40 protein-coding genes, 1 tRNA gene and 3 pseudogenes (1 of these 44 running past the window's edge) are annotated in these 57,671 nt (G+C 69.7%); 25 read left to right on the top strand and 19 right to left on the bottom strand.

Annotated elements, in window-relative coordinates:
• The first annotated feature begins 56 nt into the window (after positions 1-56).
• A complete protein-coding gene (locus ACFYP5_RS12800) occupies positions 57-911 on the top strand; it encodes a LysR family transcriptional regulator (RefSeq protein WP_389034248.1) in 855 nt (284 codons plus the stop codon).
• A gap of 354 nt (positions 912-1,265) precedes the next feature.
• Here the strand turns inward: ACFYP5_RS12800 and ACFYP5_RS12795 are convergent, their stop codons facing one another.
• Positions 1,266-1,604, bottom strand: coding sequence for a YciI family protein (locus ACFYP5_RS12795; RefSeq protein WP_389034245.1), 339 nt, complete (start codon positions 1,602-1,604; stop codon positions 1,266-1,268).
• A 277-nt stretch (positions 1,605-1,881) separates the two neighbouring features.
• Positions 1,882-2,472, bottom strand: a complete 591-nt coding sequence (locus tag ACFYP5_RS12790; protein ID WP_389034243.1) for a TetR/AcrR family transcriptional regulator — start codon at positions 2,470-2,472, stop codon at positions 1,882-1,884.
• A 78-nt stretch (positions 2,473-2,550) separates the two neighbouring features.
• Here ACFYP5_RS12790 and ACFYP5_RS12785 point away from each other — a divergent pair, with 78 nt between their 5' ends.
• The 3 genes from ACFYP5_RS12785 to ACFYP5_RS12775 all read left to right on the top strand — a co-directional run bounded on the left by ACFYP5_RS12785 (position 2,551) and on the right by ACFYP5_RS12775 (position 6,424).
• Positions 2,551-4,080, top strand: a complete 1,530-nt coding sequence (locus tag ACFYP5_RS12785; RefSeq protein WP_389034241.1) for an AMP-binding protein — start codon at positions 2,551-2,553, stop codon at positions 4,078-4,080.
• Positions 4,077-4,859 carry a crotonase/enoyl-CoA hydratase family protein gene (locus tag ACFYP5_RS12780; RefSeq protein ID WP_389034238.1) on the top strand — a complete coding sequence of 261 codons (783 nt, stop codon included), beginning with the start codon at positions 4,077-4,079 and terminating at the stop codon, positions 4,857-4,859. The genes ACFYP5_RS12785 and ACFYP5_RS12780 overlap by 4 nt, the downstream gene beginning before the upstream one ends.
• Before the next feature lie 944 nt (positions 4,860-5,803).
• Positions 5,804-6,424, top strand: coding sequence for a tetratricopeptide repeat protein (locus tag ACFYP5_RS12775; protein ID WP_389034235.1), 621 nt, complete (start codon positions 5,804-5,806; stop codon positions 6,422-6,424).
• 3,152 nt (positions 6,425-9,576) lie between these two features.
• Here the strand turns inward: ACFYP5_RS12775 and ACFYP5_RS12770 are convergent.
• Positions 9,577-9,795, bottom strand: a pseudogene (locus tag ACFYP5_RS12770) (dTDP-4-dehydrorhamnose 3,5-epimerase family protein); the annotation flags it as partial.
• Complete coding sequence (locus ACFYP5_RS12765; protein WP_389034233.1) at positions 9,716-10,252, bottom strand: sugar phosphate nucleotidyltransferase; 537 nt, start codon at positions 10,250-10,252, stop codon at positions 9,716-9,718. The gene ACFYP5_RS12765 and the pseudogene ACFYP5_RS12770, both read right to left, overlap by 80 nt.
• Before the next feature lie 319 nt (positions 10,253-10,571).
• On the opposite strand from ACFYP5_RS12765, the gene ACFYP5_RS12760 reads away from it, so the two are divergent.
• The 9 genes and pseudogenes from ACFYP5_RS12760 to ACFYP5_RS12720 all read left to right on the top strand — a co-directional run bounded on the left by ACFYP5_RS12760 (position 10,572) and on the right by ACFYP5_RS12720 (position 18,426).
• Positions 10,572-11,660: a glycosyltransferase gene (locus tag ACFYP5_RS12760; RefSeq protein WP_389034230.1), complete on the top strand. Its 1,089-nt coding sequence runs from the start codon at positions 10,572-10,574 to the stop codon at positions 11,658-11,660.
• Between the two features lie 60 nt (positions 11,661-11,720).
• Positions 11,721-12,097, top strand: a pseudogene (locus tag ACFYP5_RS12755) (Tn3 family transposase); the annotation flags it as partial.
• A gap of 48 nt (positions 12,098-12,145) precedes the next feature.
• A pseudogene (locus tag ACFYP5_RS12750) lies at positions 12,146-12,508 on the top strand (transposase family protein); the annotation flags it as partial.
• Positions 12,509-12,585: 77 nt separating this feature from the next.
• Positions 12,586-12,891, top strand: a complete 306-nt coding sequence (locus ACFYP5_RS12745; RefSeq protein WP_389034228.1) for a hypothetical protein — start codon at positions 12,586-12,588, stop codon at positions 12,889-12,891.
• A 149-nt stretch (positions 12,892-13,040) separates the two neighbouring features.
• Positions 13,041-13,715 carry a class I SAM-dependent methyltransferase gene (locus tag ACFYP5_RS12740; RefSeq protein ID WP_389034225.1) on the top strand — a complete coding sequence of 225 codons (675 nt, stop codon included), beginning with the start codon at positions 13,041-13,043 and terminating at the stop codon, positions 13,713-13,715.
• A gap of 920 nt (positions 13,716-14,635) precedes the next feature.
• A complete protein-coding gene (locus ACFYP5_RS12735; RefSeq protein WP_389034222.1) occupies positions 14,636-15,361 on the top strand; it encodes a FadR/GntR family transcriptional regulator in 726 nt (241 codons plus the stop codon).
• Positions 15,362-15,497: 136 nt separating this feature from the next.
• A complete protein-coding gene (locus ACFYP5_RS12730) occupies positions 15,498-16,265 on the top strand; it encodes a (Fe-S)-binding protein (protein WP_389034220.1) in 768 nt (255 codons plus the stop codon).
• Positions 16,262-17,797 (top strand): LutB/LldF family L-lactate oxidation iron-sulfur protein, encoded by a 1,536-nt coding sequence (locus tag ACFYP5_RS12725; protein ID WP_389034218.1) that lies wholly within the window; start codon positions 16,262-16,264, stop codon positions 17,795-17,797. The genes ACFYP5_RS12730 and ACFYP5_RS12725 overlap by 4 nt, the downstream gene beginning before the upstream one ends.
• Complete coding sequence (locus ACFYP5_RS12720) at positions 17,794-18,426, top strand: lactate utilization protein C (protein ID WP_389034215.1); 633 nt, start codon at positions 17,794-17,796, stop codon at positions 18,424-18,426. Before ACFYP5_RS12725 ends, ACFYP5_RS12720 begins: the two co-directional genes overlap by 4 nt.
• A 49-nt stretch (positions 18,427-18,475) precedes the next feature.
• Here the strand turns inward: ACFYP5_RS12720 and ACFYP5_RS12715 are convergent, their stop codons facing one another.
• The 7 genes from ACFYP5_RS12715 to ACFYP5_RS12685 all read right to left on the bottom strand — a co-directional run bounded on the left by ACFYP5_RS12715 (position 18,476) and on the right by ACFYP5_RS12685 (position 29,231).
• Positions 18,476-20,362 (bottom strand): DUF2264 domain-containing protein, encoded by a 1,887-nt coding sequence (locus ACFYP5_RS12715; protein WP_389034212.1) that lies wholly within the window; start codon positions 20,360-20,362, stop codon positions 18,476-18,478.
• The gene (locus tag ACFYP5_RS12710; RefSeq protein WP_389034210.1) at positions 20,359-21,390 is read right to left on the bottom strand and encodes a hydroxyacid dehydrogenase; all 1,032 of its coding nucleotides are present in this window, start codon (positions 21,388-21,390) and stop codon (positions 20,359-20,361) included. Before ACFYP5_RS12710 ends, ACFYP5_RS12715 begins: the two co-directional genes overlap by 4 nt.
• Before the next feature lie 36 nt (positions 21,391-21,426).
• Entirely contained in the window at positions 21,427-22,302 is an 876-nt protein-coding gene (locus ACFYP5_RS12705) for a carbohydrate ABC transporter permease (protein WP_389034208.1), read from the bottom strand.
• Positions 22,299-23,291 (bottom strand): carbohydrate ABC transporter permease, encoded by a 993-nt coding sequence (locus ACFYP5_RS12700; protein ID WP_389034205.1) that lies wholly within the window; start codon positions 23,289-23,291, stop codon positions 22,299-22,301. The genes ACFYP5_RS12705 and ACFYP5_RS12700 overlap by 4 nt, the downstream gene beginning before the upstream one ends.
• Positions 23,292-23,343: 52 nt before the next feature.
• Positions 23,344-24,711, bottom strand: a complete 1,368-nt coding sequence (locus ACFYP5_RS12695) for an ABC transporter substrate-binding protein (protein ID WP_389034202.1) — start codon at positions 24,709-24,711, stop codon at positions 23,344-23,346.
• Between the two features lie 101 nt (positions 24,712-24,812).
• Entirely contained in the window at positions 24,813-25,982 is a 1,170-nt protein-coding gene (locus tag ACFYP5_RS12690) for a substrate-binding domain-containing protein (RefSeq protein WP_389034200.1), read from the bottom strand.
• Positions 25,983-26,252: 270 nt separating this feature from the next.
• Positions 26,253-29,231: an alpha-L-fucosidase gene (locus tag ACFYP5_RS12685; protein ID WP_389034482.1), complete on the bottom strand. Its 2,979-nt coding sequence runs from the start codon at positions 29,229-29,231 to the stop codon at positions 26,253-26,255.
• A gap of 252 nt (positions 29,232-29,483) precedes the next feature.
• Here ACFYP5_RS12685 and ACFYP5_RS12680 point away from each other — a divergent pair, with 252 nt between their 5' ends.
• Complete coding sequence (locus ACFYP5_RS12680; RefSeq protein ID WP_389034197.1) at positions 29,484-30,251, top strand: sulfite exporter TauE/SafE family protein; 768 nt, start codon at positions 29,484-29,486, stop codon at positions 30,249-30,251.
• Positions 30,252-30,339: 88 nt separating this feature from the next.
• Here ACFYP5_RS12680 and ACFYP5_RS12675 read toward each other — a convergent pair whose 3' ends face one another.
• On the bottom strand, positions 30,340-31,869 hold the full coding sequence (locus ACFYP5_RS12675) for an amino acid permease (protein ID WP_389034195.1): 1,530 nt from the start codon (positions 31,867-31,869) through the stop codon (positions 30,340-30,342).
• Between the two features lie 65 nt (positions 31,870-31,934).
• Positions 31,935-32,942: a hypothetical protein gene (locus ACFYP5_RS12670; protein ID WP_389034192.1), complete on the bottom strand. Its 1,008-nt coding sequence runs from the start codon at positions 32,940-32,942 to the stop codon at positions 31,935-31,937.
• A gap of 438 nt (positions 32,943-33,380) precedes the next feature.
• Between ACFYP5_RS12670 and ACFYP5_RS12665 the strand changes: the two genes are divergently transcribed.
• Genes ACFYP5_RS12665 through ACFYP5_RS12655 form a run of 3 tightly spaced genes read left to right on the top strand, consistent with a single transcriptional unit; the run spans position 33,381 to position 37,511 of the window.
• Positions 33,381-34,814, top strand: coding sequence for an FGGY family carbohydrate kinase (locus ACFYP5_RS12665; protein WP_389034189.1), 1,434 nt, complete (start codon positions 33,381-33,383; stop codon positions 34,812-34,814).
• Positions 34,815-34,851: 37 nt separating this feature from the next.
• A complete protein-coding gene (locus ACFYP5_RS12660) occupies positions 34,852-36,285 on the top strand; it encodes an FAD-dependent oxidoreductase (protein ID WP_389034187.1) in 1,434 nt (477 codons plus the stop codon).
• Positions 36,282-37,511, top strand: a complete 1,230-nt coding sequence (locus tag ACFYP5_RS12655; RefSeq protein WP_389034184.1) for an FAD-dependent oxidoreductase — start codon at positions 36,282-36,284, stop codon at positions 37,509-37,511. Before ACFYP5_RS12660 ends, ACFYP5_RS12655 begins: the two co-directional genes overlap by 4 nt.
• Before the next feature lie 15 nt (positions 37,512-37,526).
• Here ACFYP5_RS12655 and ACFYP5_RS12650 read toward each other — a convergent pair whose 3' ends face one another.
• Together ACFYP5_RS12650 and ACFYP5_RS12645 are read right to left on the bottom strand one after the other, a co-directional pair.
• A complete protein-coding gene (locus ACFYP5_RS12650; protein ID WP_389034181.1) occupies positions 37,527-37,913 on the bottom strand; it encodes a hypothetical protein in 387 nt (128 codons plus the stop codon).
• Between the two features lie 90 nt (positions 37,914-38,003).
• Positions 38,004-38,549, bottom strand: a complete 546-nt coding sequence (locus tag ACFYP5_RS12645; protein WP_389034178.1) for a DUF309 domain-containing protein — start codon at positions 38,547-38,549, stop codon at positions 38,004-38,006.
• A gap of 108 nt (positions 38,550-38,657) precedes the next feature.
• On the opposite strand from ACFYP5_RS12645, the gene ACFYP5_RS12640 reads away from it, so the two are divergent.
• Both ACFYP5_RS12640 and ACFYP5_RS12635 read left to right on the top strand, forming a co-directional pair.
• On the top strand, positions 38,658-41,291 hold the full coding sequence (locus tag ACFYP5_RS12640; RefSeq protein ID WP_389034175.1) for an ATP-binding protein: 2,634 nt from the start codon (positions 38,658-38,660) through the stop codon (positions 41,289-41,291).
• Positions 41,292-41,341: 50 nt separating this feature from the next.
• Positions 41,342-41,415, top strand: a tRNA-Pro gene (locus ACFYP5_RS12635).
• 144 nt (positions 41,416-41,559) lie between these two features.
• Here the strand turns inward: ACFYP5_RS12635 and ACFYP5_RS12630 are convergent.
• Positions 41,560-42,969 (bottom strand): alpha/beta hydrolase family protein, encoded by a 1,410-nt coding sequence (locus tag ACFYP5_RS12630; RefSeq protein WP_389034172.1) that lies wholly within the window; start codon positions 42,967-42,969, stop codon positions 41,560-41,562.
• Positions 42,970-43,419: 450 nt separating this feature from the next.
• Here ACFYP5_RS12630 and ACFYP5_RS12625 point away from each other — a divergent pair, with 450 nt between their 5' ends.
• The 6 genes from ACFYP5_RS12625 to ACFYP5_RS12600 all read left to right on the top strand — a co-directional run bounded on the left by ACFYP5_RS12625 (position 43,420) and on the right by ACFYP5_RS12600 (position 54,448).
• Positions 43,420-44,190, top strand: coding sequence for an SDR family oxidoreductase (locus ACFYP5_RS12625; RefSeq protein WP_389034169.1), 771 nt, complete (start codon positions 43,420-43,422; stop codon positions 44,188-44,190).
• Between the two features lie 62 nt (positions 44,191-44,252).
• Positions 44,253-46,049, top strand: a complete 1,797-nt coding sequence (locus ACFYP5_RS12620) for an acyl-CoA dehydrogenase (RefSeq protein ID WP_389034479.1) — start codon at positions 44,253-44,255, stop codon at positions 46,047-46,049.
• 357 nt (positions 46,050-46,406) lie between these two features.
• Positions 46,407-48,221, top strand: a complete 1,815-nt coding sequence (locus ACFYP5_RS12615) for an ABC transporter ATP-binding protein (protein ID WP_389034167.1) — start codon at positions 46,407-46,409, stop codon at positions 48,219-48,221.
• 343 nt (positions 48,222-48,564) lie between these two features.
• Positions 48,565-51,039 (top strand): polysaccharide lyase 8 family protein, encoded by a 2,475-nt coding sequence (locus ACFYP5_RS12610; protein ID WP_389034164.1) that lies wholly within the window; start codon positions 48,565-48,567, stop codon positions 51,037-51,039.
• Between the two features lie 103 nt (positions 51,040-51,142).
• A complete protein-coding gene (locus ACFYP5_RS12605; RefSeq protein WP_389034161.1) occupies positions 51,143-51,871 on the top strand; it encodes a hypothetical protein in 729 nt (242 codons plus the stop codon).
• Between the two features lie 117 nt (positions 51,872-51,988).
• Positions 51,989-54,448 carry a polysaccharide lyase 8 family protein gene (locus ACFYP5_RS12600; RefSeq protein WP_389034159.1) on the top strand — a complete coding sequence of 820 codons (2,460 nt, stop codon included), beginning with the start codon at positions 51,989-51,991 and terminating at the stop codon, positions 54,446-54,448.
• Between the two features lie 356 nt (positions 54,449-54,804).
• Here ACFYP5_RS12600 and ACFYP5_RS12595 read toward each other — a convergent pair whose 3' ends face one another.
• The 3 genes from ACFYP5_RS12595 to ACFYP5_RS12585 all read right to left on the bottom strand — a co-directional run.
• The gene (locus ACFYP5_RS12595; protein WP_389034156.1) at positions 54,805-56,301 is read right to left on the bottom strand and encodes an HAD-IA family hydrolase; all 1,497 of its coding nucleotides are present in this window, start codon (positions 56,299-56,301) and stop codon (positions 54,805-54,807) included.
• Positions 56,302-56,465: 164 nt separating this feature from the next.
• A complete protein-coding gene (locus ACFYP5_RS12590) occupies positions 56,466-57,521 on the bottom strand; it encodes a hydroxyacid dehydrogenase (protein WP_389034153.1) in 1,056 nt (351 codons plus the stop codon).
• A gap of 2 nt (positions 57,522-57,523) precedes the next feature.
• Positions 57,524-57,671, bottom strand: partial view of a carbohydrate ABC transporter permease gene (locus tag ACFYP5_RS12585; protein ID WP_389034151.1) — the end only. Its footprint extends 788 nt past the window's final position; the window shows 148 of its 936 coding nt (coding positions 789-936); the start codon falls outside the window, past its right edge; it ends in the stop codon at positions 57,524-57,526.

Raw genomic sequence — 57,671 nt, 5'->3', positions numbered from 1 at the left:
CGACCACACATCTCTTGCGCAAAATGCATGGGCCGATCCATCTATACGCTTGAGTCATGGATGTGGAGCTGCGGCAGTTGCGCTGTCTCGTCGCGATCGTCGACGAGGGCAGTTTCACCGATGCCGCCCTCGCGCTCGGTGTCTCCCAGGCGGCCGTGTCCCGCACGCTGGCCTCGCTCGAACGCGCTCTTGGGGTGCGGCTGTTGCGGCGTACCTCCCGTGAGGTGACTCCGACCGCGACCGGACTGCGCGTGCTGGCGCAGGCCCGACGCGTGCTCGGCGAGGTGGCGGACCTCGTCATGGAGGCAACGTCGGGCCACACCCGGGTGCGGATCGGATACGCCTGGTCTGCCCTTGGCCGCCACACGCTCGCCTTCCAGAGAGGCTGGAGCGGCGCGCACCCCGAGACCGACCTGCAGCTCGTCCGCGTCAACTCCGGTACCGCCGGGCTGGCGGAGGGCGCCTGCGACCTCGCCGTGGTGCGCAGGGCGCTGGACGACCGCCGCTTCGACTCCGCCATCGTGGGGCTGGAACGGCGTCTGTGCGCCATGGCCGCCGACGATCCTCTGGCCCGGCGCCGCTCTGTCAGGCTCTCCGACATCAGCGGGCGCACGCTGCTCATCGACCGGCGGACCGGCACCACCACCACGGAGCTGTGGCCGCCGGACTCCCGCCCGTCGACCGAGGACACGCGCGATGTCGACGACTGGCTCACCGTCATCTCCACGGGCCGCTGCGTGGGAATGACGGCGGAATCCACCGCCAACCAGTATCCGCGGCCCGGCATCGTCTACCGGCCGGTACGCGACGCCGAACCGATCGCGGTGCGGCTCGCCTGGTGGCGGGACGAGCCGCATCCCGCCGCTCAGGCCGTGATCGAACTGCTCACGGCGCTCTATCGCGCGGGGTGAACCCGCGTCGCGAGGCCCGGAGCGTTGAGCGACTTCGAGGCGGCCGAGGACGCGGGCGGCAGGGAGGCGAGAACCGGCCCCGGGCACACGCGTGGATGCCGGCGTTCAGCCCATCCGGACGGCGGCGGTGATCCAGTCCGCCCGAGCCCGGCGCCGGATCCCGTCGACCTGCCGACGCAGGTTCCGCGCCGGACGACCGCCCCCTGCGACCGGCAGCAACGCCCCGATCACCGCCCACACCCCGTCCGTCAGATCATGCCGCCCAACCGCGTGACCCACGCGCCCGCAGCATGCCCACCCCGCAGGTCACAACCCACTTCCGAAACACGCCGCAGTCGCGGCGGTCGTCTTCGATCAGACGGTCGGGTCGGGCATGATCTCCCGGACCTCTTGCGCACAGCGGCACGCGGCGGCGATCTTGGCAGCCCACTCCAGCGCGTCCTCGCGTGAGGGCACATCGATGACCGAGAACCCGCCGAGGACGGCCTTGGTCTCCGGGTACGGGCCGTCGGCGACGGTCCCATCGGTGGCCACGACGCTCGCCCGCTGGCTCTCCAGTCCACCGCCGAAGACCCACACGCCGGCGTCCTGAGCCTCACGCACCACCTCGTGCGAGGCCTCGGCCACCTCGGGCAACTCCTCCTCGGGGAAGGTCATCGCGCCATCATCGAACGAGATCAGGTACCGCGTCATACATGGCTCCCTAAGGGCTGTCCCGTAATCCCTGGTGGATCAGCGCGCGGCGTCAGATGCGGTGCAGCGCAAGGCGGAGGGGTGTCCTCATACTGGACGTATTCGGGCGTTCCGACAACGCAGCGAGGTGCCGTAGCTGTCGTCGTGCGCCCGCCAGGGAATAGGGACAGCCCTTAGGCCGTCGGCGTCCTTCGACCGCCTCTCACCCTACGACGAACGCCTCCCCTCAGAACCGACACTCTCCCCGGCTTCCGAAACAAGCCCGACGGGACAGCCCTTAGGCTTGCGCGGTCAGAAACCGGTCCACCCACAGCCGTAGCATCTCGTCGTCGAATGTCGGGTCCTCGCGCAGCACGCCGGTGAGCGCCAGGCCGCGATGCAGGACCAGCAGTGATTCGCAGAGCAGGGCGAAGTCCTCGCGCGCCGCTGTCTCCGGGCCGAAGATGTCGGCCATCACCGCACGTTGGGCCGCGCCCACGTCCCGCTCGGCCGGAAGCAGTGCCGCCCTGAGGTCGGCGTCGGTGCGGGCCGCCAGCCACAGTTCCAGGCCGGCCAGGAAGTACGGGCCCGACATCGCCGTGCGCAGCAGGGCGAGCCCTTTCTCGCGGCTCTGTGCGCCGCCGTCCGTCTCGGCGCGGATGTGCGCGAGTCGCAGCTCGGCGACATGGTGGGTGGCGGCCGCCAGCAGGTCGGCCTTCGAGGCGAAGTGGTGCAGCAGGGCGCCGCGGGAGACACCCGCCCGCTCCTGTACCCGCTGGGTCGTGGTTCCCGCGAAGCCGTGCTCGACCAGACAGCTGATCGTGGCATCGAGGAGGCGCTGCCGGGTCTCCTCCCGGCGTTGCTGCTGGGTGCGGCGTGGAGCGGGCATGGCAGCGAGCGTACGACAGGAGAGGGAACCAACAAACAGTCTGGACGGACTGTATGTGGCGGGTCTATCGTCCGGCGCATGCTTGCCGTAGACCTGGTTCGCCGTGGTGCCGCGCGTTTCGCAGGGCGTACCGCCGTGCACTTCGAAAACCGTTCCCTCACCTACGCGGAGGTCGACGAGGCCGCCAACCGCCTGGCCCACGTCCTCGCAGGACTGGGCGTCGGCCGTGGCGACCGGGTCGGGCTGCTCCTCGGCAACGGCCTGTGGTCCGTCTCCGTCGACTTCGCCTGCCTGAAGGCCGGGGCCGCCCGCGTCCCCCTCAACGGCCGTCTCTCCGCCGCCGAACACACCCGCATGCTCCAGGACACCGGCGTGACCCTCCTGGTGTACGGGCCGGAACTCGCCGAGCGTGCGCTCGAACTCGGCGCCGCCGTACCGGGGCTGGCGTCGGCCTGCCTCGGGAGCCCCGACCCGGCCGGCCACCTCGACCTGCTGGCGGCCATGCGCGAGGCGAGCCCCGCAGACCCGATGCTGCCTGCGGCGGCGGACGACGTGATCCTGATCCTCTACACGTCCGGCACCACCGGAACCCTCAAGGCCGCGCAGCACACTCAGGCCAGCTATGCCGCGATCAGTGCGAACATCCTGTCCAACCTGGTCTCACCCGGCCGCGACGATGTGATGCTGCACGCCGCATCGCTCATCCACGCGAGTGGCACCTTCGTGCTGCCCTACTGGGTACGGGGAGGTGCCTCCGTCGTCCTCGGCGGCTTCGACCCGGACGAGTACCTGGCGGCCATCGCCCGCTACGGGGTGACCGCGGTCAACCTCGTCCCCACCATGCTCGGCATGCTGTTCGCCGACGGCAGCGCCGAGCGCGCCGACCTCGCCCGGCTGCACACCGTCGTCTACGGGGCCAGTCCGATGCCGCGCCCGCTCATCGAGCACGCCCTGGACGCCTGGGGCCCCAAGTTCGTCCAGTACTTCGGACAGACCGAGGCGCCGCTGTGTCTGACCGTGCTCGACAAGGACGACCATGCCGAAGGTGGTGAACTGCTCGGCGCCGCCGGACACCCGGTGGTCGACGCGCGGCTCGTCCTCACCGACGAGGACGGCGCCCCGGTCGCACCGGGCGGGATCGGCGAGGTCCGGGTGAAGGCACCGTTCGCGATGGCCGGGTACCACGACGCGCCCGAACTGACCGCCGCGAGCCTCACCGAGGACGGCTGGATCCGCACCAGAGATCTCGCACGCTTCGACGACCGCGGCTACCTTCACCTCGTCGACCGCAGCAGCGACATGATCATCACGGGCGGCTACAACGTCTACCCGCGCGAGGTCGAGGACGCCCTCGCGAGCCACCCCGCGGTCGGGCAGTGCGCCGTCGTCGGTGCCCCCGACTCCACCTGGGTCGAGGCCGTCACCGCCTTCGTCACGCTGCGGCCCGGGGCCGCGGTCTCCGAAGCGGCCCTGCGCGATCATGTGCGCGCGCGACTGGCCGGCTACAAGGTGCCAAAGACCGTGCACTTCGTTGAGGCCATCCCCTACTCGCCGGTCGGAAAGATCCTCCGCCGGGCCCTGCGTGACCCCCTGTGGGAGGGAAAGTGAAGACCGAACACTCTGCCGTGCGGATCGAGCGTGACGGCCCCGTCCTCACGGTGATTCTCAGCCGCCCCGAGGTCCGCAACGCCGTCGACGGGCCGACCGCCAGCCAACTCGCCGACGCTTTTCGCGAGTTCGAGTCCGACCCGGACGCATCTGTCGCCGTGTTGTGGGGCGAGGGCGGCACCTTCTGCGCCGGAGCGGACCTCAAGGGCATCGGCACGGAGCGCGGCAACAAGGTGCTCGCTGACGGCGACGGCCCCATGGGTCCCACCCGGATGCGGCTGAGCAAACCCGTCATCGCCGCGGTCTCCGGCCATGCGGTGGCCGGCGGCCTGGAACTCGCCGTCTGGTGCGATCTGCGGGTCGCCGAGGAGGACGCGGTCTTCGGTGTCTTCTGCCGGCGCTGGGGCGTGCCCCTGGTGGACGGCGGCACGGTGCGGCTGCCGCGCCTGATCGGTGAGAGCCGCGCGATGGACCTGATCCTCACCGGCCGCCCGGTCCCGGCGACGGAGGCGTACGACATCGGGCTCGCCAACCGGCTCGTGGCGACCGGTGAGGCACGTCGCGCGGCGGAGCGACTTGCCCGGGAGATCGCGGCCTTCCCCCAGCTCTGTCTCCGCCACGACAGGCTCTCCGTCCGCGAACAGCACGGCCTCTCCGAGCCGGACGCCCTGGCGGCCGAGTACCGGCACGGCCTGGTCCCGCTCAGCGCGGGGGAGACCCAGGCCGGGGCCGACCGGTTCGGCGGTGGTGCGGGCCGCCACGGGTCGTTCGACGAGTGAGCCGAAACCCGGCTGACACCGGAAAGGGGCTCGACCTACGCTCGCCGGATGACGTCACCCAGCTACCCGGTCAAGCCCCGCCCCGACGTTGCGCCCTGGAGATTCTGACGGGCTGCTCATGGCCGACCGCGAGATCCGGCCCGTCGGCGACAACGCAGGCAGCGTGCTCTTCCTGGAGACATCCGAGGTGATGCCCTCTGTCGACGAGGTCTACCGGATTCTGCGAAGCATGGCGGGAGCGTGGGCTCCTGCAGCAGTGCCCCGCGCTGATCACGAGGCGGGCGAAGTGCTGGTCATTCGCCCAGTCGCTCGGCGCCGAGGAGGTGGACCGGTTCCGCGCGGAGCAACGGCAGCCGATTCTACGCGCGTTGAGTGCGTAGGCCCCCGACACGTTGACCGTCCTCGATGTCGGCCTCGGCCACACGGACCCGTAGGTGGTGATCACGTACGGCGGGAAGAGCGACTGCAGCCCCGCGCCCAGGTCCGCGGCGTACCGCGCGGCCGGCAGTAGTGCTCACCCTGCAATGGACCGATGCTGACACTGAGCCGATGAACTCGTCAGGATTTGGCTGACTTCACCATGCGGAGAACGCTGCGCCAGGTGTGGCAACGGATCCGTCTCATGCAGATCATCAGATTCTTGGCCGGTAATTCATCCGCTGATGAGAGTGGTCATCGTGGGATCCGGTGTCTCCGGGAGATTCGCGGCATCGACGTCATGTGAATAACGCCGCTGGGTGCGTACATTCGGGTGGTCTGCACGCCTTGAGTTCCTGACGAATTATGACGCCATAACGGTCATCGCGTAACTTTGGTGACAGTGCCGGAGGTTCGGAATCCGGCCTCTCCGGCACTGCCCTCGGGCGCCCGTGTCAGCCGTATGGCATCAGCCGGATCCATGCCATGCCATTCCATCCCACACCGACTCCATGAGATGTGACCAAGTGAAACGTAAGCGATTGTGGACAGGGCTCGCCGCAACGGCCGTGGTTGCCTCCGGGGCCGCTGTCTGGGCGGTTCTGTCCCAGCCGGCCGCCACCTCGGAATCCGAGGACAAAACCGCGGTCCGGGCCGTCTCGGAGGCGCAGGCCCTCCTGAGCGCCGGCCTTATGCAGTCGCGGTACAAGGATTTCTCCGGGGCGGCCATCACCTTCAAGCGGGTGGTGGCTCTGGATCCGGACAACAAATTCGGCTGGTACAACCTGGGTTACATCGCGCACCGGGACGGCAAGAAGGCTGATGCCCGTGCGGCCTATGACAAGGCGTTGAAGATCGATCCGTCGTTCGAGCCCGCCTTGTTCAACGAGGCGCTACTGCTCAAGTCGAGCGAGCCCGACCGTGCCATCAGACTCCTGAAGCGTGTCGTTGCGCACAACTCGAAGGCCGCCACGGCCTACCTGCACCTAGGGGAGGCCCTGGCGAAGAAAGGTCGCGACGACGAGGCCCAGGACGCATTCGGCCGCGCCGTTGCGGCCGACCCCAAGCTGCTCTCCTTCGTACCGGAACCTTTCCAGAATTCCGCAAGCCCCTCACCGTCAACCAGCCGAGCAGCTACTACCGAATGACGTCGACTGCGGCACCGAGGTTATCCGTCTTCACTCCCAGCCGCAGGCCGTGTTTCCTCGAAGGTTGCCTGGCCACCCTGCGGGCACAGACCTGGTCGGACTGGGAGTGGATCGTCCTGCTCAGCAACGGCGCCCGGTGGCGGCCTGAGCAGCCCGATGAGAGTGTCCGCGTGTGAAGATCGCGGACGACGCACGGCGTCGGGGCCGCCGAACGCAGGGCCTGTGAAATGGCACGAAGTTGCGGCAGCGTTTGCCGTACAGCCAGGCGGTGCGCACGAAGTAGCCGGTGTGGGGCAGCAGCTCGACCACTTGATGCCATACCGGTGACTTTGGGTCTTTCGGGACGGCAAGGTGGTGGTCTTCTATCTCCACCTTGCTGCGCACTCGTCACGCTCCGCATGCCCATCGGCACAGCGACCGAGTCATACGCTGGGGCAGCCGCCCCACCACCCGACGTCTCAAGTGATCCATTTGTCGGTCGGACGAAATCTGTTCCAGGCTGTGGCCGACGCTGCGCGGGCCGAGCAGACCGATGTTCTGGCACAGCAGTACAGCCAGGACCGCGGGCCGGTGAAGCCCACGGCGTGGCGGAGGTCCTCCAGGACGGTGAGGGCGACTCGCTGTTGGGCAGGGGCTTGGCGAAGACCTTCTTGCCGATCGGGGTGAGCCGGTGCCCATGATGCATGCTCTTTCCGACGCGCAAGCCGAGGAAGACGTCCACGGTCCAGCACCGTGCCTACCACTCGCTCGATGCCATGCCGGCCTGGGCTTCGGGGCCGTTCTCGCGCATCCACGATATGCAGACCTGCCGCCCGCGAACGGCCCGGCATTGCGCCCGGTCAAGCAGTGGTCGGACCTCCCATCAGCGTCTTCGGCGACACCCCCGTGGACTCGGTGCCACCACCCCCAGGCCATCCGATCAACAGGGGGCAACAGCCATGCCGGGCCCGGAGGCCAGCGTCCCTCTTGAAGGACCGCGAAAGACATAGTGGGGCGGCCGTTCAGCCAACTGGCTGGGGCAGTGCGGTGAAGCGGTGGAAGGCCGTGGCCAGTTCGGTGTCTCCATGGCCAGGTCACCGAGATCCCAAGGCGGAGGCGGCGTCCGCCGCGGGTGAGGTGGGCGGCGATGTGTAGCAGCCGGTAGCGGAGTCTCTTGGGTTTCGACAGCGGCGAGTTCGCCGTCCAGCAGGAGGACGCGGGCCCAGGTGAGGAGATCGAGCGCTGCGAGGCTGAGTTCGGCCCAGGTGGGGTTGACGTGGAAGTGGCGGTCGGGCGAGCAGCCGAAGCCGGCGCTCTTGCCGCACCGGATGTGGTCTTCGGCGGTGGTGTGGAGGCGATGGCGGGAACCGTCCAACACGCGACCAACACCGCCAGGTCGGGATCAGTGATCCGCGCCTTCGGATCCGGATTCAGCTGCTGGCGGACGTATTTCGAACCGATGAAGCCGGCGCCACCGGTCGCAAGCATGGGCATGGTCTTTCGACCTTCTTGCGCCCGCGTCCCGACGCCGGCCACCCGGTCACCCAGTACGTGCACCACCTGCGCTATTCACACTGGTGTTGTCATTCATCGCCGTTGCCTGAAACGAGGACAGTGCCCGCGAAGCCGAAGCCTCGGGGCACCGTCACTCATTCCCACGTGAAGCGGACAGCCGGTACTGCACCACCGCTCACATGGGAGTTATTCCACGTCGTGGCAGATCACGTAGGAGGTGAGTGTCTCGCCGACGGCGAGGGTGGCGGTAGTCGTCCACCCGGTGGCAGGGCCGGTACCGACGAACACCGGTGCATTCTGCGTGACATTGACGGTGACGCCGGGCGCAGTGGTGTATCCGCCGCCGAGAGCAACGTCGTTACCGAGGCACGAGGCGGTCGATGTGGCATTGGGGCCGACCGCTGCGTTGCCGGGCTGGACGTAGCTGTCAAGCGAGGTTGCGCCCGTGGGACCCGTCGGACCCGTGGCGCCGTCAGCTCCGTCGGCGCCGTCAGCGCCGTCCAGGCCGGGAGTGCCCGTGGGACCCGTGGGACCCGTGGCGCCGTCCAAGCCGTCAGCGCCGTCGGCGCCGTCAGCGCCGTCCAGGCCGGGAGTGCCCGTGGGACCCGTGGGACCCGTGGCGCCGTCAGCTCCGTCAGCTCCGTCGGCGCCGTCAGCGCCGTCCAGGCCGGGAGTGCCCGTGGGACCCGTGGGACCCGTGGCGCCGTCGGCGCCGTCAGCGCCGTCCAGGCCGGGAGTGCCCGTGGGACCTGTCGGACCCGTGGCGCCGTCAGCTCCGTCGGCGCCGTCAGCGCCGTCCAGGCCGGGAGTGCCCGTGGGACCCGTGGGACCCGTGGCGCCGTCAGCTCCGTCGGCGCCGTCAGCGCCGTCCAGGCCGGGAGTGCCCGTGGGGCCTGTCGGACCCGTGGCGCCGTCCACGCCGTCAGCGCCGTCCGCGCCGGCAGCACCCGTGGGACCCGCCGGACCCGTCGGACCCGTGGCGCCGTCGGCGCCCGGCGGGCCCGGCTCACCCGGATGGCCATCATGGCCATCATGGCCATCATGGCCCCGCGGTCCCCGCGGTCCCTGCGGTCCCTGAGGGCCACGGTCGTGATCGTCGTCGCGGTCGGCACTAGTGGCGCCGTTCAGGCCCGGGAGCCCCATGCTGTGCTCGGTGCCGGACTTGTGGATCGCCGCGGCGACGGCCACCGTGCTCGGGGCAATATTGAGCGCAACGGCAAGGGTGCCCGCCGAAACCAGCGTTGCGGTTTTGATGCGGGACATTCGGATCGATTTACGGCTCACCAGAGAACCTTCCTCACGGAACTTGGAGTGACCACACCGCGTGCAGGCGCACTCGATAAGTGCGGTTCAGTCGCATTCTTGTCACGTTGTTATAGCCACGGACATATGCATTCTTTTGCTCTCGGTGACGGAATGACCACGAGCTTGTCCGTGTCGTGGATGAAGATCACCCAAAGGGCGGCGAACTCCCGCATGTGCCGTCGTGCACATCTATGCGCCTGCTGAGGCGGAACTGTTGGGATCTCCCGTGTGAGCGTGGCACTCCAGCCTGGCCTCAGTGGAGGCCGCGAGGGTGTGATGAGTTCGTGGATGCACTCGACCTTCCCCATGCCGTTGGACGCCACGCTGCACCGTCCGCGGGAAGAGGATCCCCTTCACGTCGCAACCAGCGTGGTAGCCGGTGCTTGCTGCTCGGCTTCCCCGAGCGTGGGCGCCGCAGCGTCTCTCTCGGAGATGTGCGGCGCGATGTCCTCGGGCCGTGCCATCGTCGGCGTCGCACTGCGATGGGCCTTGTCATCGAGCCGAACCGCCTTCCATCTGGCGAAGGTTGTGGAGCCGGTCCGCATGTCGACCACTACATCGAAGACGGCGTCGCTTACGAAGGTGACCTACTTGGCCAGGCCCGGCGGGGCCGACGAATAGGGGATCCCGCGAATGGTGCCTGCCCCTTGATCGTGGACATCTCGGAGACTGGATCACGAGTGGTGCAGGGAGAAGAAGGGGCCACCCGAGTGGGGACATACAGGTATCCGGCTCCAGGTAGATCCGGGTGAGGTCGGTGATCTCCAATTCGCCGCGAGCGCTGGGCCGCAGGTCTCGGGCGATGTCCGCGACGTGGGTGTCGTAGAAATACAGTGCGGGCACGGCGTACCGGGTCCTCGGCCGGGCCAGTCTCTCTGCAACGGACAGCGTCTGGCCCGGCTCGTCGAAATCCACCACCCCGTAGGCCGAGGGGGCACAACTGCCAGGCATACAAGCCGCTTTGGCGCAGATAGCCACGATTTGTGTGAATGATTCGACGATCTGTGTGTATGCCCGGCAGGTTGGCAACCTGGTGCGCGAATACCCTGCCGCCGTTCACGTCGTTCTGGTGGGCCAGCGGCGTGTGGAACGGTGAGGCCATGAGTTTTGTCGCTTGCAGTGAAGTGTTCTGACTGCTCCGTGAAGCGGCCCTGTTATCTAATGCCCATATAAATCCCATCACGTAAATCCCACCACGGAATCCTCGTTCGGTGGGATTTCCGGGTGCCGGGCCTTAATCGGCACCGGCGAGCCTTGGACAAGGCCTCCAAAGTAGTCACTAAGGTCACAGATCCGATGCTGGCCCACTACAGCGGGTGCGACCTTGAAACCAACAGTCTGTCTGAACATGATCGTCAAGAATGAGGCTCCGACCATCCGGAAGTGTCTCGACTCGGTGCGACCTCTGATCGACACCTGGGTGATCGTGGACACTGGCTCGACGGACGGGACCCAGGACGTCATCCGAGACTGCTTCAGTGATCTGCCCGGGGTTCTGCATGAGCGTCCTTGGAAGGGATTCGGCGATAGCCGTACCGAGGCGATCGAACTCGCCCGCTCCAGCGCCGACTACCTGCTGTTCATCGACGCCGACGACGAGATGCAGGTACAGTCCGGGTTCCGGATGCCGGACCTGACCCTTGACGCGTACCGGGTCGCAGTGCACCACGGGCCGATCATCCATTGGCGGCCGGCGCTGGTCTCCACTCGGCTGCCCTGGCGGTATGTCGGGGTGCTCCACGAGTACATCGCGTGCAGCACCAAGTACAGCCTCGGAGTACTCGAGGGGGCCAACATCCTCATCGTCGGCGGCGGCGCCCGCCTCCGGGAGGACGGTGAGCGGAAGAAGTACCTGCGGGACGCGGAGACTCTCGAACAAGGATTGATCGAGGAACCCCGGAATGCCCGGTACATGTTCTATCTGGCGCAGAGCTGGCGCGACGCAGGAGAGCCGGAGAAGTCCCTCGCCGCCTACGACCGCCGGGCGGGCATGGCCGGTTTCGTCGAGGAGACGTACTGCGCCCAGGTCTACGCCGCACGGCTCGCCGCAAGGCTGGGCCGGCCGTCGGCCGAGGTGATGGACCGCTACCTGCGCGCCCACGAGAGCCGCCCCTCGCGAGCCGAGGCGATCGGTGACCTCGCCCGAATCTGCCGTCTTGAGAAGCGCTGGCCTCTGGCGTACATGTTCGCCAAGGAAGCGGCGCGCATCCCCTTCCCCAAGGACATCCTGTTCGTCGAGTTCTCGTGGCACGAATGGCGCGCGCTCGACGAACTCGCCGTGGCGGCCTCCTGGGTCGGCGAGCACCAGGAGTCTCTGCAGTGCTGCGAGCGACTCCTTGACGAGGGCAAGCTCCCCGACGAACAACGTGAACGGGTCACCAAGAACGTGGATTTCCTCCAGCGAAAGCTGGGCGCGGCGTACCGCGTGGTCGCCTGACCGTGAGGATGGGGGAGTCATGACCGTCACCAGCCTCACCGCCACGATTTTCCCGCGTACGTGCTGGGTATCGACCTGCTCCCACGTGTACGCAACTTCCACGGTCAGACCTTCCACCGCCCCCACCCACAGGTGCGCCACCAGCACATCGACGCCCTGTTCGCCACCGACCCACGCACCGCGATCAACTGGGGCCTCATAGAAAGCGAGTGGCCCACCCTCCTGCGCGTGGCCATGTCCGTCAAGGAAGGCAGTGTCTCCTCGGTCACCCTGCTACGGCGGCTGAACAACCACTCCCGCAAGAACCAGATCTACCAGGCCTTCCGCGAAGTAGGCCGCCCGTCAGGACCATCGTTCTGCTGCGCTACCTGCCAGACCCCGTCCTGCGCGAGCAGATCAGTCGGGCGACGAACAAGGCCGAGGCATATAACGGCTTCAACAAGTGGCTGCACTTCGGCCCCCTCGGCTACGTCCACAGCCGTGACATCGACGCCGCCACGAAACTGGTCATCGCCACAGCTCGTCCCGCGCCCGGCAACCGGGCAGACGCCCGCGTGTGGAGAGAATCCGGCCTGGCCGAACACTGCCAGGACGTGACCGTGCTGGCCGACGGCGCCTACATCAACACCGGGCCCGTCGTCCCGCACCGCAAACGCCCAGGACGTCCCCTCCTCGCGGGCGAGGAAGCAGACAACGCCGAGCACCGCAAGGTCCGCGCCCGCGTCGAGCACGCCTTCGCCCGCATGAAGAACTACAAGATCCTCCGCGACTGCCGGCAACGCGGCGACAGTCTCCACCACGCTGTCCAGGCCATCGCCCGCATGCACAACCTCGCCCTTACGGCATGACCAGCAAGGCCCCGAACCGCAGTTCAACCTGCCTACCCACACCCTTATACAACACGCTTTAGGTACGGGCGGAATGGATGGCTCGGGGCGCGGCTGAGGCGGAGTTGCCGACCGCCGCGGCAACCGGCCGGGCGGGGAAGCTGCTGGACGCCGTCGTGCTGCCGGCGGACCTGCCCGCGCCGCTGGCGACGCGATGGGGGTGGTGCGAGGCCAAGCACCTCCAAGGCGCCATCGCCGGGGAGGAGATGATGGGCAAGGAAGGCAAGACGGACCAGGTCTTGGCCTCGGTCACCGAGATGGCCGCGCCCGGCTACTGCCGTCCGCCGCATGCTGAGCGCGTCGTCCTGCTGCCGAGCGGGACAGTGACTATGTTTCCGGCATGACCGCCAGTTCAGCCATCACAGCGCCTCCTCTGATCACGCCGACCACGCCCAAGCCGCGAGTGCCGTACGAAGCCTGCCCTCTCTGCTCAGCCCCGGAGATCTCCACACTTCGGACGGGGAACTGCTCACAACATCCGCTGTACAAACCGGTGGTTGAGCCGATCATGACGTGGATGCGCTGCGCCGCCTGCAGACACGTCTTCACTGACGGCTACTTCTCGGATGAGGTGTGCGCGGAGGTCTTCTCCTCGACCAACCCGAACCAGCAGCCGGGCGCGTCGTTCGAGCAGAACCGGTACGTATCGGCGCGCATCGTGGAGCGGGTCGCGCGGTTCGTCCCGGAGGGCCGCTGGCTGGATGTCGGCTTCGGCAACGGATCGCTGCTGTTCACGGCGGAGGAGTGGGGCTTTGAGCCCGACGGGCTTGATCTGCGGCCCTCGACCGCCGAGGGAATGCGCCGCCTCGGGGTCGAGGCCCGCTGTGCGGACCTGACAACGCTCGATGAGCCAGGCCGGTACTCCGTTATCAGCATGGCGGACGTATTGGAGCACATGCCCTACCCCGGCAAGGGCCTGGTCGCCGCGCACCGGTTGCTGCGCGAGGACGGAGTGATCTTCGCATCGATGCCCCACTACAACTGTGCCGCCTGGCGGCTGCTCGACGCGGGCAACGTCAACCCCTACTGGGGAGAACTGGAGCACTTCCACAACTTCAGCCGCCAGCGCCTCTACGACTTCCTGGAAGAACACGGTTTCGAGCCCCTGAACTACTCGGTCAGCACGCGCTACCGCGTGTGTATGGAGGTGATCGCGCGTCGGGTCTGAAGCCTGCTGAGGCCGTCGGCAAGCAGCCCGAAGTGGGCAGGCCCTTGCCTGCGACGGAAGACCCGCGAGGGCGAGGTCAGCCGAGATACCGCCGGAAGGGATGACGGAGCCGCCGCAGTGGCCGTGATCAGCAGGTACCTCGGCGTGGAAGTGTACGAATCGTCCCCGGACACCGTGCAGATCATCAGACACCTCAAACGAGACGGCTCCGAGGCTGCGCACGGTCTCCCGGGGGCGAAAAAATCGCCTCCGTGCGGTGGGGGATCCCCTTGCGAACGCGACCTCAAGAGGCACTGCTATCCATTCCGCCCGTACCTCGGCTGACCCCTTATCAGTGACCGATCCGCCGTGGGACCTGGACGCCAATAACCACGTCAACCTCATCACGCCGAGTGTACGTGCGCCACTTCGGGCACCCCGAGTCCATGACCGACGAGCGGGTCAAACAACCGGCCCTGGTCGCACACCACGTGTACGGCTCGACCGATCTCGCTCACCCTCAACGCTTTGGCCACCCGGAACGCCGCCGCTCCAGACGCGCCGAACCGCTACCTCACCATGCTGAGCTGACCTCAGCGGTCCCCGACAGCCCGCCGCCGCTGCGCCACCTCGGTCAGGGCGGCAGGCTGCCAAGCACCGTCCGCCCAGTACAGGCCGGCGCCCGACTGCTCAGTTCACTCTCGATCCCACTCTGCACGCCTCAGCACGCTCTACTTCATGTTCCGCTTCGTCGACATCGCGGTCGGCTGGCTCGTCGGAGCAGCCGCCTGGGCGGGCGGCGGCCGGTCCGCGGTGGCAGGCGGGGGCGTCGCTGTCGCCGGGCCTGATCGTTGCTGCCCTGCCGCCGCGTCGCATGTTTGGTCCGACCACATGCCGTGTGTGACATAGTGGGATGAAGAGGCTGAGGCAGGGGGTGAACGATGCCCGTCGAGTGGCAACCCGTACGGCAGTCCCGTACGCATGAGCTCGTGCTCCAGAGCATCGAGGAGCGGGTGTTCGCCGGAGAACTCAAGGCCGGGGACCGGCTGCCGCCCGAGCGGGAGCTCGCGCCGGTCCTCGGAGTCAGCAGGTCCGCTCTGCGTGAGGCGCTGCGGGTGCTGGAGACGATCGGAGTCCTCGTCGCCCAGCCCGGCCGCGGCCCGGACGCCGGGGCGCGGATCGTACGCAACCCCGACGGCGCCCTCGGCCGGCTGCTTCGACTGCACTTCGCCCTCGGCAGTTACAGCCTGGAGGACGTACTGGAGGCGCGCGTCGTCCTGGAGCGGTCCAGCTTCGAGGCGGCGGCCACACACGCTTCCGCGGACGATCTCGACGAGGCGGAGCAGTTGCTCGTACGGATGGCGCAACCGGACGTCGGCGTGGCCGAGTTCAACGATCTGGACACCCGGTTCCACGTCCACATCGCCCGCAGTTCCGGCAACGATCTGACCTCCACGCTCACCTCCGCCGTGCGCGAGTCCGTGCGCCCGCTGATCCTGCGCGCACTGGAGGAGGCCGAGGACTGGCCGGCCACGGCGGCCGGCCTCAATGCCGAGCACGCCGAACTCCTGCGGTTGGTGCGCGCGGGCAAGGGGGCGAAGGCGGCCGGTCTGGTCGAGCGGCACATCCGTAGCCTGCACGGCACGCTGGTGGACGAGAAGTCGTAGCCGCGACACGACGGCGACCAGGGGACGGTGCGAACGCGCGCCGTCCCCTCAGTGTGTCCTGACCCTCTTCACGTTCCGGACCGAGGCTAGTATGGTCCGACCATACAAAGGCCAGAGAAACGATCGGAGAGGCCCCATGCGTATCGGACTCTTCGCCACCTGTCTGGGAGACACGCTCTTTCCCGAGGCGGTGAAATCCACCGCGGTCCTGCTCGCCCGCCTGGGGCACGAGGTGGTGTTCCCGCCGGAGCAGACCTGCTGCGGCCAGATGCACGTGAACACCGGCTACCAGCGCGAACCCGTCCCGCTCGTGCGGAACTTCGCCGAGCAGTTCGGCGACGCGTCGATCGACGCCGTCGTCGTGCCCTCGGGATCCTGCGCCGGATCGGTCCGCCACCAGCACGAGATCATCGCCGAGCGGTACGGGGACGCGGCGCTGCGTGCGGGCGTCGCCACGGTCAAATCGAAGACCTATGAGCTGTCGGAGTTCCTCGTCGACGTCCTGGGCGTCACCGGGGTCGGCGCGTACTTCCCGCACCGCGTCACTTACCACCCCACCTGTCACTCCTTGCGCATGTTGCGTGTGGGCGAGAAGCCCCTGAAGCTGCTGCGGGCCGTCGACTCCATCGACCTCGTCGAGCTTCCCGAGGCCGACTCCTGCTGCGGGTTCGGCGGCACCTTCGCGGTGAAGAACGCCGAGACGTCGACCGCGATGCTTCAGGACAAGATGCGCAACATCGCCACCACCGGGGCGGCCGTGTGCACGGCCAATGACTCGTCCTGTCTGATGCACATCGGCGGCGGACTCTCCCGCATCGCGTCCGGCACCCGGACGCTGCACCTCGCCCAGATCCTCTCCTCCACCCGCACCTCGCCGTACGTCCTGACGGAGGCCGTCCGATGAGCAGCACCTTCCTCGGCATGCCTGCCACCCCGCCCCGCTCCCCGTACGGGACGGGCAATCTGCGCGGCGACCGGAAGTTCCCGGCGGCCGCCCACGACGAGCTGCGCAACGAACAACTGCGCCGCAACCTCGGCAAGGCCACCCGTACGATCCGCGCCAAGCGCCTGAACGTCACCGCTGAACTGCCCGATTGGGAGCAGCTGCGCGACGCCGGCTCGGCCATCAAGACCGACACCATGAACCGGCTGCCCGAACTCCTGGAGCAGCTGGAGCGGAAGGTCACGGAGCGCGGTGGCACCGTCCACTGGGCGCGCGACGGCGTCGAGGCCAACGAGATCGTCGCCCGGCTCGTCCGCGCGACCGGATCGAAGGAGGTCATCAAGGTCAAGTCGATGGCCACCCAGGAGATCGGGCTCAACGAGCACCTCGAGTCGATCGGCATCACCCCGTACGAGACGGACCTCGCCGAGCTCATCGTGCAACTCGCCCACGACAAGCCGTCGCACATCCTGGTGCCTGCGATCCACCGCAACCGCGACGAGATCCGGCAGATCTTCCTCGATGAGATCCCCGGTGTGGACCCGCGGCTCGACAACGTGCCCGCCCATCTCGCCGCCGCGGCCCGCGCCTATCTGCGCGAGAAGTTCATGGCGACGAAGGTGGCGGTGTCGGGCGCCAACTTCGGGATCGCCGAGACCGGCACCCTGTCCGTCGTCGAGTCCGAGGGCAACGGCCGGATGTGTCTGACCCTGCCCGACACGCTGATCACCGTCATGGGCATCGAGAAGGTGCTGCCGCGCTATCAGGACCTCGAAGTCTTCCTGCAGTTGCTGCCGCGCTCGTCGACCGGGGAGCGGATGAACCCGTACACCTCGATGTGGACGGGGGTGACACCGGGCGACGGACCGCAGGACTTCCATCTGGTCCTCCTCGACAACGGGCGCACCGCCGCGCTCGCCGACCGGATCGGGCGCGAGGCGCTCAACTGCATCCGCTGCTCGGCCTGTCTGAACGTCTGCCCGGTGTACGAGCGGGCCGGCGGCCATGCGTACGGATCGACCTACCCCGGCCCGATCGGTGCGGTCCTCACCCCGCAGCTCGCCGGGATGCACGCGGCCGAGGACGACCCCAACAGCTCCCTGCCGTACGCCTCCAGTCTCTGCGGCGCCTGCTTCGACGCCTGCCCGGTCAAGATCGACATCCCGTCGCTGCTGGTCGAGCTGCGCCATCAGCACACCGAACAGTCCGGTACGACGGCGGAGAAGCTGGCCATGAAGGCGGCGGCCGGCGTGATGAGGAGACCGAAGCTGTTCACGGCCGCGCAGAAGGCGGCGGGGCTCGGCCGGGTCCTCGCCGGGCGGGACGGGAAGATCTCGCATCTGCCGCCCCCGCTCGACGGGTGGAGTGACAGCCGTGACACGGAGGCGCCGCCGAAGCAGTCCTTCCGCGCCTGGCTGGCGTCGGAGGAGGGCGCCGCGACCATGCGGGCCGCCGCCGAGGACGGCAGGAACCAGCAGCAGGAGGAGAAGTGACGACCGCTCGCGAAACGGTGCTCGGCCGTATCCGGGACGCCCTGGCTCTCGCACCCACCCCCGAATCGGCCATCCCGCGCGGCTACCGGACCGGCCGCACACTCCCCGACGACGAGCGGCTCGCGCTCTTCACCGACCGGCTCGTCGACTACAAGGCACAGGTGCACGCCTGCACCGGCGACCGCACCGCCGAAGTGATCGCGCAGGTGCTGCGGGAGCGTGGTGCCCGGAAGATCGGGGTGCCCGCCGGGCTCGACGAACGGTGGCTCGACGCGTACGACGGGGAGGTCCAGCACGACCGTGCCGACATTCCCGCGCCCCGGCTCGACGCGCTGGACGGTGTCGTCACCGGGTCGGCCGTCGGCTGCGCCGAGACCGGCACGATCTTCCTGGACGGTTCGCCCGACCAGGGGCGACGGGCGCTGTCGCTCGTCCCCGACCTGCACGTGTGCGTGGTGGATCTGTCGGCGGTCGAGGTGGGGGTGCCGGAGGCGGTGGGCCGACTGGTACCTGAGCGGCCGACGACCCTGATCAGCGGGCCTTCGGCCACCTCGGACATCGAGCTGGAGCGGGTCGAGGGCGTGCACGGCCCGCGGTCGCTGGTCGTGGTGATCCGCCTCGACGCATAGGGCGGGGTGGTCCGCCGGACGGCCATGAGGCCGCCCGGCGGACAGCTGGTCAGCGGTGCTCGACCGTCAGCGGTTCGAAGGCGATCCGGGTCGTCGCGCCGTCCTCCGCCCAGCCGACCTCGACCGTGTCGCCGTCCACGTTCATCCTGCTCACCGCCGCCCCGAGCGCCGTCGCGTCCGGCTGAGCCGTCAGGGACGCCAGGGACACCAGCAGCACCGTCCCTTCCGCGTCCGCGACGAGCCGGGGCACCACCGCCCAGCGGGTGTACGCCGTGCCCTGCGGGGCCCGTACCTCGTCCGAAGTCTCCCAGCCGTGCAGTCCGTGCAACGCGGACCGTACGGCGTCGTCCGGGCCGGTCGCCCAGCCCGTCTGTTCCACCCGTGCCCCGGCCGGCGCGCCCAGCACCCGGTGCACCCGCAGCTCGTACCTCCCGCGGACCACCGTGACGCTCTCGACCCGCAGCCCCGGCACCATCGGCGCACCCGACGTGAAGACGGGACGGTGCCAGGACGCGGCCCAGCCCCAGCCGTCACCCTGTCCGGCGCCCAGCGGGCGGATGCTGCGACGGCCGCTGCGCACCCCCTCGACGACGACGGCCAGATGGTTGTCCGCCGCGTTCGCCTTCGACGTGGGACCGGTCACCGTGGAGTACGACTGGCGGCTGTACAGCGGATCGTCCTGCACGCCCGACTCGCCCTCGTGCGGCCGGACATGGTCACTGCCGTGGTTGTGCAGCCGTACGATGCCGTCCGCCCGGGTGGACTGGATCAGCAGACCGGGCGCGGGCAGCGCCAGCACCCGGTCGGGGCCCTCGCTGGGCGCGGGTTCCTCGGTCGCGGTCCACAGCGGATGGCCTTCCGGAGCCAGCAGCGAGACGAACGCCTTGGACGCCCAGTACGGGGACGCGGGGCCCGAGTAGTGCTGCAGCGTCGCCTCGTGCGGGCCGTGCCAGCCCAGGCTCAGCAGCCCGTCCGTGCCCGTCGCACCGCGGTCCAGGAAGTAGCGCAGCGATCCGCTGATCACCCGCCGCGAGGCACCGGGGGAGAGCGGGGTGTGCCCGGTGACGGCGCCCAGCGCGACGGCCGAACCGGCGGCGAAGCGGTAGGTCAGCGAGCGACCGAAGTGGATGGGCGCGCCGTCGCCGCCGAACAGCAGCGAGAAGCTGTCCAGGTGTTCGCGCAGCCGCGAGCCGTAGTGCGCGGACAGCTCGGGGTCGCCCGACAGATGCGCGTCCAGTACCGGGTACAGGTGCAGCGCCCAGCCGTTGTAGTGGTCGAAGGCGGCGCCGTCGCCGTCCGCGTACCAGCCCTGTCCTCGGTACCAGCCCTCCAGCAGGTCGAGCGCCCGCTCCTTCGCCCGGGCCGTCTCCGCGTCGTCGCGGCCGACCGACTCCAGGAACGCGGCCACGGAGTAGGGGAACAGATACCAGTTGTTGGGTGCGGGTGTGTGCCGCAGCGCACCGCGCAGCCACTCCTCGGCCCGGTCCTGGACGCCCGGATCGAGCCGGTCCCACAGCCAGGGGCGGGTCAGCCGAAGCCCGATGGCGACCGAGGCGGACTCGACCATGGGCTGGCCCTGCACATGGTGGTCCAGGATCAGCGGCCAGGACTCCGGATCGTCCCGGCCGGGCGTCCGGGTACCGGCGGCGAGTCCGTCCGCGTACCGGTCGAGCCAGCCGTGCGGATCCTTCCCGTCCGCGCCCGCGACCCGGAACGCCGCCGCGAGGAACGTACGGGCGTAGCCCTCCAGACCGTCCGAGCGCACCCCGGATCCGGACGGCCGGCCCGGTAGGTCCAGCAGCGCGCGTCCGGGCGTCGACCACTCCCACGCGGCCCGCAGCAGCCCGTCCGCCGCCGCCTCCCAGTGCGCCCGGGTATAGCCGGTGTGCGGGCTCAGGTCGCGGTCGTCGGAAGGAAGTTCAAGGGGGGAGGTCATGCGAGGAATGCCAGCCTTTCGCGTCGTACGGGGTGGGCGAAACCGTCGCCCGCGGCCCACCGGCCGATCTCGCGGACCGCCAGGTCGGTCAGCCGCTGCCACTCGTTGCCCTGCGAGCCCGCGAGATGCGGAGTGATCAGGGCGTTGTAGCACTCCCACAGGGGGTGCGCGGAGGGCAGCGTGTCGGGGTCGGTGACGTCGAGGATTGCGCGGATCCGGTTCTGCCGGAGTACGTCGGTGAGCGCGTCCTGGTCGACGACCGCGCCCCGCGAGGTGTTGATGAGCACACCGTCCGGGCGCATCGAGGTGAGGAGTTCACGACTGACGAGCCCGCGGGTGGCGGGCAGCAGCGGGGTGTGGACGCTCACCACGTCGCTCTGCGCGAACAGCTCGGCGAGTCCGACCGGCCGGACACCCAGCTCGTCGGCGTCCGCCGCGGAGACGTAGGGATCGTGCAGCAGCACCCGCAGGTCGTACGGGCGCAGCAGCTCGATGACGCGCCGGCCGATCAACGAGGCGGACAGGATGCCCACGGTGCGGCCGTAGTTGCCGACCTCGGGCGAGGTGCGCAGCCAGTCGTCACGGTGGCGCTCGGCCCGGTACTCGCGGGCCCGCTCCAGGACCCGCTTGCCGGAGAGCAGGATCATCGCGACGGTGTACTCCGCGACCGGCAGCGCGTTGGCGGCCGCGGCCGAGGACACTTCGATGCCCCGGTCCCAGCAGGCCTCGGTGATGTGCCCGCGGACGGAGCCCGCCGTATGCACCACGGCGCGCAGCCGGGGAGCCGCCGCCAGCACGGTCTCGTCGAGCGGCGGGCAGCCCCAGCCGGTGACCAGGAGTTCGGCCTCCGCGAGTGCGGCGCGGGCACGGTCGGTGGTGAAGTCGTCGAGGACGGGCAGTGGTGCGAGGACGCACACCTCGGCGAGTGCGGCGAGGGATCGGGGGGCGAGGACGGCGGCCGCGGCATCCGGCTTCATGGCGACGACGGCGCGCGGCCGACGGGCTGCGGTGCGGGTGGTGCTGGACATCTTGCTCCTGGTACGGAAGTGGTCCGGGTGGCCCGGCTACTTGACGGCGCCCGCGGTGAGCCCCGACTTCCAGAACCGCTGGAGCAGTGCGAAGGCGAGGATCAGCGGGAGGACGGCGAGCAGCGAGCCCATGATCACGACGGGGTAGTACTCGGGGGACACGGTGGCGGAACTGTTCCAGGTGTAGAGCCCCAGACTGACCGGATACAGGTCCTGGTCGGAGAGCATCACCATCGGCAGGAAGAAGTTGTTCCAGATGGCGGTGAGCTGGAAGAGGAAGACGGTGACCAGGCCGGGCCCCAGCATCCGCAATGCGACCCGGAAGTAGGTGGTCAGCTCGCCGGCGCCGTCCACACGCGCCGCTTCGAGCACCTCGTTCGGCACATACCCCTGACTGAATATCCGGCCGAGATACACACCGAACGGATTGAAGAGAACCGGGATGAAGACCGACCAGAAGGTGTTGACCAGCCCGGTGCCGGACGCCATCAGATACAGCGGCAGGGCCAGCACCGTCTGCGGCACCATGACGGCGGCGAGGACCAAGCCGAACAGCTTCTCCTTGTGCGGGAAGCGGTACTTGTCGAAGGCGTAGCCGCAGGCGATGCTCACGAGGGCGCCCAGCGCGGCGCCGAGGACCGCGTACAGCAGGCTGTTGCCGTACCACCGCCCGTACAGTCCGCCGTCCATCGCGAACAGGTCCTTGAGGTTCTGCACGAAGGCGAAGTGGTTCAGCGACAGCACGTCGCTGCCGAACAGGGCGTCCCGGTCCTTCGACGCGGCGAGCACCAGCCACAGCACCGGCAGCAGCGTGTACAGCACCGAGATGCCCACCACCACATTGACGACGGAACGGCCGAGAAGCCGGGGCCGCAGCATGGCGGCGGTACGGGTGGGGCTCGTCGCGCTCATCGGGTGTCCTCCTCGGGGGCGTTGGCGCGGTTGGTCCAGCGGGTGACGCCGTAGGAGAGGGCGATCGTGCAGACCAGCAGGATGACCGAGGCGGCTGCGGCCAGGCCGTAGTTGTTACGGGTGAACGCCGCGTCGTAGATGTACATGCTGGGCGAGAACCGCGAGTTGATCATCGGGGTGGACTGGCTGAGCAGCATCGGCTCGGTGAAGAGCTGTAGCGCGAAGATGAGGGTGAACATCGCCACCATGACGATGGACGAACGCACCAGCGGCGCCTTGACCTGGAGTGCGGTACGGACCGGTCCGGCCCCGTCGACGACCGAGGCCTCGATGACCTCATGGGGCACGGCCTGCAGGGCGGCGTAGAAGACCACCATGTTGTAGCCGAGATTGCTCCACAGGGCGATGTTCACTATCGAGGGCAGGACGGTGTGCACGCCGAGGAAGTCGACGGTGATGTCGGCCTTGCCGAGCAGGTCGATCACCGGGCTGAGCCCGGGCGTGTACAGATACAGCCAGATGACGGCGGCGATGATGCCGGGCACGGCGTGCGGCAGGAACAGGCCGAGCTGAGCCCAGGAGCGCAGCCGTACCACCCCGGAGTCCAGCAGCAGCGCCAGCGCGAGCGCGGCGATCACCATCACCGGGATGTAGATGACGCAGTAGAGGAAGACGGTGGCCAGACCGCCGAGGAACGTCGGGTCGGTGAGCACGGCTGTATAACTGCGCAGTCCGACGAAGACCGTGCGCTCCGGGCCGAAACCGAGCCCCGGCTGGTCGTCACTGAAGAAACTGAGCCAGACGGCTGTTCCGACGGGGACCAGGAAGACCGTCACGAGAAGTACGAAGAATGGTGTCATCAGGGCGCCGCAGGCACCGAGTTCACGGCGCCGGGCCGACCTGCGGGCGGAGCGCGCGGGCGCGGCGGCCGACCGGGCGTTCGCCGGGTGCACGGGGGTGATCGAGGGGGTGGAAGCGGGGGCGGTCATGAGTGTCACCTGCCTCTCTGCTGCTGAAAAGGGGGGAAGTGGCGAACGGGGGTCAGTTGCTGCGCTCGGTGGTGGCGAGGCCCAGTGCCTTGAGGTCCGGCATGGTGCCCTGCTGGGCGGCGCGCACCGAGTCGATCAACGAACCCTGGCCGCCGCCCGCCCGTGCGAAGCCGTCCTGCATCACCTTTCCGGTGGCGGTCATCCGTGGCCCCCAGAGCCAGCCCTGCCGGATCTTGTGTGCCTCCTCCTCGAAGACCGTGTAGATGTCCTGGCCGCTGTAGTAACTGCGGTCGAAGGCCTTGCGGCCGACGGCGACCAGACCGGGGGCGGCCGGATACTGGCTGCTGCTGCCGCTGGACAGCCGGGCGCGCAGTGCGTCCGGGTGCGACACCTGCCACTCGATGAACTCCAGGGCGGCCTCCGGGTGCCGGCTGTCCTTGGTGACCGCGAAGGTGGAGCCGCCGTGGGTGCCGACGGCCGGTTTCGCCGGATCCCACTGGGGGAGCGGGGCCACGGCCCACTGGCCTTTCTGCGCGGGCCGGGCGTTCATCTGCGCCCCGGCGTCCCAGGCGCCGCTGAGCCGGACGAGGACCTGGCCGTTGCTGATCTGGGCGTCGCTCTGCCGGCTGTCCACCGCGTTCATGAAGACCAGGTCCTGGTCGATGAGCCGTTGCCAGTACGACGCGACACGGCGGGTCGGCTCGTCGGCGAGCGACACGTTCCAGGCACCGTCCGAGGTGTCGAACCACTGGGCGCCGGCCTGCCAGGCGAGCGCCGCGAACTGCATGGCACCGTCGGTGGCGAAGGTCGCCAGGCGCCGGTCCGGGGCCTTGCGGCGGACGGTCCGGGCCGCCTCCTCGAACTCGTCCCAGGTGCGCGGCACTTCGAGACCGAACTGCTGGAACAGGTCGGTGCGGTAGTGCATCAGCATCGGCTCGACGTCCAGCGGCACACTGAAGACGCGCTGCTCGAAAGTGGTGAGTCCCAGAGCCTGCGGCAGCAGCTTGGAGCGCAGTCCGTCGCCGATCAGACCGGTGAGCTCGCGTGCCACGCCGTCGATGGCGAAGCCCGGGACCTGGGGGTACTCGATGGTCGCGACATCCGGTGCGTTGCCCGCCCGGGACGCGTTGCTGAGCTTGGCGTAACCGCCCTGGCCTCCCGTGGGGATCTGCTGGAAGTCGACCTGGACGCGGTCGTGGGTGCGGTTGAACGCGTCCACGACCTCCTGGCTGCCGCGCAGGGCCGACCAGAAGGTGATGTGCGTGGCGCGCTTCGCGCCCTTGCTGCTGATGGTGCTGGTCCTGCTCGTGCTGCCCGACTTCGATGCGTCGTCACTGCTGCTGCAGGCGCTGAGCGCGCCCGTCAGCGGCAGGGCGGCGATCGAGGCGAGCACGGATCGACGGCTCTGTCGACCAGGCATGGGTGCCTCCCGCGGCTCCTGATTCGAGACACGGGAATCCTGATCGGCTGATCGGTACGGGTCAATAGATCGCTCAGGAGAAAATCAAAGCGGTCAAACGCTCAGTCTTCGGGGGTGGGAATCCGCTGTGCCGAACCACGGATCTTCAGGGTGGGCAGCAGCTCCGTCCTGCGCACCGGGCCGGTGGCGCCGGCGGTCCCGGTCAGCCGGTACAGCAGCAACTCGGCCGCCGCCCGCCCGATCTCCGCCTTCGGTGGAGCCACCGCGGTCAGCGGCGTACTGCCCAGAGCGGCGACCACATCGTCGTACGCCACCACCGAGCAGTCCCGCGGCACCTGGACGCCGCTCTCCGCCATCCGCTGCACCAGCATCAGCGCGTCCACATCGCCGTGCAGCAGGGCCGCCGTGGCGCCCCGTTCGCGCAGCAGCGCGGCCAGGTCGACCGCCGTGGCGTCGCCGTCGGCATCGGGAGCGGGCGCGGCTCCGGCCGGTGCGCCGGGTGTCTGCGGACCGGGGCCGGGCACCGCCGCGGGTGAACTGAGCACCGTCGACCAGTCCTCCACCTCCGGACGGGCTGCCGCGATCTCGGCGAATGCCGTCCTGATGGTGCGCGCCGTCGGACTGTCGTCGCGGGCGGCCAGGACGATACGGCGGTGGCCCAGCGACACCAGATGATCCACGGCCAGATGCGTCCCGTACCAGTGGTCGGAGCAGACGGAGTCCAGGGCGTGCAGCGCACTGCCCGGCCGGGGCCTCCGCTCCATCAGCACGGTCGGCACCCCCACCTCCGCCAGCCAGCCGTAGTCCAGCTCCTCCGAGCGCGCGTTGCGCCACCGGGGGGCGATCAGCAGTCCGCGGGCGCCGTCCGCCAGCGCCCGCTCCACCAGCGGCCGTTCGGCGCCCGCGGACTGCGGCGCGATGTGCAGGGCGATCCGCATCCCGGACTCCTCCAGCACCGTCCGGGCACCGTGCAGCGTCTCGTACAGATACGAATGCCGCTCCGGTACGACGAGGGCCACCGCAGCGCCGTCCCCGGCCGGCTCCTCGGTCCGCGCGGCCGGAACCTTGGTGGGTTCCGGCCGGTCGACCACCGGACGGGCCACCCCGTGCCCGCGCCGCAGCCTCCCCACCCGGGTCAGCTCCTCCACGTCCCGCCGGATCGTGACCACCGAGACATCCAGCTCGGCGGCGAGCACGCTGACCTTGACGGCACCCCGCGACTGCACCACCGACAGGATTCGCTGACGCCTGAGTTCAACCGGCTCCCGCATGCTGTTGGCCCCCTCGCCGTACCGCGCGCATTGTTCGTTTGAACGCTTCGCGTGCGCGCTCGGGTCGCAGCATAGCGATCACCCCCGCATCGTCCATGGCGTCCTCGGCTTCCCTGGCCGAAGATCGTCCCCTGCAGGTCGCCTTGGCCGGGACGATGCCGATCGGGGAGCCGTTCGTCGCCGCCTGCCTCCGGTTTCTGGCCGGGCGGCCGCCGGGCGCGCCTCAGGGGCCGCCGGGGAACGGCCCCTGAGGTGGATCCGCCGACGACCCTACGGTTGTCCCAGCGACAGCCGGTCGAGGTCGGGTGCGGACTCCTCGTCGTTGTAGATCCTGATCGTGTTGGCGCCCGCGGCGAGTGTCACCGGAACGGTGGTCGTCGTCGGGGTGCTGTTCCCGATGCCGCTCACCGCCGCTTCGACCGGCGCCCCGCCGTTGACGCTCACCAGGAACGAACGATCCCCGTTCACCGTGTAGTCGATGAACAGTGTGTACGTGCCGGCCCGGTCCACGGTGACATCCGGGAACCGGACATCGGCAGCCGCGCTGCCCCCGATGTTGCGCACCTTCTCGCCGCCGGAGCAGGGCGAGCAGCCGGTCAGGCCCGCGGTGCCGAGCGTGTTCCGCGAGTCCTCGGCCTCGCGCATGAACACCCGGTCCGCCGGGCGCGGTCGGACGCCGACGCTCTGCGTCACCTCGTGCGGTGTGCCGAGCGTCCGGAAGGCCGCGGTGACGGGCACCGTCGTCGACGCGACATCCGAGCCGGGCGGCGAGGTCAGCGTCCAGCTCGCCTCCAGGGTCTCGCCCAGCCGCATCGACGATGCCGTCGCCGGATCGCCCTCGACCGACCAGCCCGCGGGGACCTTCGGGGCGAGCTGGACGCCGTCGAGCATGTCGTCGGCGTCGAGCCGCAGCTTCGCCGTCACCTCGACCGACTGCTGCCCGGCGCCGACCCACTGCAGCCCGTGCGGCTCGACCGTCATCGTCGTCTTGGGCACGTACGACGTCGGCGGCAGCGGTCCGACGGCGATCCGGTCGAGGCCCGGCCCCCGGGCCTCCCTGCTGAACACCTCGACCGTATTGGCGCCCGCGACCAGCGGCACGGAGACAGCTGTGGACTCCGGCACGTCCGGGTTGCCCGCGGGCACCGCCACATCGATGGCCGGCCCGCCGTTGACCCGCACCGACAACGCGGTCGCGGATCCCGCGGTGTGGTCGAACTGGAGCCGGTAGTTCCCGGCTTCGGCGGCCGTCACGTCGCGGAACGTCACGGAGTTGCGCGCTCCGCCGCCGAACCCGACGAGCCGGGACGAACCCGAGCAGGCCCCGCACGCGGACGTCCGTACGCCGCCGTCCCGGTCGTTGCTCCGCGACTCCGCCTCCAGCGGCACCTGCGCCGAGCCCGACACCGGTGCCCCGTGGGCCACCTTGATCTCGTCGATCCTGAGCCGGCCGAAGAAGTCCGGTGCCTGCGGACCGGCCCAGGTGTTCCGTACGTCGAGCTTCAGGTAGCGGGCAGTGCGGTCACCGATGTCGATGAACTGCACCCCACGGGCGCTCGGCAGGGCTCCGGTACGAACCGCCTTCCAGTGCCTGCCGTCGTCGCTCGTCGAGACCGTGTAGTCCTTGATCCGCGCGGAGTCCTCCGGCCTGCCGAACGTCGACCGGGCGTGTGTCGGTGACCATTCACGCTGGTTGACCGCGAGCGAGCTCGCCTTCCGGCGGCTGCCGAGGTCGATCGTCACGGATGCGGGGAGCTTCCCGTCACTGTCCCAGTAGTTCTCGTGACTTCCGTCGACGACATCGGCGGCCGGGTGTCCGGTGGCCGCGGACGAGGCCGTCGCCCGCAGGGAGTTCTGCGGGTAGTAGGACTGCTGACGGCCGTCCGTCTCGACCTCGAACACCGTGTCGTACGGATCCCAGTCGGCGATCCCGAGGATCGTGAGGTAGCCCCCGGACTGGCTGAACGCCATCGCCTTCCCGGTGCGCACATCGGTCACCTTCGTCGCCCGGTACCCGTTGTCCCGCAGACGCACCAGATCCGTTCGGGGCCGGGTCACCACGTGCACGTACTGGGTCCGCGCCCCGGGCCTGACGGTGACGACACCGTGCGCGCCGTCGTTCCAGAAGCCGGGCTGCATCCCGCCGTACATGTAGCCGCCGCCCTCGGTGCCCTGCAGCGAGGACCGGATCGGGGCGGTCCAGCCGGCCATGAAGTCGTTGTACTCCTGCTGGCTCGGCGGGAACCTGCCGTCCACCATCGCCGTCTCCGCCATCAGCGACTTCATGGACGAGCCCGCGTTGGTGATGTACCGGCCGGTGCTCAGCCGGAAGTCCACCGGGTGGTCCTTGCCGTCGTACCACCAGTCGCCGCTGGTCGGCAGCTTGTAGTCACCCTCGGAGATGCGGGGCATCGGCGTGAACGCGGCCGATGGATAGTCGTACGCCGGAGTCATGCCGGTCTTCTGCTCGTTGCTGACCGTGTCCATGATCGGCGTGTCCTCATTGTTGTTGGTCAACAACCAGGACGGCCGCTTCGCCCGGATCTGCTCGTAGAGGTGATGGTTCTCCCAGTACTCGTTGTCGTTGTCGATCCAGAACCCCGCCAGATCCGGGTAGTTCTCCATCACTTCGAAGAACTGGTCGTAGCTGAACCGGCCGAAGCCCTCGCGCGTCGTCAGGTCGACCTTCTCGCCCTTGTACGCGGAGTACGCGTCCGAGTCGAGCGTCTGCACCCCCGGCACCTCGTTGTGCCACTGCGGATCGTCGGTCATGTACAGCATGACCTTGATGCCCTTGGCCTTGCCCGCGTTCACGAGCTCGCCGAGGAAGTCGCGCTCCGTGGAGCAGCTGCCGGGGATCTTCGAGGGCCACGGCCGCGCATATCCCAGCCTGCTGTGGAAGGTGGCGAGGACGATGTACGAGGCCCCGAGCTTGCGTGCCTCGTCGACCCAGTAGTCGGCGGTCCAGCCGCCCGCGGTGACGTCGTGCTCCCACGCCTTGCAGTCGACATGGCGGGGCGCGGTGAACATGCCCCAGTGGAGGAACAGACCCGCCGTGGAATCGCGCATCCACTGCTGGCGCGGATGCTGGACCTCGGCGGTGGCGGCGGGTGCGCCGAGGAGGGCCGCTGCCATGGCCAGGGCCAGGGACAGACAGAACAGGGTCCATCTGCGCCCCGCCGGTGAGGTGCGCGGTCTGCCCGTCGACCGAAGTGCTGGAGATGTGCGGCTGTGCGGTACGAATGCCATGGCCGTCGCCCTCTCGTCGGGGCCGATGTGGGTGGAGCCACGGTGGCTGCCCACTGAGACATCCGATGCTTGCAACGCCACTATCCGAGGTCAAGACTTCCGACGTGCAACTACCCAGTAGTTATGGCCAATTGGGCCGGTGATGGAGGGAGTCGTGTGACAACACATCGGATGAGTCGGTGCAAAGTCGGGCGTTGAGCAAGGGACGCGATCGCGGCCCGAAAATGGATGCGACTACCATCTGTTCCTGGCATGGACACCCTCACACTCTGGCAACTGGCGGCGCTGGCCGCGGCATCCGCACTCGTAGGCTTCTCCAAGACGGCCGTCAGCGGTGCCAATACGATCAGTCTCGCGGTCTTCGCGGCCGTGCTCCCGGCCCGCGAGTCCACCGGGGTACTGCTCCCGATCCTCATCGCGGGCGACGTGCTCGCCGTCCTCACCTACCGCAGGCATGCGCACTGGCCTACGCTGCTGCGGCTGTTCCCGGCCGTCGCCGTGGGCGTGGTGGCGGGCACGCTCTTCATGATGTGGGCCGACGACGACGCGGTGCGGACGTCGATCGGCGCGATCCTGCTCTTCATGGCAGGCGTCACCGTCTGGCGGCGCCGTTCCGGCGCCGACGGCAAGGAGCCTCCGGAGGAGTCCGGCGGCGCGTCCCGGACGGGCCGGCTCAAGGCCCGTTCGTACGGGGTGCTCGGCGGTTTCACCACCATGGTCGCCAACGCGGGCGGCCCCGTGATGTCGCTCTATCTGCTCTCGGCCGGTTTCCGGAAGCTCGGCTTCCTTGGCACGTCGGCGTGGTTCTTCCTGATCGTCAACACCTCCAAGGTGCCGTTCAGCGTGGGCCTCGGCCTCATCGATGCCCAGTCGCTGCTGCTGGACGCCGCGATGCTGCTGTTCGTCATTCCCGGCGCCTACATCGGTCGCAAGTGCGTGGACCGGATCAACCAGAAGCTCTTCGAACGACTGGTGATCGGCGCGACCGTGCTCGGCGGCCTCCAGCTGCTCGTGGGCTGAGCGCACCCGACGGCACGGCAAGGCCCTCCCGACCCAAGGGTCCAGGAGGGCCTGAAGGGCGCCCGGAGAGGCCGCGACAGCCGTCGCGTCAGACGATGTCCGCCGCGATCTCCGCCTGCTCACGGGCGTTCCCGTACGCGGACGGAGTGCCGTACGAACGGCGCGCGACGAACCACCAGACGGTGGCCAGCACCAGTACCGCCACCAGTGCGATCGAGGCATAGTTCATCGAGTCGATGGTCACCGGCGACGACTGCGGAAGCAGGAACAGTACGGTCGCGATCGCCACCCACACCACCGCGATCCAGCCGATCGGCTTCGACCAGCGGCCCAGGTGCCAGGGGCCGTGCTGGAAGCGGTCGCCCGCGCGCAGCTTCAGGAAGATCGGGATAGCATAGGCGGGCGTGATGCCGATGACGTTGATCGCGGTCACCGCACCGTACGCGGTCGCGGAGTACAGGGACGGAAGCGCGAGCAGGCCGGCGGCGACGACCGACAGCCATACCGCGTTCACGGGCGTCTGGGTGCGGGCGCTCACCTTGCGCCACAGCGCCGAACCCGGCAGCGCGTTGTCCCGGCTGAACGCGAACACCATCCGGCTGGCCGCGGCGACCTCGGCGTTGCCGCAGAACAGCTGGGCCGCGATCACGATCAGCAGCATGGCGGTGGCGCCCGAGGTGCCGAGCGCGTCGATCAGGATCTGGGCAGGCGGTACACCGGTGGCGGTGTCCTGGGTGCCCGCGTAGTCCTGGATCGCGAACGTCAGACCGGCGAGCAGCACGAACCCGGCGATCCAGGAGACCCAGATCGAGCGGACGATGCCGCGGGCCGCCGTCACCGAGGCGTTCGACGTCTCCTCCGACAGGTGGGCGGAGGCGTCGTATCCGCAGAAGGTGTACTGCGCGAGGAGCAGACCGATCGCCGCCACGTAGAGCGGGTTCTGCCATCCCGTGTCATTGACGAACTCGGTGAAGACGAACGACGGCGACTGGTGGTGCGAGGGGACGATCGCCAGCACGGCGACGATCACGGCGACGCCGGCCAGATGCCACCACACGCTGATCGAGTTGAGAACGCTGACGAGGCGGACCCCGAAGAGGTTCAGCACGGCGTGCAGCAGCAGGATGCAGACAAAGATGATCATGGTGTGGCCGGGTGTGGGGTCGAAGCCCCACTGCAGGTTCATCAGTGCACCGGTGAACAGTGCGGCGCCGTAGTCGATGCCCGCGATCGCACCGAGCAGGCCGAGCAGATTCAGCCAGCCGGTGTACCAGCCCCACTTGCGGCCACCGAGTCGGTCCGCCATGTAGTACAGCGCGCCGGACGTCGGGTACGCGCTGGTGACCTCGGCGAGTGCCATGCCGACGCAGAGCACGAACAGGCCGACGCCGGCCCAGCCCCACAGCATCACCGACGGTCCGCCGGTCGACATGCCGAAGCCGTACAGGGTCATGCAGCCGGACAGGATCGAGATGACGGAGAAGCTGATGGCGAAGTTGCCGAAGCCGCCCATGCGGCGGGCCAGCACCGGCTGGTAGCCGAGTTCGCGCAGCCGCTGCTCCTCGTCCTTCTGGGTGTCGGCCTCCGCGCCCGGCTGGGGCGAGGTGGATATGGACATGACAGAAACCTCCATGGGCGGGACGGGGACGGGTCGGTCTGCTGCGGGGTGATGGCTCGGTGGGCTCAGCCGTGCGGTCCGCGTCCCGGTTCGCGTGCTGCGGTGAGGCAGCGGCTCCGGGCGCGCAGGAACACGTCCTCGGCGGCCGAGGGGTCACGGGGGGTGCGGGTGCGGTACGACCAGGGCAGCGTGGTGAAGTACGGCCCGAGTGCCTGGAACACGGGGACCGCGTCGGCGAACCGCAGGGAGCCCCACAGTGCGTGGGCGAGATGATTGACGTCGAGCAGGGACTGTCCGGCCGGATCCGTGCGGTGGAACCAGAGACGCAGAGCCCGCTCGGCGTCCCGTTCGGCGTCCTCGGTGACCCAGTGAAGATCCAGCGCCTTCTCCTGCCCGTGCTCGCGGCGGTAGCGCTCGACCCGCACGTACAGCGGCAGGACATGGAGGGAGGAGCCGTCGGGCGCCGAAGAGGCCGCCCACTGCGCGAAATTGACCGCCTCCGAGAGGGTGCCGCCGGCTTTGCGCGCGTATACGAACTGGAGCATCCGGTGGTAGGCCTCGCGGTTGCCCGGATCGCGCCGGTCGACCTCCGCCAGCAGGCCCCACGGGCCGGGAAAGAGCATCGGCCCCGGCGGATGCAGCCGGTGCTCCTTCAGTCGCTGCTCCTCGTCCAGCTGGGACAGGGCAAGCAGGCACACCCATGGCACCGGGTCGGTCGGGGTGACGTGGGCGGCGGCTCCGCAGGCCTCCCAGGCCTCCTGCCACAGTTCCTGCGCCCGGTGATGGCCTTCGCGATGGGCGCGTACCGTCCGCTCGACGACGACCCGCGCGTGCATCACGGCAGCTGCGACACTCCCGGGCTCCTCGGTCTGCCAGGCCTGTACCGCGTCGGATCCCGCGGCGACCGCTCCGAGTACCTGGGTGCGCTGGGTCCACAGCGCCCAGTCCGGGGTGCTCTCCAGCAGATTGCGCATGGAGACCCAGCGGCCGGTACGCAGGTCCTGTAACGCGGAACGTAACTCGTTGTCGTGTCCGGCGGGGTGATAGACCGGCCGGAAATCACTGTTGGCCATTGGTTCGCCCCGCTCCCGTGCCACAGTGCCGGACGGGGTGGGTCGGAGGTGTTCTCAGCACGTCTCGCCGCCCGGAGGCGGTACGGCCATGCGGAGGCGGAAGAGCCGGTGACCGTGATGTCGGTGCACGGGAAGGCGTGTCGGTCCCATCAATCCTCAAGCACGTGGGGGGTGTAGCAGCTGTTGGAGGACGAACTGCTCATGAATAGCCTGTTGTTGCTCGGCGGCGAGTGTAGAACGCCTGGTGTCGACCGCCTCGCCGATTCGCGGATCTTACTCAAGTCCTTCGAAAAAACGGCTAGTTGACCACCATCCGGTCGCTCCGTAGGGGTGCGGACACTGCTTGACGTACGCGGTGGTCTGCACCACTCTGTGCGTCAGCGACCATTGATCACGATTCCGTTCAAGCCGCAGAGCTTCCGCACAGCTGGAGTGTCGATGACAGGCCCGGTACTCGCCGTGGACCAGGGCACCTCCGGCACCAAGGCGCTGGTGATCTGTCCGGAGCGCGGAGTGATCGGCTCCGGTGCCGCCCCCGTACGGCCGCGGTACGGCGCCGGGGGAGTGGTCGAGGCCGACCCCGTCGAGCTGCTCGCCTCGGTCGTCGACGCCGGACAGCAAGCGGTGCACGAAGCCGGTGAGCCGGTGGCCGCCGTCGGACTGGCGAACCAGGGCGAGACCGTGCTCGCCTGGGATCCCGCGACCGGGCGGCCGCTCACCGAGGCCATCGTCTGGCAGGACCGGCGATCCGCATCGCTGTGCGCAGAACTTGCCGGACACGAAGAGGAGTTGAAACAGCTCACCGGACTGCCGATCGATCCGTACTTCGCTGCGCCGAAGATGGCCTGGATCCGCCGCGAGCTGACCCGCGAGGGCGTCGTCACCACCAGCGACGCCTGGCTTGTCCACCGGTTGACCGGGGCGTTCGTCACGGACGCGGCGACCGCGGGACGAACCCAGCTGCTCGACCTCGACCGGGTCGGCTGGTCACCCGCCGCCCTGGACATCTTCGGCCTCTCCGGTGAACGGCTCCCGTCCGTCGTCGACGCCGCCGGGGCCGTCGGTGCGACGCGCGCCTTCGGCGGTGAACTCCCGCTGACCGGACTGCTCGTCGACCAGCAGGCCGCCCTCCTCGCCCAGGGCGCCCTGGAACCGGGTACCGCCAAGTGCACCTACGGCACCGGCGCCTTCCTCCTCGCCCAGACCGGGCCCACGCCACGCCGCGGCTCCACCGGGCTGGTCAGCTGTGTCGCCTGGCAGCTCGGCGGACGTACCAGCTACTGCCTCGACGGGCAGGTGTACACCGCCGCGTCCGCCGTCCGGTGGCTCACCGACCTCGGAGTGATCTCCGGCGCCGCCGACCTCGACCCGGTCGGCTCCACCGTCCCCGATGCCGGCACGGTCACGTTCGTACCGGCGCTCGCCGGACTTGCCGCACCCTGGTGGCGCAGCGATCTGCGCGGCTCGGTCACCGGGCTCGGCCTGGACACCACGGCGGGGCACCTGGTGCGGGCCCTGTGCGACGGTATCGCCGCGCAGGTCGTCGAACTGGCCGATGCCGTTGCCACCGACCTCGGTGGACCCCTGACCTCGCTCCGCGTCGACGGCGGCCTGACCCGCTCCGCGCTCCTCATGCAGACCCAGGCCGACCTGCTGCAGCGCCCGGTCGAGGTGTCCGCACTGCCGGACGTCACCGCACTCGGCATCGGGGCCGTGGCACGCCTGGGCCTCGACCCGCAGTTGCCGCTCCACCAGGCGGTACCCGCATGGGAGCCGGCCGCCGTGTACGAACCGCGGATCGGCGCGGACGAGGCCGCCGAACGCCTCGCCCGGTTCCGCGCGGCGGTGGAGACCCTGCTGGACCGGGCATGACGGACATCCGCGCCCGGCGCGGCCCGGGAGAGACGACATGACACCGACGATCACCACGACCGGAGTACTGGCCCACAGCCTGCGTGACGGCGACGGGGATGCGACGACGTACGACGTCACCGTCATCGGCGCAGGAGTCGTCGGCACCGCCGTCGCCCGTGAACTGGCCCGCTACCGGCTCCGTACCGCCCTCATCGACGGATCCGACGACGTCGGCAACGGCACGTCGAAGGCCAACACCGCGATCCTGCACACCGGTTTCGACGCCGTTCCCGGTTCGCTGGAGGCCCGCCTCGTACGCGACGGGCAACGCAGACTCGCCGCGTACGCCGCCGCGACCGGCATCCCTGTCGAGCGCGCCGGCGCCCTCCTCGTCGCCTGGGACGAGGAACAGCTCGCCGCGCTCCCCGCCCTGGCGGCCAAGGCGGAACGCAACGCCTACCACGCCGCACGCATCATCGGCGCCGACGAACTGCGTGCCCGCGAACCCCATCTGGGCCCGGGTGCGCTCGGCGCGCTGGAGATCCCCGACGAGAGCATCATCTGTCCCTGGACGACGCCTCTCGCGTACGCCACCCAGGCCGTGCGCGCAGGAGTCCATCTGCACCTCAACTGCCGGGTCCGGCACATCGACAGCGACCAGGACATCCACACCCTCACCACCACGCGCGGCTCGCTGCGCACCCGCTACCTGATCAACGCCGCCGGTCTGTACGCCGATGAACTCGACCGGCAACTCGGCCACGACGCCTTCACCGTCACTCCGCGCCGCGGCCAGCTCATCGTCTTCGACAAGCTCGCCCGCGATCTCGTCGACCACATCCTGCTTCCGGTACCCACCGAGGCCGGCAAGGGCGTCCTGGTGGCACCGACCGTCTTCGGCAACGTCCTGCTCGGGCCGACCGCCGAAGAGCTCGACGACAAGACCGCCACCGGATCCAGCGCCGACGGTCTCGCGCTCCTGCGCGAGAAGGGCCGCCGGATCCTGCCCGGGCTGCTCGACGAGGAGGTCACGGCCGTCTACGCCGGACTGCGCGCCGCCACCGGGCACGAGGACTACCGCATCCGGGCCTACTCCGACCAGCGGTACGTCGCCGTCGGCGGTATCCGTTCCACCGGCCTCACCGCGTCCATGGCCATCGCCGCGTACGTCACCGAACTGCTCGCCGGCACCGGCCTCGACCTCGGTACGCCGACCGAACTGCCGCCGCTGACCATGCCCCAGCTCGGCGAGGCCTTCCCCCGCCCGTACCGGCGCGCGGAGCTGATCGCCGCCGACCCGGCCTACGGCACCCTCGTCTGCCACTGCGAGCGGGTCTCCGCGGGTGAGATCCGGGACGCGCTGACCAGTACGATCCCGGCGCGGTCGAAGGACGGGCTGCGCCGCCGGACCCGGGCCGGCGGCGGACGCTGCCAGGGGTTCTACTGCGGGGCCGCGGTCCGTGCCCTGATCGAGGAGGCCCGGCCATGACCCGGCGCGAGCGGACCGTCGACGTCCTGGTCGTCGGGGCGGGACCGGCCGGTCTCGGTGCCGGGGCCGAACTCGCCGCGTCCGGCGCGGGCCACGTAGAGATCCTGGAGCGCGAACAGGCGGCGGGCGGCATCCCGCGCCACTGCTTCCACGGCGGATTCGGCGCCGGCCGCATCGGGGGAGGGGCCATCGGGCCCGCCTACGCACGGCAGTGTGTGGCCGCTGCCGTCCGGGCCGGAGCCACCCTCCGTACCTCCGTCACCGTCACCGGCTGGGCCGGCCCCCGCACCCTCGACATCACCGGACCCACCGGACTCGAACGCATCACCGCGCGCGCCGTCGTCCTCGCCACCGGTGCGCGCGAACGCCCGCGCAGCGCCCGGCTCGTCCCCGGCACGCGTGCGCCCGGCGTCTACACCACCGGCGAACTCCAGCAGGCGGTCCACCTCTTCCGGCAGCGGATCGGTACGCGAGCGGTCGTCATCGGCAACGAACCCGTCAGTCATGCCGCGGCGGACACGCTGAGGGTGGCCGGCCTCGAGGTGGTCGCCCTGGTCACCGACCAGCCGCCGTCCCGGCTGCCCGCCGCTCCGGTGCGCGGACGGCACCGCACACCGCTCCTCACCGACGCCACCGTCACCGGACTGTCCGGCCGGGAGCGGCTCACCGGGGTCTCACTGCGCCACCGCGACGGCCGGACCACGACCCTGCCCTGCGACACCGTCGTCTTCACCGGGGACTGGATCCCCGACCACGAGCTGGCCCGGCGCGGCGGGGCGACCCTGGACCCCGGCACCCGTGGTCCCGCGTACGACGCCTCCTACCGCACCCGGGCGACCGGCGTCTTCGCCGTCGGTAATCTGCTGCACGCAGTGGAGAGCGCGGGGACCGCGGCCGCCGAGGGCCGGGCCGTGGCCGCTCCCGTACTGCGTCACCTGGCAGCGGATCCCTGGCCGGCCGGCCGTCCGGCGCTCGCCGTCGACGCCCCGCTGGAATGGGTCGCACCGAACCTCGTCACCTTTGACGGCGGCCCGCTCCATGACCGCTTTACCCTGCGCACCGGCCGGCGGCTGCTCCGCCCGTTCCTCGTGGTCGGCCAGGACGGACACGTCCTCCACCGGGAGCTGCTGCTGCCCGTCGTACCGAACCGGTCGTTCCGGCTGCGGGGTGACTGGCTCGACCGGGTGGACCCGCAGGGCGGGACCGTGCGGATCACGGTGCACTGAGCACCCGCCGCGGCGTCAGGGGATCAGCAGCCAGTCCGAACCGATCGCCGCCACCAGGCCGACGGCCAGCAGCCAACTGCCCAGCCGTGTGCGGCCGTTGCGGCTGAGCTCGATCACGATCCCGCACAGGATCAGCGCGAGCCCGTACACCCCGACGACCAGAACGGACGACCGGCTCGCGATCCGCAGCCCGAGAACGACCGCCATCGCCACCATGCCCACCGACGAGAGGGCGATCCGCAGCCGTCTCGCCTGGCGTGGTGTCAGTCTGCGGCCCTCGGCCCCGCCTTCTGCCTCGGTCTCAACCTCGGCCTCGACCTCAGCCTCGACCTCGGCCGCTGTACCGGCGTCGGGGGCGGGTATGGGAGTGTCCACGGACTGGTCCTGGTCAGAAGTGCTCATGACGCGGGATGGTAATGGTTTCGCGGCACCGTGTTCGCCCGTCCGGGCGACGGGAGCCAGAAAACGATCGCAGCCGGCCGGCTCACCGGTCTACCGGCGCTCCGGACGCAGACACGGAGCCTCCCCGGCCGCGTCCACCGGCCGCGCGCCCGCCGCCTGCCCGTCCGCCGCCTCCACCCGCCCGGCCAGCTCCTGCGCCCAGTCGATCAGTCCACGGACCCCGATCCCGTAGGGCACCGCGTCCCCGAACTCTCCGGGTTCCGCGAACCCGCCGGACCGCGCGCACTCCGCGAGCGCCGCCGCACCCCGTCGCAACAGCCGCGCCCCACCCGTCGTATTGCCGCGGGCCGTATGCGTCAGCCCCACCGCAAGTTGTGCCAGCCCGCGCCACAACTCCCGTTCCTCCTCGGGACCCGACTTCCACGCATCCTCGAACACCTCGTGCGCATGGAACGGCATCCCCGCGTCCAGCAGCCGCTGCGCCTCCCGCAGCGTTTCGTCGGGGGAACGGATCACCCCCTCCGGCTGACGCTCCACTCCCGGCGTCCCGTACGGCAGCGGGCGCCCCAGCCCGTCGCGCGGGCGCGCGTTGCGCGCCCGGCCCTCGGCGTCGCGGTCCCTGTGAGTCTCGTCCACTCTTCGATTGTGCCCCGCACCTGCGACGAACTGTCCGAACCACTGTCGGTGGGCACCCGCGCACGACTAGTGTCGGGAGTCATCCGTACCACTATGGGGAGGGTAGGCATGAAGCCGTCCCGGCCGCTGTACGAGCGCGATCCGGAACTCGCTGCCGCCGCACAAGCCGTGGACGCCCTGTGCGGCGCACAGGCCGTCGGCGGGCTGTTGATCTTCAGTGGCGAGGCAGGCATCGGCAAGACCGCGCTGCTCGCCGAGATCGAGACCCTGGCGGCGGACCGCTGCACCGTCTGGTCCGCGCGCGGTGGCGAGACGGTCACGTCCGTACCGTTCCACGTCGTACGTCAACTGCTGCAGCCCGCCCTGGACCAGTTCCCGCCCGATGAGGTGAGGAGTCTGTTCGGGTCCTGGTACGAGATCGCCGCACCCGCCCTCGGGCTCGCCGAACCCACCGGCACGCAGCCCGATCCGCAGGGTGTGCGGGACGGGATCGACTGGGTCGTCGCGCGGCTCGCCTCACGGCTGAGCCACCGTCCGCTGCTGCTGATCGTCGACGACGCGCACTGGGCGGACGGCGAATCCCTAGCCTGGCTGGCCTCGTTCACCGCAGGCCTCGGCGAACTGCCCGTCCTGGTGGTCCAGGCGCACCGCCCGGACGAGCTGGCGGCACGGAAGACGGAGGGCGGCAACGGCAGCGGACACCCGGCTCAGGTCCGGGTCGCGCTGCGCGCTCTGACCCCCGACGCCACCGCCGAACTGGTCAGGGCGACGCTGGGCGACCACGCCGACGATCCGTTCTGCCGCGAGGTGTGGGCCGTCACCGGCGGCAACCCGTACGAGGCGGTCGAACTCGTCGCCAAGGTGCAGGACCGCGAACTGCCGCCACTGGAGGAATCGGCCGGACTGCTGCGCGAACTCGGAGCCTCAGCCCGCGGCAGCGGACTCGTCGCCCGGCTCGAACGGCTCGGTACCAACGCGAACCGGTTCGCCTGGGCCGCCGCCGTCCTCGGCACCGACATCTCCCAGGACCTCGCCGCCACCCTCGCCGGGATGAGCCCCGCCGAGGCCGCCGACTGCACCGCGCGGCTGCGTGACGCCCGTATCGTCAGCGGCTTCGACCCGCTCGAGTTCGTCCACCCGCTGATCGCAACCGCCGTCTACCGCTCCATCCCGCCGGCCACCCGCACCGCCATGCACGGCCGGGCCGCCTGGGCGATCACCAGGGCCGGACTGGGCGCCGCCGCGGCCTCCCGCCACCTCCTCGAAGTCCATCCGGACGACGACCAGGAACTGGTCGAGCAGCTCCGTGAAGCAGCGGGCCAGCACCTCGCCGTCGGCGCACCCGAGGCCGCGCGTCGCTGCCTGGAGCGAGCCTTGCGGGAACCGCCGCGCCACCAGGTGCGCGCCACGCTGCTGTACGAACTGGGCTGCGCCACGTTGCTCAGCTCCCCGCCCACCACGGTCCAGCACCTGCGCGCCGCTCTCGATCTGCCCGGACTCGACGACGACGTACGGGTCGACGCCACCTTCCGGCTGGCCGCGGCCCTCTCCCACAACAACCAGCTCAAGGAAGCCGCACTCGCCCTCGCCGCCGAGGTCGGACGCACCGCCCCCGGACCGGGTCAGATGCGCCTCCAGGCCGCGCACTTCATGTGGGAGGGCATGCAGGCCGCCGAGGACGACGGTCCCGGACGCTCCCGTCGGCTCGCCCGTAACGCCGACCACCTCACCGGCAAGGACAACGCCGAACGCGCCCTGCTCACCATCCGCGCGTTCGACGCCATGCTGCGTGGCGAGAACTCCCAACTCGTCATCGACCTCTGCGAACGCGCTCTGGTCGACGGCCGCCCCGCCCGCGGTCTCGGCTGGACCGACACCGAATGGGGCTTCGAGTTCCCCACCCTGGTCGGCATCACCTATGCCTTCACCGACCAGCTCGACCGGGCCGAGGAACTCTTCAGCGAGGCGGTGCGCGCCTTCGAGATCTCCGGCTGGAGCGGCGCCCACCTCGCATTCGCGCACACTCTCCTCGGCCTGGTCCACCGCCGTCGCGGCCGACTGGCCGAGGCCGAGGGCTTTCTGCGCGAAGGGCTGCGGCTCGCCGACCGTGTCGGTAGTGGTCTGCCCGTCCACTGGGACGCCGCCTGCCTGCTCATCGACACCCTGCTGGCCCGCGGCCGCGTCTCCGAGGCCCGCACGATAGCTGACAGGTACCACTTCGGGCTGCCCTACCCCAGCGCCATGGTGCTGCCTGACGCGCCGTGCGTCCGGGGCCGTCTCCTGCTCGCCGAAGGCCGTACGAAGGAGGCCGTCACCGAACTCGAAGCGGCCGGCCAGGCACTCGAACCGCGTGGCAGGTTCAACGGCATCTGGGCTCCCTGGGCCGGCGATCTCGCCCGCGCCCTGGCCGACGACGACCCGGCCCGCGCCGCCCAACTCGCGACATCGGCCCGGGTGCACGCGGAGAGGTTCGGCACGGAGACCGCGATCGGTGAGGCGCTGCGCTGCGTCTCGCTGTTCGCCCGCCCCGAGGACACCCAGCACCTGCTCGCCGACGCGGTCCGGCACCTGGAGGCCTCTCCGTCCGCGTACGAACATGCCCTGGCCCGCTTCGAATACGGCGTCGCGATCCGCTCCCCGAAGGAGCTCGCCCGGGCGCAGAAACTGGCCACCGCGTGCGGCGCCGAGTCGCTCGCAACCCGCGCCCACCAGGCACGGGCGTCGATCCGGTCGACGGAGTGAGGTAATGTTTGTCCTGCGCGAGCGCCTGGCAACACCAGGGGAAGTCGCAGCGGGACGTGGCGCAGCTTGGTAGCGCACTTGACTGGGGGTCAAGGGGTCGCAGGTTCAAATCCTGTCGTCCCGACAGAGATGTCGGAATTTTCCGCAGGTGAGGGGCGCTCTTCGGAGCGCCCCTCACGCGTGAGCGGGGGCCGTGCGCGAGCCTTCTTCGGATGGCGAAGCAGCGGCGTCGTACCGAGTGCTGTCCACTACTCCGTGTCAGGCGCGGTCAGCGTCCGGGCAACGTCTCCTGCAGCCAGTCGAAGACGACCTCGCAGTGCTGCTGCGGGGCCATCGGGGAGCAGTGCAGCTGCGCGCCGGTGGCCGCGGTGAGCTTCACGTAGTCCTTGGGGGACGTCAGTTTGTCGAACATCTGGCGCGGCTGCCCCGGATAGAACTGCTCGTCGTCGTAGTCCAGGACCAACGTGGGCATCTTGATGCGCCCTACGACGTCCGTGATGTCGAGCGACTTGATCAGCTGGGCGGGGGTGTGGAAGTCCGTGAACATCTTCCCGTCACGGGCAGCGAGCATCGCCGGCACGGAGAAGGGTTCGAACCGCTTCTTCAACGTCGCGGCCTCGGCCGGAGTCAGCTCGGGGACGACCTGCTTGTTCCAGACGTTGTTCGTCTCCGCCTTGTCCGGGGTGAGGATCTTCCGGATCTCCGGAGGGAAACCCAGCCACGGAGCCAGAACACCGGGCATCGCCACCAGAGCGGCGATCCTGCCTTCGAAGGCGGCGGCCCGAGGTGCCAGGTTGCCCGCCATGCTCAGCCCGGTCAGGGCGATCCTGCCGGCGTCCACGTCGGTGCGGGCGACCAGCCAGTCGACGAGGGGAGTGACGACCGTTTCCCAGCGCGGCGTGAACACCACCCGGTCCACGAAGAGCAACTGCCCCTGACCTGGCCCGTCGTAGACGAGGGCGTTCCAGCCGCGCTCCAGGGCGGCCTGGATGCCGTAGGTCCACATGTCGACGTTCTGACCGTCGCTGCCGTTGGTGAGGATCACGGTGGGGCGTCGCTCGCCGGAGTCGTCCCGCCGGAAGAACCAGACAGGAAGCGGCGTCCTCCCGTACGGGACGGCCGCCGTCACCGGGGGCGGGCCGGACAGCCTGCAGAACGTGTCCCAGCCGCGGCGCCCCGATTTGTACAGCCGCTCCTCACCACCGGGGGCGTCGGAGCCGAGGACGAAGAACAGCGCCTGGCCGTAGTACTGCGCTGCCCGCAGCGCGCGAAGGCGCGTCGTCCCCGTCCCGGCCTTGCCGCCCACGGGCGCCACCATCAGCTGATCACCGAGCTTCTTGAACGCCGCGGTATACGTCTGGGGCGAAGGGCCGGCCTTGTTGATCTCGTTCACGGCGGTGAGCACCTCGCCCACTTCGCTGGAGCCCTGCCCTGCGGCGCCGAGTGCGAGAAGACCGTTGAAGTTGAACCCCGGGTCCTTGAAGAGGGTCATCACCCCGGGCGTGGCACCGTCCGCGGAGCCGGTGGCCGATCCCGTACGACTGGGTGTGGGCCCTTGCGCGGAAGTTGCGCCCAGGGGCGTACAGCCCCCTGCCAGCAGGGCCCCGGCCGCGCCGGCGAGCCCGGTGAGAGCGGTCCGCCGACCGAGGTCGGCTGCGTTCTTCGATACGTGCGTCATGCCGGCCGACCGTAGGAGTCACTGCGCCTGCGGCTCGACGCACGACACCGGCCGTTCCCCCGAACGGCTTGCTAAGGGCTGTCCCGTAATCCCTGGTGGATCAGCGCGCGGCGTCAGATGCGGTGCATCGCAAGGCGGAGGGGCGTCCTCATGCCGGTCGTATTCGGGCGTTCCGACAACGCGGCGAGGTGCCGTAGCTGTCGTCGCGCGCCCGCCAGGGATTACGGGACAGCCCTTGGTCACCGAGGGCTGCGGTGCGGAGTGCGGAGCCCGACGGCACGATGCGCCGGTCGCTGCCCTGCCGCCCGCGGCCCCTTGCCGCCGCACAGGTCCGTGGGCAGGGCCCGATCGACCGGCGACCCGACGGGACGGGCTGATTGACGGGCTCTAAGCAACCGCTTAGTATCCTGAGAACCCACCCCTGCCCGATCACCGCCTTTGGAGTCCGCCGTGACCTCACTGTTCTCAGTCTCCGGCAAAACCGCCCTGGTCACCGGAGGGTCCCGCGGTATCGGGCTGATGATCGCCCGCGGCCTGGTCGCAGCCGGCGCCCGGGTCTACGTCAGTTCCCGCAACGCAGCGGCCTGCGACGAGGCCGTGCGTGAGCTCTCCGCGCTCGGCGAGGCGATCGCACTGCCCGCGGATCTGTCGCGGGAGGAGGAATGCCACCGGCTCGCCGCGGAACTCGCCGAACGCGAGGAACAACTGCACATCCTGGTCAACAACGCGGGCGCGACCTGGGGAGCGCCACTGGACGAGTTCCCGGTCAGCGGCTGGGACAAGGTGATGGACCTCAACCTGCGCAGCCCCTTCCTGCTGACCCAGGCGCTGCTGCCGCTGCTGCGCAAGGCCGGCTCCCACGACGACCCTGCACGCGTGATCAACGTCGGTTCCATCGACGGGCTGCACGTCAGCTCGCTGCCCACCTACTCCTATGCGGCGAGCAAGGCCGGACTGCACCACCTGACCCGGGTACTGGCCAAGGAACTCGGGCCGCAGGGCATCACCGTCAACGCGATCGCCCCCGGCCCGTTCGAGTCCAGGATGATGGCCGCCACGCTGGAGGCACAGGGCGACGCGGTGGCCGGGTCCGCACCACTGCGCAGGATCGGACGCCCTGATGACATGGCCGGCGTGGCGATCTACCTCTCCAGCCGGGCCGGGGCGTACGTCACCGGCGCAGTGATCCCCGTCGACGGCGGCATCGGCACCACCGTCTGAACCGCCTCTCGGACGCGTACGCGTACCTGTTTCCGTCGCCCTCCCCGATCGGACCCATGCTCATGGACTCCCTGCTGCTCTCCCGCCGCGACCTGGACTTCCTGCTCCACGACTGGCTGGACGTCACGGCCCTGACCCGCCACCCCCGCTACGCGGACCACGACCGGGACACCTTCGACGCGGTGATGGACCTCAGTGAGGCCATCGCGACCCGGCACTTCGCCCCGCACAACAAGAAGAACGACGCCGAGGAGCCGCGCTTCGACGGCGAGCGGGTGCATGTCATCCCGGAGGTCGGGCAGGCGCTGCGGGTCTTCGCCGAGGCCGGCCTGACCGGCGCCGCGATGGACTACGAGGTCGGCGGGCAGCAGCTGCCCACCGTGGTCGCCAATGCCTGCATGGCCTGGTTCCAGGCCGCCAACGTGGGCAGCGCCGCGTATCCGTTCCTCACCGTCGGCAATGCCAACCTGCTCCTGGCGCACGGCAGCAAGGAGCAGGTCGACACGTATGTGCGGCCCATGGTCGAGGGCCGGTTCTTCGGCACCATGTGCCTCTCGGAGCCACAGGCCGGCTCCTCGCTGGCCGACATCACCACCCGGGCGGTGCCGCAGGACGACGGTACGTACCGGATCACCGGTACCAAGATGTGGATCTCCGGCGGCGACCACGAGCTCAGCGAGAACATCGTCCACCTCGTGCTGGCCCGGATCCCCGGTGGGCCGGCGGGCGTGAAGGGCATCTCGCTGTTCATCGTGCCCAAGCTCCTGGTCGAGCCGGACGGCGGCGTGGGCGAACGGAACGACGTGGTGCCGGCCGGCCTCAACCACAAGATGGGCTACCGCGGCACCACCAACACCCTGCTCAACTTCGGTGAGGGCCGGCACACCCCGTGCGGCGCCCTGGGTGCGGTGGGCTTCCTCGTGGGGGAGGCCCACCACGGGCTCGCGTACATGTTCCACATGATGAACGAGGCCCGGATCGGCGTCGGGCTCGGAGCCACGGCGCTCGGCTACACCGGCTATCTGCACGCCCTCGACTACGCCCGCACCCGTCCGCAGGGCCGCCCGCTGACGGGCAGGGACGCGAACGCCCCGCAGGTCCCCATCATCGAGCACGCCGACGTACGCAGGATGCTGCTCGCACAGAAGAGCTACGTGGAGGGCGCCCTCGCGCTCAGCCTGTACTGCAGCCGCCTGCTCGACGACGAACGCACCGCCGAGCAGGAGTCCGGGCGCGCCCGCGCCCGGCTGCTGCTGGACGTCCTGACGCCCATCGCCAAGAGCTGGCCGTCACAGTGGTGCCTGGCCGCCAACGACCTCGCCATCCAGGTGCACGGCGGCTACGGCTACTCCCGCGAGTACAACGTCGAGCAGTTCTACCGGGACAACCGTCTCAACGCCATCCACGAGGGCACGCACGGCATCCAGGGGCTGGACCTGCTCGGCCGCAAGGTGGTCACGAACGGCGGAGCGGGGCTGAGTCTGCTGCTGGAGACCATCTCCACAACCGTCGCCCGCGCCACGGCGAGCGGCGGCGAGGCGGCCGAGCTGGCCGCCGCGTTGGAGCAGGCCACGGCCCGAGCCGAGCGCACCACGGCCAGGCTCTGGTCGACCGGAGACCCCGCGACCGCGCTGGCCAACGCCTCCGTCTACCTGGAAGCCGTCGGCCACGTGGTGCTGGCCTGGATCTGGTTGGAGCAGTTCCTCGCGCTCAGCGACGGCACGGACGACTTCCACGAGGGCAAGCGACAGGCGGCCCGGTACTTCTTCCGCGTCGAACTACCAGGTACGGGACCGCAGTTCGACCTGCTCGACAGCCTGGACCGCACCGCGGCGGACAGCCGGCCCGAGTGGTTCTGATCCAACGATTTCGCGGTACCTGCCCTCCGCCGACGCGCCGTTGACAGGTCGCACCCGACTCCTGGAGACCCGCACCTGTCCAGCTGGGGGCGCACGTGTGTGCGGTGCGCCGCCGGCTGACAAAAACGCTTGGACTCTGCGGGCGTCATCGCGGGACACTGTGATGCCTGGACCGCCCGTACTCGCACGGTGGCGTCGCTGCGATCTGCGCGGGGGGCTTTGTCGTCGTGCCCCGCCTGTCGGAGGACGACCCGAGCGCGGGCACACACTCGAACCGGAGCTCCGCACGGCCATGGAGACAGCGGCATGCCCCCGAGAGGCGCACGGCGGGCTGCTGCACGACAACACGGGGTTGGGATGGGCTTACCTGAATCGCGCGAGGCTCCTCGGAGCAGGGGCTCGGTACTCCTCGCACTTCGTTACTACGGACGGGAGTTGGCCCGGTGCCCGCGGCTGACGGTGCCCGCGATGCTGCTGCCGGCGCTGGGCAACATCGGTATCAACTACATCGCGCCGCTGATCGTCGCGAAGCTCGTCGGCCGAATCGCAGGCGACAACGGTATCTCCATCGGTTCGACGCTGCCCTACGTTCTCGGCTTCGCCGGCGTCCTTCTGTTCGCGGAGACGCTGTGGCGCATCGGCTTCCACTGCCTGAACCGCGTAGCCGCCCTCGCCATCGAGCACCTGTACGTGATCGGCATGGACGAGCTGTTCGCCAAGGACGCCGCGTTCTTCCATGACAACTTCGCCGGGTCGCTGACCAAACGGGTCCTGAGCTTCGCCTCTCGCTTCGAGGAGTTCATCGACACGCTTACGTTCTCGGTCGTGGGAAGCTTCGTGCCGCTGCTGTTCGGGTCGGTGGTGCTGTGGCGCTACGACCCGCTGCTCGTAGTCGGTCTCCTGGCGATGATCGCACTGACGGCGCTGTGCGTGGTGCCCCTCATCCGCCGCCGCCAGGCGCTCGTCAAACAGCGCGAGGAGGCGATCGCCCGGGTGTCGGGCCACGTCGCCGACAGCCTGACGAACATCGACACGGTCCAGGCGTTCGCCGCCCAGGAACGTGAGGCCGCCGAGCATCGGTCCCGCGTCGCGCAGTCGCGGCGGCTCACGCTGAGGTCGTGGGACTACGGCAACCTGCGCATCGACACGCTGGTCGCGCCGATGTCCGTGCTGACCAACGCGCTGGGCCTGCTGCTCGCGGTCACGCTGGGCGGGGGCGGGCACGGCGTGGAGGCGGTCGTGGTCGCCTTCACGTACTACAGCAACGCGACGCGGATCATGTTCGAGTTCAACCAGATCTACCGCCGCCTGGAGAGCTCGATGACGGAGGCCGCGCAGTTCACCGAACTGCTGCTGACCCCGCCGACCGTGCTCGACCCGGCGTCGCCGGAGCCGCTGCTCTCCCAGGCCGCCGACGTCCGCTTCGAGCAGGTGACTTTCGCCCATGGGGGCGGGAGACCGCTCTTCGAGGGCCTCGACCTGGCCGTGCCCAGCGGGGCGAAGATCGGTCTCGTCGGCCGGTCCGGCGGGGGCAAGACCACGCTCACCCGGCTGCTGCTCCGGCTGACGGACATCGACGCGGGCCGGATCCTGATCGGGGGTCAGGACATCAGCAGGCTGCGTCAGACCGACCTGCGCAGCCTGATCGCCTACGTGCCGCAGGACCCGGCGATGTTCCACCGCACGCTGCGGGACAACCTCGCGTTCGCCCGGCCGGACGCCACCGATGCCGAGATCCGCCGCGCGGCCGAGGCGGCGCACGTCACGGAGTTCGCCGACGCGCTGCCGGACGGCTTCGACACCATGGTGGGCGAGCGCGGTGTCAAGCTGTCCGGCGGACAACGCCAGCGGGTCGCCCTCGCCAGGGCGATCCTGCGTGACGCGCCCATCCTGCTGCTCGACGAGGCCACCAGCGCTCTGGACTCCGAGAGCGAGATCCTCGTCCAGGAGGCGCTGTGGCGGCTCATGGACGGGCGGACGGCGCTCGTGGTGGCGCACCGGCTGAGCACGGTCGCCACCATGGACCGACTCGTCGTCCTGGACCGCGGACGGATCGTCGAACAGGGCACCCACCAGGAGTTGCTCGCGTCGGACGGCTCCTACGCGAAGTTGTGGCAGCACCAGTCGGGCGGATTCCTCGACGGCAGCCCCGCGCGGGCCGACCTGCACTGAGCCCGGGCCCGGTGGGTGAGGCGCCGTGCCTGCCGACAACTCTGGAGCTGGGCGGAGTCGGTCGGCCCTGACACCTGGATCCTCTCCGGCCCAGCCCGGTGCACGCCACCGTGCGAACCCGGCTCCGGGACGCGGGGGGACGGGCTCCAGCGGTGCAGGTTCCATCGCGAACCGCAGCTGAGGAGGAAGCGGTGGAGGAGGGGCGAAGTAGGCCAAAGATGAACGCGCAGAACGATCGAAATGCTCAATTCTGCTTCTTCTGTTGATCGGTTGAGCGCTTGCGTGCTAGAAACCGCCTACTCCACAGCGGTATCCCGCACCCCTCCCGGCCCCCGGAGCACCCATGACGCCCCCTTCCTCGCCCCCTTGGTCCCGCCGCACCTTCCTGGCGGCCACCGGCGGAACCGCGCTCGCGGTCGGCCTCACCGAGCCTGGCGCCGCCGCAGCCACCACTCGCACCCAGGCATCGGCTGCCGCCCAGGCGGACGACGAATTCGCCGTACTGCGCGCCAAGTGGCGCACTCTGATACTCGGCGAGGGCTTCAGCCCGACCGCGGAGCCCTTCAGGACCAAGCTCGCCACGCTCGGCACCCAGGCCGCCGGCTTCCAGGCCACCATGGCGCCGGCGGCCGGCTCACTGTGGCCCGGCATCAGCTATGCCGACCCGTCGCCGGACACCGACCAGGAGTCGTACGGCTACTCGGCCAGGATGAACGACAGCTTCACGCGACTGAACACCATGGCCCAGGCGTACGCCCAGCCCGGAACAGGGCTCACCGGAGACGCCGCGCTCAAGGACGCCGTCATCGCCGGCTTGGACCACCTCTACTCGGACGTCTACGACGAGAACAAGGCCCGGTTCGGCAACTGGTGGAACTTCCAGATCGGCTCGCCGCAGGCGCTGATGGACACCGCCGTGCTGCTCCACGACCACCTGTCGGCCGAGCAGATAGCCGCCTACTGCCGGGCCGTGGACAAGTTCCTGCCGGACTCGGCGGTAGCCCAGTACACCGGAACCAGCACCGGCGCCAACCGTGTCGACCTGTGCCGCGGGATCATCCTGCGAGGCGTCGTCGGCGGCAGCGCGGCCAAGATCCAGCTCGGCCGTGACGCGCTTTCCCCCGTCTTCCCCTACGTCACCACCGGCGACGGTTTCTACGCCGACGGCTCGTTCGTCCAGCACACCGACGTCCCCTACATCGGCGGCTACGGCGCGGTGCTCCACGACGGCCTCGGCCGGCTGTTCGCGCTGCTGCGCGAATCGACGTGGCAGGTGAACGACCCGGGCAGCCAGCTCTTCCTCGACACCGTCGAGAAGGCCATCGCCCCCTTCATCTACAACGGCCTGATGATGGACAACGTCTCCAGCCGCGGCATCAGCCGAGGCCTGACGGTGTCCGACCCCTTCCAGCTTCCCCAGGACGACCACACCCGCGCGCACAGCGTGATGGCCTCCGTGCTGTTGGTCGGACAGGGCGCGAGCCCCGAGGAGCAGGCCCGCTGGAAGAGCATGGTCAAGGGCTGGCTGCAGCGCGACTACTACGGTCCCGCGCTGAAGAACCCGAAGCTGAGCCTGGTCAACACGGCCCGGCTGCAGACACTGTTCGACGACGACACGGTCAAGGCGTCGCCCGAGCCGACCGAGCACCGGGTCTTCTCCAGCATGGACCGAGCGACCCACCGTCGTCGCGACTGGGGCGCCTCGGTCAGCATGGCCTCCAAGCGCATCGGGCACTACGAGTTCGGCAACGGTGAGCACGCCCGCGGCTATCACACCGGCTCGGGCTGGCTGTCCTGGTGGGGCGACGACCACGGTCTCGAGCAGTACTCGGACACCTTCTGGCCGACGGTCGACCCGTACCGGCTGCCCGGCATCACCGTCTCGAAGAAGCCGCTGCCGGACGGCTTCGGAGGCAACTGGGGAAACCCGAAACCGGACACGGCCTGGGTGGGTGGCACCACCGACGGCGAGTTCGGCGTCACCGGTCAGCATCTGCGGGGCGTCGGCAGCACGCTGACCGCCAAGAAGTCGTGGTTCTGGCTCGACGACTCGATCGTCTGTCTCGGCGCCGGCATCACCTCGGCCGACGGCACCGCGGTCGAGACGGTGATCGACAACCGCAACCTGGGCGCCTCGGGCACCGCCCGGCTCAGCCTCAACGGCATCCCGCAGACCGGTACCCAGGGCTGGCAGGCCACCCGCGCGCAGACCAAGTGGGCGCACATCGCGGGGCACGCGGGGTATGTCTTCCCCGAGTCGGGCGGCAGCCGGGTCAGCGCACTGCGCGAGGAACGCACAGGTGCCTGGAAGGACATCAACACCGGAAGCTCCCCGACCTCATTCACCCGCCGGTATCTGACGCTGTGGCAGGATCACGGCACCGACCCGCAGGACGCCTCGTACGCGTACATCCTCATGCCCGGCGCGAGCGAGCTCCGCACCGCTGCTCGCGCCATCGACCCGCTGTGGCTGCAGATCCTCGCCAACACGGCGCAACAGCACGGCATCCGGGTCCCCTCCCTCGGCTTCACCGGGATCAACTTCTGGGGGGCGGGCACGGTCGGAATGGTCACGGCGAGCGCACCCGTCAGCGTGCAGATCCATGAGAAGCGGGACGGCGCGGCGACGATCTCGGTGGCCGACCCGTCCCGCACCGTCACGGGCCTGACCCTCACCTGGAAGCGACCCGTCAAGTCGGTACTCTCCAAGGCACCTTCGGTCACCGATGTGCAGACGGGCTCCTCTCTCACCATCACGTTCGGCGACCTCAGCGGCAGCTACGGCACGACCCACCGGGTCAGGGTGCGGCCGGCCTGACGCACCGCACCGCCTCAGCGGGCCGGGTTCCTCCCACCTGCGTGAGCAGGAACCCGGCCCGTTCCCCTCAACTGAACAGATCGCAGCAGAAAGGGCTTCCCCCATGCTCAAGCGCCTCTGTACCCTCCCGGCGATCGTCCTGCCCCTCACTCTCACTCTCGTCCTGGCTTCACCTGCCGCAGCCTCTCCCCTCTGGAACGGCGACACCTCGGGTGGAACAGGTGTGTTCGGCACCCTGGACTGCGACGCGCCGGCCCAAGTCGGGGTCGTGTTCGACGACGAACACGGTCACGGGGACGTCTGGAAGTTCGACAAGCCGAGCGGTTCCCCCCGCTGCGAGGCCCGCAACATCCGCGTCGGCGGTTCCGCCTACCAGTTCCAGAACAACAGCACGTACTACCTGGGATGGTCGAGCGCGGTGTCCACCACCACCGGCGCCTTCGTCACCTTCCAGTGGAAGTCCTATCCCAACGGCACCCAGAACTACCCGGTCCTCATGGAGGTCAAGAACGGCGAAGTCCGGCTCTTCCACGTGGCTCCTGGCGGCACCTGGAACCTGATCTGGTCCGCCCCCGTCACGGCCTGGCTGTACAACGACTTCGCGCTGGGCATCCACACCTCGGACACCGCCACGGGCGGCTGGATCGAGCTGTACTTCAACGGCACGCGGCAGACCTTCAGCAACGGCTCGACGCGCTACACCGGCCGCACCTGGGACGGCGACAACGAGCCCAAGTGGGGCGCCTACGACAGCGACGACCCCGCGAACGCGGAGATCAACTACGTCGACGGCCTGAAGGCGGGTACCTCGTACGCCGACGTCGCCCCCTGAATCCGGGCCCGTCGCCCTGCCCCGCCCCCGACCGAAGATCCTCAGCCCCTGCCCGGAATCCGCAACGCCGGTCCAGGGCCTCCCAGCCTCCTCCCGCCTCCTCATCCGGAGATCGCAATGACGCGCTTCTGGCCCCGTCGTACCTTCCTGGCCGCAACCGGCGGTACGGCACTCGCCCTCGGCCTGGCCTCGAACCCCCTCCTGACCCCTGAGGCCGCGGCAGCAGCGGGCACCCCCCGGACGGAGTCCGTGGAGGAGTTCTCCGCGCTGCGCGCCAAATGGCGCACCCTGATTCTCGGCGAGGGCTTCAGCCCGACCGCCGAGCCCTTCAAGAGCCGTCTCACCGACCTCGGTGCCACCGCTGCCCAGCTCCGGTCGTCCATGGCACCGGCCACCGGCTCGCTCTGGCCCGACCTGGTGTTCGTCGACCCCGAGCCCGACACCGACCAGGAGTCCTACGGCTTCTCGGGGAACATGGCGAGCAGTTACGGCCGGCTGAGCACCATGGCCCAGGCGTTCTGCCAGCAGGGCACCGGCCTGACCGGCGACGCCGGCCTCGGGACCGACATCCTGACCGGCCTCGACCACCTCTGCTCCCAGGTGTACAACGAGAGCCGGACCCGGTACGGCAACTGGTACAGCTGGCAGATAGGCGCCCCGCAGGCCCTCCTCGACGTCTGCGTCCTGATGTACGACCAGTTGCCGGCCACCCAGCTCGCCGACTACATCAAGGCCGTCGACCACTTCGTGCCCGACTCCGCGGTGTCGAGCTACACCGGTACCAGTACCGGCGCCAACCGCGTCGATCTGTGCCGGGTACTCGCGCTGCGCGGTGTCGTCGGCGACGACCCGGCCAAGATCGCGCTCGCGCGGGACGCCCTCTCGCCCGTCTTCCCGTACGTCTCCGGCGGCGACGGCCTCTATACGGACGGGTCGTTCATCCAGCACACCACCGTCCCGTACACGGGCTCGTACGGCTCGGTGCTGCTCGGCGGCCTCGGCATGCTCTTCGCGCTGCTCGCAGGGTCCAGTTGGGCGGTCACCGACGCTGATCGACAGATCGTGTTCGACGCGGTGGAGAACGCCTGGGCGCCGTTCCTCTACAACGGACTGGTGATGGACGGCGTCTCGGGCCGCGCCATCAGCCGAGGGATCACCGCATCCGACGCCAGGAACATCCAGCAGGACGACCATCTGCGCGGCCATCCGATCCTGGCCTCGATCGTGCTCCTCGGGCAGGGTGCGAGCGCGGCCGAGAACACCCGCTGGCGCGGCCTCGTCAAGGGCTGGATGCAGCGGGACTACTACAGCCCGCCGATGAGCAACCCCTCGCTCGGACTGACGGGTCTCGCCCGGCTCAAGGGCGTCCAGGACGACGCCGCGGTCCCGTCGATCGCCGAACCGACCGGCCACCGGCTATTCACCCAGATGTCGCGGGCCACCCATCGCCGCCCGGGCTGGGCCGCCTCGATCAGCATGGCCGACAGGCGCATCACGTACTACGAGACCGGCAACGGCGAGAATCTGCGCGGCTGGCACACCGGTTCCGGAATGCTCTACTGGTGGGGCGACACCTACGGCAACGGCCAGTACAGCGACGCCTTCTGGCCCACCGTCGACCCGTACCGGCTGCCCGGCATCACCGCAACCCGCAAGGCGCTCGCGGACGCCGCCGGCGGCGACTGGGGCGCGTCCATGCCGGATGTCAACTGGGTGGGCGGCGCCACCGACGGGCAGCGGGCCGCCATCGGGCAGTATCTGAAAGGGCTGCAGAGCACGCTGCTGGCGAAGAAGTCCTGGTTCTGTCTCGACGACGCGATCGTCTGTCTGGGAGCAGGCATCAAGTGCAGCGACGGCACAGTCGTGGAGTCCACCGTCGAAAACCGCAATCTCGGCCCCACCGGCAGCACCTCCTTCACCGTCGACGGCACCACCAAGCCACTGACCTACCCGTGGTCGGAGACCCTCACAGGCACCATGTGGGCCCACATCGGGGGCCACGGCGGATATGTCTTCCCCGGCGGTGCGACCGTCAAGGCGCAGCGCGAGGCCCGCGACGGCAAGTGGAGCACTGTCAACAAGGGCAGTTCCACGACCACCCTGAACCGCAAGTACCTGACCATGTGGGTCGACCACGGCACGAACCCGGTGAACGCCTCGTACGCCTACACGCTCCTGCCGGGCGCCACCGCGGCCCAAACCTCCGCCAGAGCGGCGGACACGGGCTGGTTGCAGATCCTCGCCAACACCGACAACCAGCAGGGCGTCAGCGTCCCCTCAATCGGTTTCACCGGGGTCAACTTCTGGTTCGGCGGCACCGTCGGGACGCTCACCGCGAGCGCGCCCTGCGCGGTGATGATCAGCGAACGGAGCGACGGCACCGCGGTGATCTGCGTCAGCGACCCGATGCGGATGCAGACGTCCCTGACACTCACCTGGAACAGGGCCGTGGCCTCGGTGACCGCCAAGCCGGCGACGGTCACAGGGGCCACCACCGGAGCTTCGCTGCGGCTCACGTTCGGCGACCTCAGCGGCACCGCGGGTGCCACACAGAAGGTCACCGTCAAGCTCGGCTGACCGGCCGGCCGGCAGTCGACCGACAACGAACCGGCGTCCACTAGTCGGCCGCCTCACCGGCGGAACGACTGCGACTCGATCCCCTACGGGCAGGCGGTCTGGGGCAAGCCGTTCGTCAGTCCCGAGCCCGGGACCGGCACCAACACGAGTGCGCACACCTACGGCCCCTGCAAGGCGAACGCGGGCTACAGCCTCAGCAACGGCGAAGTCACCATGACCACCGGAGGCTGAACCAGACGCAAGTCCTTGCCCGTGATCGCAGCCGCGGTCTCCGCCACCTCCTGGCCGGCACCGCCTCGGGCGGCGTGGCGCGTGTCGTGCACGCCACGCCGCCCGATGCCGATGGCTGCGCGCAACTACCCGGCCCGAAGTCCGGCGGTCCACAGGGTCTGCGGCTCCACTGCCCGCAGATCGCGCAGAACGGTCCTTCGCCACGCAGCTGGGATCTCCGTGAAGGAGGCCACCGCGAGCACCCTGCAACCCGCGGCCTCGGCCGAGGCGACTCCCGTCGGGCTGTCCTCCACGGCGAGGCACGCCGCGGGATCCACGCCGAGCGCCCGCGCCGCCGCGAGATAGGGATCGGACGCGGGCTTGGTACGCGGCGTCTCGCCTTCGGCGACCGTCTCACGGAACCGCTCCGCGCCGAGGAGCTTGAGCACCGCGTCCACCACGGGGCGCGGGGACGCCGAGACCAGCGCCACGGGAATGTCCAGGTCCCTGAGCAGATCAAGGAAATCCGATGCGCCGGGCAACACGGTGGCTTCGGACTCGACGGCGGTCAGGAAGGCTGCGTCGAGTTCCCCGGCCACGGACTGCGCACTTCGGCCGGTACCGGAGACCCGCTGGAGATGAGCGGCCGTGTCGGCGACCGCGCGGCCCAGGACGAAGGGCAGGTCGGTCTCTCCCAGCTCGTGGCCGAGACCTGCGGCGGTCTCCCGCGCGGTTCGCAGCCACAGGGTCTCGGTGTCCACGAGTGTGCCGTCCATGTCGACGAGGACGGCGTGCGGTGCGGCGGCGAAGGGTCGTCCGTCCAGCGTCCAGTGCCGGTCCGCGTGCCGACCGAGCGAGGCGAACACCTGGGCGGCGACATCGACATGGCGGACGTTGCGGGGGGCAGCACCTGCCGCGATGCCGGGGCCCGCGGCGATCAGCCAGGCGGTACGCTCCTCCTCGGTGCGGCCGCCGTGCCCGCCCGCGTCCGCATGGCCGTGGTCGGTGACCACGAGAAACGTCCAGTCCTCGTTCTCGTACGAGCGCCGGGACCGCACCGCGTCGAGGAGTCGTCCGAGGCGCTCGTCGGCCGCCAGCACAGCACTCTCGTACGCGCTGCCGCAGCCGAGGAAGTGCGCCGTCTCGTCGGGCGCGCCGAAGTAGACGAACGAGGCCTCCGGGTCGTCTCCGGCCAGCACCCGTACGGCCTCCTCGGTGATCTGCTCGTCGCACCCGTCCCAGCCTTCGGGGGTGTGTGCGGTGGGCGAGACGTATGCGGTCCTCGCGGGGGCCCGGAAGAGCGGGCCCCCGCCGCGGGCGAGCATCAGGGGCTCCCAGCCGGCCGCGACGAAGGTGCGCCGTCCGTCCTGTTCCGTCAGCCGGGTCGCGAAGTCGGGGAAGACGGTGAGGCGGTGGCCGGTGAAGTCGTTGCTCCACACGCCGTGCTTGGCGACGGTCACACCGGTCACGACCGTGGCCCAGCACGGCCCCGACATCGTCGGGGTGTCGTCGTCGATCCCGACCGGTGCGAGGAAGCCCTGCCGTGCGAGGGCGTCCAGGTGCGGGGTCGGCAGCCGGCGCAGGGTGTCGAGCCGCACGCCGTCAATGCCGACGACGAGGACGCGGCGGGCACGACCAGGCATGACGAAGTCCTTCCCACGTTCGATCGGAGTGGCCGGCTCAGGGTCCGGCCGCGCCCGTTGTCGACGGGCCGCTCAAGTCGCCGTCGTTGCAGACGGCTGGTCACCGCGGCGGTCAGCTGCCGCGCAGGGAGATCCGCACGGCGGCAGGTCATGCGGGACGCTCCTCAGGCCGAGCGGTTCAGCTCGTCGGGACCGACTCCGTACGCGAAGGGCGCACCCTGTGCGTACCGCTCCACTTCATCGATCGCCCAGTGCGCCATGCGGCCGAGCTCATTGCCGAGGGAGCCGGCGATGTGCGGGGTCAGCAGTATGTTGGGCAGGTTGTACAGCGGGGAATCGGCAGGCAGATGGTCGGGGTCCGTCACATCGATGACGCCGTGGATCCGCCCGGACACGAGTTCCGCGGTGAGAGCCAGGGTGTCGACGAGCGAGCCGCGCGCGGTGTTGATGAGTGTGGCCCCGTCCGCCATCAGAGCGAGCAGTCGCGCGTCGAACATGTGCCGGGTCTCCGGGAGTTCGGGAGCGTGAATGGATACCACATGACTGCGCCGTACGAGCTCGTCGAGACCGACGCGCTCCACGCCGAGGGCGGTGGCGTCCTCCTTGTCCACATACGGATCGTGCAGCAGGACCTCCAGGTCGAACGGCCGCAGCAGTTCGATCACCCGGCGGCCGATCCGTGAGGCGCCCACGATTCCTATCGTGCGCAGATAGTTGCCCTGCCCGGCGAAGTGCGGGAGGAGGTCGAAGGCGCCCCGTGTCTCGCGGTAGCGCCGCGCCGCGCCGAGGACCCGCTTGTTGGCGAACAGGATGGCCGCCAGGGTGAATTCGGCGACGGGAAGTGCGTTGGCGGCGGCCGCGGACGAGACGGCGATGCCCCGCTCCCACACCGCCTCGGTGACGTGGTGCTTGACGGAACCTGCCGCATGGACGACCGCCCGCAGGCGCGGCATGAGCCGCAGCGCCTCGTCGGTGAGCTGCGGGGAGCCCCAGTGCGTGAAGAGGACTTCGGTGTCGGCGAGCGCGGCGGGATCGGCGGCGGCGTAGTCCGTGACCAGGAGCGACGTGTCCACCGCCGTGATGTGCCCGAGCCGCTCGAGGGCGCCGCCGGCCAGCAGGGTGCGGTGGATCTCGCCGCCCATGGCGAGCACGGTGACAGGTCGCGGGCCGGCCGGGGTGCGGTCCGAGCTGTTCAGGACGGTGCCTTCCGGTACGAGCATGATCACTTCACCGCACCCGCGGTCAGACCGGAGCGCCAGAAGCGCTGCAGGCCGATGAACGCGATGATCAGCGGGATGGCGGCGATGAGCGAGCCGGTGATCACCAGCGAGTAGAACTCGGGCTGCTGGGACGTGTTCGTGTTCCACATG

This window comes from Streptomyces sp. NPDC005262, from assembly GCF_042872425.1.
Lineage (GTDB): Bacteria > Actinomycetota > Actinomycetes > Streptomycetales > Streptomycetaceae > Streptomyces.
The sequence above is the reverse complement of the archived record's forward strand: the minus strand, read 5'-3'. Positions and strand labels throughout refer to the sequence as shown.

Excerpts from the sequence above, each read along its gene's own strand:
- ACFYP5_RS12800 (WP_389034248.1), top strand. The coding sequence starts at position 57 with ATGGATGTGGAGCTGCGGCAGTTGCGCTGTCTCGTCGCGATCGTCGAC.
- ACFYP5_RS12795 (WP_389034245.1), bottom strand. The coding sequence starts at position 1,604 with ATGACGCGGTACCTGATCTCGTTCGATGATGGCGCGATGACCTTCCCC.
- ACFYP5_RS12790 (WP_389034243.1), bottom strand. The coding sequence starts at position 2,472 with ATGCCCGCTCCACGCCGCACCCAGCAGCAACGCCGGGAGGAGACCCGG.
- ACFYP5_RS12785 (WP_389034241.1), top strand. The coding sequence starts at position 2,551 with ATGCTTGCCGTAGACCTGGTTCGCCGTGGTGCCGCGCGTTTCGCAGGG.
- ACFYP5_RS12760 (WP_389034230.1), top strand. The coding sequence starts at position 10,572 with ATGATCGTCAAGAATGAGGCTCCGACCATCCGGAAGTGTCTCGACTCG.
- ACFYP5_RS12745 (WP_389034228.1), top strand. The coding sequence starts at position 12,586 with ATGGCTCGGGGCGCGGCTGAGGCGGAGTTGCCGACCGCCGCGGCAACC.
- ACFYP5_RS12735 (WP_389034222.1), top strand. The coding sequence starts at position 14,636 with ATGCCCGTCGAGTGGCAACCCGTACGGCAGTCCCGTACGCATGAGCTC.
- ACFYP5_RS12730 (WP_389034220.1), top strand. The coding sequence starts at position 15,498 with ATGCGTATCGGACTCTTCGCCACCTGTCTGGGAGACACGCTCTTTCCC.
- ACFYP5_RS12725 (WP_389034218.1), top strand. The coding sequence starts at position 16,262 with ATGAGCAGCACCTTCCTCGGCATGCCTGCCACCCCGCCCCGCTCCCCG.
- ACFYP5_RS12715 (WP_389034212.1), bottom strand. The coding sequence starts at position 20,362 with ATGACCTCCCCCCTTGAACTTCCTTCCGACGACCGCGACCTGAGCCCG.
- ACFYP5_RS12710 (WP_389034210.1), bottom strand. The coding sequence starts at position 21,390 with ATGTCCAGCACCACCCGCACCGCAGCCCGTCGGCCGCGCGCCGTCGTC.
- ACFYP5_RS12705 (WP_389034208.1), bottom strand. The coding sequence starts at position 22,302 with ATGAGCGCGACGAGCCCCACCCGTACCGCCGCCATGCTGCGGCCCCGG.
- ACFYP5_RS12700 (WP_389034205.1), bottom strand. The coding sequence starts at position 23,291 with ATGACCGCCCCCGCTTCCACCCCCTCGATCACCCCCGTGCACCCGGCG.
- ACFYP5_RS12695 (WP_389034202.1), bottom strand. The coding sequence starts at position 24,711 with ATGCCTGGTCGACAGAGCCGTCGATCCGTGCTCGCCTCGATCGCCGCC.
- ACFYP5_RS12690 (WP_389034200.1), bottom strand. The coding sequence starts at position 25,982 with ATGCGGGAGCCGGTTGAACTCAGGCGTCAGCGAATCCTGTCGGTGGTG.
- ACFYP5_RS12685 (WP_389034482.1), bottom strand. The coding sequence starts at position 29,231 with ATGGCATTCGTACCGCACAGCCGCACATCTCCAGCACTTCGGTCGACG.
- ACFYP5_RS12680 (WP_389034197.1), top strand. The coding sequence starts at position 29,484 with ATGGACACCCTCACACTCTGGCAACTGGCGGCGCTGGCCGCGGCATCC.
- ACFYP5_RS12675 (WP_389034195.1), bottom strand. The coding sequence starts at position 31,869 with ATGTCCATATCCACCTCGCCCCAGCCGGGCGCGGAGGCCGACACCCAG.
- ACFYP5_RS12670 (WP_389034192.1), bottom strand. The coding sequence starts at position 32,942 with ATGGCCAACAGTGATTTCCGGCCGGTCTATCACCCCGCCGGACACGAC.
- ACFYP5_RS12665 (WP_389034189.1), top strand. The coding sequence starts at position 33,381 with ATGACAGGCCCGGTACTCGCCGTGGACCAGGGCACCTCCGGCACCAAG.
- ACFYP5_RS12660 (WP_389034187.1), top strand. The coding sequence starts at position 34,852 with ATGACACCGACGATCACCACGACCGGAGTACTGGCCCACAGCCTGCGT.
- ACFYP5_RS12655 (WP_389034184.1), top strand. The coding sequence starts at position 36,282 with ATGACCCGGCGCGAGCGGACCGTCGACGTCCTGGTCGTCGGGGCGGGA.
- ACFYP5_RS12650 (WP_389034181.1), bottom strand. The coding sequence starts at position 37,913 with ATGAGCACTTCTGACCAGGACCAGTCCGTGGACACTCCCATACCCGCC.
- ACFYP5_RS12640 (WP_389034175.1), top strand. The coding sequence starts at position 38,658 with ATGAAGCCGTCCCGGCCGCTGTACGAGCGCGATCCGGAACTCGCTGCC.
- ACFYP5_RS12630 (WP_389034172.1), bottom strand. The coding sequence starts at position 42,969 with ATGACGCACGTATCGAAGAACGCAGCCGACCTCGGTCGGCGGACCGCT.
- ACFYP5_RS12620 (WP_389034479.1), top strand. The coding sequence starts at position 44,253 with ATGGACTCCCTGCTGCTCTCCCGCCGCGACCTGGACTTCCTGCTCCAC.
- ACFYP5_RS12615 (WP_389034167.1), top strand. The coding sequence starts at position 46,407 with ATGGGCTTACCTGAATCGCGCGAGGCTCCTCGGAGCAGGGGCTCGGTA.
- ACFYP5_RS12610 (WP_389034164.1), top strand. The coding sequence starts at position 48,565 with ATGACGCCCCCTTCCTCGCCCCCTTGGTCCCGCCGCACCTTCCTGGCG.
- ACFYP5_RS12605 (WP_389034161.1), top strand. The coding sequence starts at position 51,143 with ATGCTCAAGCGCCTCTGTACCCTCCCGGCGATCGTCCTGCCCCTCACT.
- ACFYP5_RS12600 (WP_389034159.1), top strand. The coding sequence starts at position 51,989 with ATGACGCGCTTCTGGCCCCGTCGTACCTTCCTGGCCGCAACCGGCGGT.
- ACFYP5_RS12595 (WP_389034156.1), bottom strand. The coding sequence starts at position 56,301 with ATGCCTGGTCGTGCCCGCCGCGTCCTCGTCGTCGGCATTGACGGCGTG.
- ACFYP5_RS12590 (WP_389034153.1), bottom strand. The coding sequence starts at position 57,521 with ATGCTCGTACCGGAAGGCACCGTCCTGAACAGCTCGGACCGCACCCCG.